Origin of the sequence: Streptococcus peroris ATCC 700780 (assembly GCF_000187585.1) — a bacterium.
Taxonomy (GTDB): Bacteria; Bacillota; Bacilli; order Lactobacillales; family Streptococcaceae; genus Streptococcus; species Streptococcus peroris.
In genome coordinates this window covers 204,638-261,008 of sequence record NZ_GL732463.1, presented here as the reverse complement: position 1 = coordinate 261,008, position 56,371 = coordinate 204,638, and the positions used below count along the sequence as shown (strand labels likewise).

60 protein-coding genes and 2 pseudogenes (2 of these 62 cut by a window edge) are annotated in these 56,371 nt (G+C 39.7%); 10 read left to right on the top strand and 52 right to left on the bottom strand.

Annotated features, from left to right (window positions below):
- From nusA to HMPREF9180_RS03165, 6 genes are all read right to left on the bottom strand, one after another.
- Positions 1 to 295, bottom strand: the 5' end (the start) of a protein-coding gene (gene nusA, locus HMPREF9180_RS03185; protein ID WP_006144963.1) for a transcription termination factor NusA. It extends 842 nt beyond the left edge of the window; only the first 295 of its 1,137 coding nucleotides appear in the window; the start codon lies at positions 293 to 295; its stop codon lies beyond the left edge, outside the window.
- Between the two features lie 41 nt (positions 296 to 336).
- On the bottom strand, positions 337 to 816 hold the full coding sequence (gene rimP, locus HMPREF9180_RS0101680; RefSeq protein WP_004251813.1) for a ribosome maturation factor RimP: 480 nt from the start codon (positions 814 to 816) through the stop codon (positions 337 to 339).
- A 127-nt stretch (positions 817 to 943) separates the two neighbouring features.
- Complete coding sequence (trmB, locus tag HMPREF9180_RS03180) at positions 944 to 1,579, bottom strand: tRNA (guanosine(46)-N7)-methyltransferase TrmB (protein WP_006144960.1); 636 nt, start codon at positions 1,577 to 1,579, stop codon at positions 944 to 946.
- Positions 1,576 to 2,370: a cell cycle regulator CcrZ gene (ccrZ, locus tag HMPREF9180_RS03175; protein ID WP_006144959.1), complete on the bottom strand. Its 795-nt coding sequence runs from the start codon at positions 2,368 to 2,370 to the stop codon at positions 1,576 to 1,578. The genes trmB and ccrZ overlap by 4 nt, the downstream gene beginning before the upstream one ends.
- A 47-nt stretch (positions 2,371 to 2,417) precedes the next feature.
- Positions 2,418 to 3,467, bottom strand: coding sequence for an ABC transporter permease (locus tag HMPREF9180_RS03170; RefSeq protein ID WP_006144957.1), 1,050 nt, complete (start codon positions 3,465 to 3,467; stop codon positions 2,418 to 2,420).
- Positions 3,464 to 4,195, bottom strand: coding sequence for an ABC transporter ATP-binding protein (locus tag HMPREF9180_RS03165; RefSeq protein ID WP_006144956.1), 732 nt, complete (start codon positions 4,193 to 4,195; stop codon positions 3,464 to 3,466). The genes HMPREF9180_RS03170 and HMPREF9180_RS03165 overlap by 4 nt, the downstream gene beginning before the upstream one ends.
- Before the next feature lie 67 nt (positions 4,196 to 4,262).
- On the opposite strand from HMPREF9180_RS03165, the gene HMPREF9180_RS03160 reads away from it, so the two are divergent.
- The 3 genes from HMPREF9180_RS03160 (at position 4,263) to HMPREF9180_RS03150 (ending at position 5,695) form a co-directional block, all read left to right on the top strand.
- Positions 4,263 to 4,673 (top strand): HIT family protein, encoded by a 411-nt coding sequence (locus HMPREF9180_RS03160; RefSeq protein ID WP_006144955.1) that lies wholly within the window; start codon positions 4,263 to 4,265, stop codon positions 4,671 to 4,673.
- Positions 4,674 to 4,682: 9 nt separating this feature from the next.
- Positions 4,683 to 4,970, top strand: coding sequence for a hypothetical protein (locus HMPREF9180_RS03155; RefSeq protein WP_006144954.1), 288 nt, complete (start codon positions 4,683 to 4,685; stop codon positions 4,968 to 4,970).
- Positions 4,971 to 5,056: 86 nt separating this feature from the next.
- Positions 5,057 to 5,695 carry a hypothetical protein gene (locus HMPREF9180_RS03150; RefSeq protein WP_006144953.1) on the top strand — a complete coding sequence of 213 codons (639 nt, stop codon included), beginning with the start codon at positions 5,057 to 5,059 and terminating at the stop codon, positions 5,693 to 5,695.
- Between the two features lie 71 nt (positions 5,696 to 5,766).
- Here HMPREF9180_RS03150 and dnaJ read toward each other — a convergent pair whose 3' ends face one another.
- The 24 genes and pseudogenes from dnaJ to HMPREF9180_RS03030 form a co-directional block, all read right to left on the bottom strand.
- The gene (gene dnaJ, locus HMPREF9180_RS03145; protein ID WP_006144952.1) at positions 5,767 to 6,909 is read right to left on the bottom strand and encodes a molecular chaperone DnaJ; all 1,143 of its coding nucleotides are present in this window, start codon (positions 6,907 to 6,909) and stop codon (positions 5,767 to 5,769) included.
- A 399-nt stretch (positions 6,910 to 7,308) separates the two neighbouring features.
- Positions 7,309 to 9,135: a molecular chaperone DnaK gene (gene dnaK / locus HMPREF9180_RS03140; RefSeq protein ID WP_006144950.1), complete on the bottom strand. Its 1,827-nt coding sequence runs from the start codon at positions 9,133 to 9,135 to the stop codon at positions 7,309 to 7,311.
- Positions 9,136 to 9,374: 239 nt separating this feature from the next.
- Positions 9,375 to 9,890 carry a nucleotide exchange factor GrpE gene (grpE, locus tag HMPREF9180_RS03135; RefSeq protein WP_025168602.1) on the bottom strand — a complete coding sequence of 172 codons (516 nt, stop codon included), beginning with the start codon at positions 9,888 to 9,890 and terminating at the stop codon, positions 9,375 to 9,377.
- Positions 9,891 to 9,916: 26 nt separating this feature from the next.
- Positions 9,917 to 10,951 (bottom strand): heat-inducible transcriptional repressor HrcA, encoded by a 1,035-nt coding sequence (gene hrcA, locus HMPREF9180_RS03130; RefSeq protein ID WP_006144948.1) that lies wholly within the window; start codon positions 10,949 to 10,951, stop codon positions 9,917 to 9,919.
- A gap of 161 nt (positions 10,952 to 11,112) precedes the next feature.
- Positions 11,113 to 11,625, bottom strand: a complete 513-nt coding sequence (locus tag HMPREF9180_RS03125) for a DUF2812 domain-containing protein (RefSeq protein ID WP_006144947.1) — start codon at positions 11,623 to 11,625, stop codon at positions 11,113 to 11,115.
- Positions 11,626 to 11,659: 34 nt separating this feature from the next.
- A complete protein-coding gene (locus HMPREF9180_RS03120; RefSeq protein WP_025168601.1) occupies positions 11,660 to 12,235 on the bottom strand; it encodes a DUF2812 domain-containing protein in 576 nt (191 codons plus the stop codon).
- On the bottom strand, positions 12,235 to 12,555 hold the full coding sequence (locus HMPREF9180_RS03115; protein WP_006144945.1) for a PadR family transcriptional regulator: 321 nt from the start codon (positions 12,553 to 12,555) through the stop codon (positions 12,235 to 12,237). The genes HMPREF9180_RS03120 and HMPREF9180_RS03115 overlap by 1 nt, the downstream gene beginning before the upstream one ends.
- 121 nt (positions 12,556 to 12,676) lie before the next feature.
- Positions 12,677 to 14,023 carry a type I glutamate--ammonia ligase gene (gene glnA, locus HMPREF9180_RS03110; RefSeq protein WP_006144944.1) on the bottom strand — a complete coding sequence of 449 codons (1,347 nt, stop codon included), beginning with the start codon at positions 14,021 to 14,023 and terminating at the stop codon, positions 12,677 to 12,679.
- 35 nt (positions 14,024 to 14,058) lie between these two features.
- Complete coding sequence (locus tag HMPREF9180_RS03105) at positions 14,059 to 14,418, bottom strand: MerR family transcriptional regulator (RefSeq protein WP_025168600.1); 360 nt, start codon at positions 14,416 to 14,418, stop codon at positions 14,059 to 14,061.
- Positions 14,419 to 14,498: 80 nt separating this feature from the next.
- Positions 14,499 to 15,020 (bottom strand): FUSC family protein, encoded by a 522-nt coding sequence (locus HMPREF9180_RS03100; protein ID WP_006144942.1) that lies wholly within the window; start codon positions 15,018 to 15,020, stop codon positions 14,499 to 14,501.
- 127 nt (positions 15,021 to 15,147) lie between these two features.
- Entirely contained in the window at positions 15,148 to 16,128 is a 981-nt protein-coding gene (gene mraY / locus HMPREF9180_RS03095) for a phospho-N-acetylmuramoyl-pentapeptide-transferase (protein WP_006144941.1), read from the bottom strand.
- A 1-nt stretch (position 16,129) separates the two neighbouring features.
- On the bottom strand, positions 16,130 to 18,385 hold the full coding sequence (pbp2x, locus tag HMPREF9180_RS03090) for a penicillin-binding protein PBP2X (RefSeq protein ID WP_006144940.1): 2,256 nt from the start codon (positions 18,383 to 18,385) through the stop codon (positions 16,130 to 16,132).
- A gap of 3 nt (positions 18,386 to 18,388) precedes the next feature.
- On the bottom strand, positions 18,389 to 18,706 hold the full coding sequence (ftsL, locus tag HMPREF9180_RS03085; protein WP_006144939.1) for a cell division protein FtsL: 318 nt from the start codon (positions 18,704 to 18,706) through the stop codon (positions 18,389 to 18,391).
- A 9-nt stretch (positions 18,707 to 18,715) separates the two neighbouring features.
- On the bottom strand, positions 18,716 to 19,666 hold the full coding sequence (rsmH, locus tag HMPREF9180_RS03080) for a 16S rRNA (cytosine(1402)-N(4))-methyltransferase RsmH (protein WP_006144938.1): 951 nt from the start codon (positions 19,664 to 19,666) through the stop codon (positions 18,716 to 18,718).
- Positions 19,667 to 19,734: 68 nt separating this feature from the next.
- Positions 19,735 to 21,561, bottom strand: coding sequence for an excinuclease ABC subunit UvrC (gene uvrC / locus HMPREF9180_RS03075; protein WP_025168599.1), 1,827 nt, complete (start codon positions 21,559 to 21,561; stop codon positions 19,735 to 19,737).
- Positions 21,562 to 21,629: 68 nt separating this feature from the next.
- The gene (locus HMPREF9180_RS03070) at positions 21,630 to 22,331 is read right to left on the bottom strand and encodes a M57 family metalloprotease (protein ID WP_025168598.1); all 702 of its coding nucleotides are present in this window, start codon (positions 22,329 to 22,331) and stop codon (positions 21,630 to 21,632) included.
- A gap of 146 nt (positions 22,332 to 22,477) precedes the next feature.
- A pseudogene (locus HMPREF9180_RS03065) lies at positions 22,478 to 23,618 on the bottom strand (peptidoglycan bridge formation glycyltransferase FemA/FemB family protein).
- Positions 23,619 to 23,622: 4 nt separating this feature from the next.
- On the bottom strand, positions 23,623 to 24,843 hold the full coding sequence (murM, locus tag HMPREF9180_RS03060; protein ID WP_006144934.1) for a peptidoglycan bridge formation alanyltransferase MurM: 1,221 nt from the start codon (positions 24,841 to 24,843) through the stop codon (positions 23,623 to 23,625).
- A gap of 130 nt (positions 24,844 to 24,973) precedes the next feature.
- Complete coding sequence (locus tag HMPREF9180_RS03055; protein WP_006144933.1) at positions 24,974 to 25,753, bottom strand: alpha/beta hydrolase; 780 nt, start codon at positions 25,751 to 25,753, stop codon at positions 24,974 to 24,976.
- Positions 25,754 to 25,818: 65 nt separating this feature from the next.
- Entirely contained in the window at positions 25,819 to 27,480 is a 1,662-nt protein-coding gene (locus tag HMPREF9180_RS03050; protein ID WP_006144932.1) for a ribonuclease J, read from the bottom strand.
- 325 nt (positions 27,481 to 27,805) lie between these two features.
- Positions 27,806 to 28,435 carry a COG3942 and LysM peptidoglycan-binding domain-containing protein gene (locus HMPREF9180_RS03045; protein WP_025168597.1) on the bottom strand — a complete coding sequence of 210 codons (630 nt, stop codon included), beginning with the start codon at positions 28,433 to 28,435 and terminating at the stop codon, positions 27,806 to 27,808.
- A 212-nt stretch (positions 28,436 to 28,647) separates the two neighbouring features.
- On the bottom strand, positions 28,648 to 30,867 hold the full coding sequence (gene recJ / locus HMPREF9180_RS03040; protein WP_025168596.1) for a single-stranded-DNA-specific exonuclease RecJ: 2,220 nt from the start codon (positions 30,865 to 30,867) through the stop codon (positions 28,648 to 28,650).
- A 196-nt stretch (positions 30,868 to 31,063) separates the two neighbouring features.
- The gene (locus HMPREF9180_RS03035; RefSeq protein WP_006144928.1) at positions 31,064 to 31,501 is read right to left on the bottom strand and encodes an Rrf2 family transcriptional regulator; all 438 of its coding nucleotides are present in this window, start codon (positions 31,499 to 31,501) and stop codon (positions 31,064 to 31,066) included.
- Between the two features lie 70 nt (positions 31,502 to 31,571).
- Positions 31,572 to 32,411 (bottom strand): metallophosphoesterase family protein, encoded by an 840-nt coding sequence (locus HMPREF9180_RS03030; protein WP_006144927.1) that lies wholly within the window; start codon positions 32,409 to 32,411, stop codon positions 31,572 to 31,574.
- Positions 32,412 to 32,555: 144 nt separating this feature from the next.
- Between HMPREF9180_RS03030 and HMPREF9180_RS03025 the strand changes: the two genes are divergently transcribed.
- From HMPREF9180_RS03025 to HMPREF9180_RS03010, 4 genes are all read left to right on the top strand, one after another.
- Positions 32,556 to 33,008, top strand: coding sequence for a universal stress protein (locus HMPREF9180_RS03025; RefSeq protein WP_016466819.1), 453 nt, complete (start codon positions 32,556 to 32,558; stop codon positions 33,006 to 33,008).
- 476 nt (positions 33,009 to 33,484) lie between these two features.
- The gene (gene amaP, locus HMPREF9180_RS03020) at positions 33,485 to 34,048 is read left to right on the top strand and encodes an alkaline shock response membrane anchor protein AmaP (protein ID WP_006144924.1); all 564 of its coding nucleotides are present in this window, start codon (positions 33,485 to 33,487) and stop codon (positions 34,046 to 34,048) included.
- 12 nt (positions 34,049 to 34,060) lie between these two features.
- Positions 34,061 to 34,231, top strand: coding sequence for a DUF2273 domain-containing protein (locus HMPREF9180_RS10090; RefSeq protein ID WP_006144923.1), 171 nt, complete (start codon positions 34,061 to 34,063; stop codon positions 34,229 to 34,231).
- Positions 34,232 to 34,244: 13 nt separating this feature from the next.
- Positions 34,245 to 34,838, top strand: a complete 594-nt coding sequence (locus HMPREF9180_RS03010) for an Asp23/Gls24 family envelope stress response protein (RefSeq protein WP_006144922.1) — start codon at positions 34,245 to 34,247, stop codon at positions 34,836 to 34,838.
- Positions 34,839 to 34,913: 75 nt separating this feature from the next.
- Here HMPREF9180_RS03010 and HMPREF9180_RS03005 read toward each other — a convergent pair.
- Positions 34,914 to 36,307, bottom strand: a pseudogene (locus HMPREF9180_RS03005) (Cof-type HAD-IIB family hydrolase).
- Positions 36,308 to 36,372: 65 nt separating this feature from the next.
- Here HMPREF9180_RS03005 and HMPREF9180_RS03000 point away from each other — a divergent pair.
- Complete coding sequence (locus tag HMPREF9180_RS03000) at positions 36,373 to 37,335, top strand: asparaginase (protein ID WP_006144919.1); 963 nt, start codon at positions 36,373 to 36,375, stop codon at positions 37,333 to 37,335.
- A gap of 41 nt (positions 37,336 to 37,376) precedes the next feature.
- Here HMPREF9180_RS03000 and ccpA read toward each other — a convergent pair whose 3' ends face one another.
- Positions 37,377 to 38,384 carry a catabolite control protein A gene (gene ccpA / locus HMPREF9180_RS02995; RefSeq protein WP_006144918.1) on the bottom strand — a complete coding sequence of 336 codons (1,008 nt, stop codon included), beginning with the start codon at positions 38,382 to 38,384 and terminating at the stop codon, positions 37,377 to 37,379.
- Positions 38,385 to 38,588: 204 nt separating this feature from the next.
- Between ccpA and HMPREF9180_RS02990 the strand changes: the two genes are divergently transcribed.
- Positions 38,589 to 38,906: a DUF960 domain-containing protein gene (locus tag HMPREF9180_RS02990; RefSeq protein WP_006144917.1), complete on the top strand. Its 318-nt coding sequence runs from the start codon at positions 38,589 to 38,591 to the stop codon at positions 38,904 to 38,906.
- A gap of 40 nt (positions 38,907 to 38,946) precedes the next feature.
- Here the strand turns inward: HMPREF9180_RS02990 and folB are convergent, their stop codons facing one another.
- The 5 genes from folB to HMPREF9180_RS02965 form a co-directional block, all read right to left on the bottom strand.
- Complete coding sequence (folB, locus tag HMPREF9180_RS02985) at positions 38,947 to 39,759, bottom strand: dihydroneopterin aldolase (RefSeq protein ID WP_006144916.1); 813 nt, start codon at positions 39,757 to 39,759, stop codon at positions 38,947 to 38,949.
- A 39-nt stretch (positions 39,760 to 39,798) separates the two neighbouring features.
- Positions 39,799 to 40,353 carry a GTP cyclohydrolase I FolE gene (gene folE, locus HMPREF9180_RS02980; RefSeq protein WP_006144914.1) on the bottom strand — a complete coding sequence of 185 codons (555 nt, stop codon included), beginning with the start codon at positions 40,351 to 40,353 and terminating at the stop codon, positions 39,799 to 39,801.
- Positions 40,334 to 41,653, bottom strand: a complete 1,320-nt coding sequence (locus tag HMPREF9180_RS02975; RefSeq protein WP_006144913.1) for a bifunctional folylpolyglutamate synthase/dihydrofolate synthase — start codon at positions 41,651 to 41,653, stop codon at positions 40,334 to 40,336. Before HMPREF9180_RS02975 ends, folE begins: the two co-directional genes overlap by 20 nt.
- Position 41,654: 1 nt before the next feature.
- Positions 41,655 to 42,623: a dihydropteroate synthase gene (folP, locus tag HMPREF9180_RS02970; protein ID WP_006144912.1), complete on the bottom strand. Its 969-nt coding sequence runs from the start codon at positions 42,621 to 42,623 to the stop codon at positions 41,655 to 41,657.
- Positions 42,624 to 42,749: 126 nt separating this feature from the next.
- Positions 42,750 to 43,949: a phosphoglycerate kinase gene (locus tag HMPREF9180_RS02965; RefSeq protein ID WP_006144911.1), complete on the bottom strand. Its 1,200-nt coding sequence runs from the start codon at positions 43,947 to 43,949 to the stop codon at positions 42,750 to 42,752.
- Between the two features lie 270 nt (positions 43,950 to 44,219).
- Between HMPREF9180_RS02965 and HMPREF9180_RS02960 the strand changes: the two genes are divergently transcribed.
- On the top strand, positions 44,220 to 45,851 hold the full coding sequence (locus tag HMPREF9180_RS02960; protein WP_006144910.1) for a Na/Pi cotransporter family protein: 1,632 nt from the start codon (positions 44,220 to 44,222) through the stop codon (positions 45,849 to 45,851).
- Positions 45,852 to 45,880: 29 nt separating this feature from the next.
- Here HMPREF9180_RS02960 and HMPREF9180_RS02955 read toward each other — a convergent pair whose 3' ends face one another.
- The 15 genes from HMPREF9180_RS02955 to oppC form a co-directional block, all read right to left on the bottom strand.
- Positions 45,881 to 46,177: a bacteriocin immunity family protein gene (locus tag HMPREF9180_RS02955; RefSeq protein WP_025168594.1), complete on the bottom strand. Its 297-nt coding sequence runs from the start codon at positions 46,175 to 46,177 to the stop codon at positions 45,881 to 45,883.
- Between the two features lie 24 nt (positions 46,178 to 46,201).
- Complete coding sequence (pepA, locus tag HMPREF9180_RS02950) at positions 46,202 to 47,266, bottom strand: glutamyl aminopeptidase (protein ID WP_025168593.1); 1,065 nt, start codon at positions 47,264 to 47,266, stop codon at positions 46,202 to 46,204.
- A 103-nt stretch (positions 47,267 to 47,369) separates the two neighbouring features.
- Complete coding sequence (gene yidD / locus HMPREF9180_RS02945; RefSeq protein ID WP_006144907.1) at positions 47,370 to 47,624, bottom strand: membrane protein insertion efficiency factor YidD; 255 nt, start codon at positions 47,622 to 47,624, stop codon at positions 47,370 to 47,372.
- On the bottom strand, positions 47,624 to 48,346 hold the full coding sequence (locus HMPREF9180_RS02940; RefSeq protein ID WP_006144906.1) for a pseudouridine synthase: 723 nt from the start codon (positions 48,344 to 48,346) through the stop codon (positions 47,624 to 47,626). Before HMPREF9180_RS02940 ends, yidD begins: the two co-directional genes overlap by 1 nt.
- Positions 48,333 to 48,902: an SMC-Scp complex subunit ScpB gene (gene scpB, locus HMPREF9180_RS02935; protein WP_006144905.1), complete on the bottom strand. Its 570-nt coding sequence runs from the start codon at positions 48,900 to 48,902 to the stop codon at positions 48,333 to 48,335. The genes HMPREF9180_RS02940 and scpB overlap by 14 nt, the downstream gene beginning before the upstream one ends.
- 12 nt (positions 48,903 to 48,914) lie before the next feature.
- Positions 48,915 to 49,649: a segregation/condensation protein A gene (locus HMPREF9180_RS02930; RefSeq protein WP_006144904.1), complete on the bottom strand. Its 735-nt coding sequence runs from the start codon at positions 49,647 to 49,649 to the stop codon at positions 48,915 to 48,917.
- A complete protein-coding gene (gene xerD, locus HMPREF9180_RS02925) occupies positions 49,649 to 50,383 on the bottom strand; it encodes a site-specific tyrosine recombinase XerD (protein WP_006144903.1) in 735 nt (244 codons plus the stop codon). The genes HMPREF9180_RS02930 and xerD overlap by 1 nt, the downstream gene beginning before the upstream one ends.
- Complete coding sequence (gene cbpB, locus HMPREF9180_RS02920; RefSeq protein WP_006144902.1) at positions 50,380 to 50,841, bottom strand: cyclic-di-AMP-binding protein CbpB; 462 nt, start codon at positions 50,839 to 50,841, stop codon at positions 50,380 to 50,382. Before cbpB ends, xerD begins: the two co-directional genes overlap by 4 nt.
- Positions 50,838 to 51,359 carry a metallophosphoesterase gene (locus HMPREF9180_RS02915; RefSeq protein WP_006144901.1) on the bottom strand — a complete coding sequence of 174 codons (522 nt, stop codon included), beginning with the start codon at positions 51,357 to 51,359 and terminating at the stop codon, positions 50,838 to 50,840. The genes cbpB and HMPREF9180_RS02915 overlap by 4 nt, the downstream gene beginning before the upstream one ends.
- Positions 51,335 to 52,306, bottom strand: coding sequence for a nucleoside-triphosphate diphosphatase (locus tag HMPREF9180_RS02910; RefSeq protein WP_006144900.1), 972 nt, complete (start codon positions 52,304 to 52,306; stop codon positions 51,335 to 51,337). The genes HMPREF9180_RS02915 and HMPREF9180_RS02910 overlap by 25 nt, the downstream gene beginning before the upstream one ends.
- The gene (gene racE / locus HMPREF9180_RS02905) at positions 52,303 to 53,097 is read right to left on the bottom strand and encodes a glutamate racemase (RefSeq protein ID WP_006144899.1); all 795 of its coding nucleotides are present in this window, start codon (positions 53,095 to 53,097) and stop codon (positions 52,303 to 52,305) included. Before racE ends, HMPREF9180_RS02910 begins: the two co-directional genes overlap by 4 nt.
- 206 nt (positions 53,098 to 53,303) lie before the next feature.
- Positions 53,304 to 53,549, bottom strand: a complete 246-nt coding sequence (locus HMPREF9180_RS02900) for a YneF family protein (RefSeq protein WP_025168592.1) — start codon at positions 53,547 to 53,549, stop codon at positions 53,304 to 53,306.
- 336 nt (positions 53,550 to 53,885) lie between these two features.
- Positions 53,886 to 54,812, bottom strand: coding sequence for an ATP-binding cassette domain-containing protein (locus tag HMPREF9180_RS02895; RefSeq protein WP_025168591.1), 927 nt, complete (start codon positions 54,810 to 54,812; stop codon positions 53,886 to 53,888).
- A gap of 10 nt (positions 54,813 to 54,822) precedes the next feature.
- The gene (locus HMPREF9180_RS02890; RefSeq protein WP_006144895.1) at positions 54,823 to 55,890 is read right to left on the bottom strand and encodes an ABC transporter ATP-binding protein; all 1,068 of its coding nucleotides are present in this window, start codon (positions 55,888 to 55,890) and stop codon (positions 54,823 to 54,825) included.
- Between the two features lie 8 nt (positions 55,891 to 55,898).
- Positions 55,899 to 56,371, bottom strand: the 3' portion of a protein-coding gene (oppC, locus tag HMPREF9180_RS02885; RefSeq protein WP_006144894.1) for an oligopeptide ABC transporter permease OppC. The gene runs 454 nt beyond the window's last position; the window shows 473 of its 927 coding nt (coding positions 455–927); its start codon lies beyond the right edge, outside the window — the gene reads right to left on this strand; it ends in the stop codon at positions 55,899 to 55,901.

Sequence of the window (56,371 nt, the reverse complement as noted above, 5' to 3'; positions counted from 1 at the left end):
GTGCTTCTTCAAATTTGATTTTGTCACCAAGCTCATAGGCTGAATTAATAGCAAGGGCATCTTTTAAACTGATTTCCAAACGGCTATCAAATACTTCATCAACAACTTCACGGACAGTATAGACAGTAAAGTCCCCTGTCTTTTCGTTAAAATCAATAGCTACACTATCAGATTGACCATAGCGTCTACGGTAAGCAGAACGAAGTGATTCTACTACTGCGTCGATGATATCTTCTTTCTTGATTCCCTTGTCTTCTTCCAAAATGCGGAAGGCCTCTAGCATTTCTTTACTCATGTTCTTTTTACTTTTGAATTCTCAAAAGCTATCCTTTCTTTCTATAATTTTACTGCTAAACGTGCTTTTGATACCAAGTTATATGGAATTTGGACTGTTTTCTTGCGAGTTTTATCCATATATTCCATAGTCAACTCATCCTCTTCAAAGGACAACAAGGTTCCTTCAAAAACCTTTTGCTTATCGATGGCTTGATAGAGCCCGACATGGATGTATTTCCCAACCGCTCCAGCGACTGCTTCCTTGGTTTTCAAAGGACGCTCCAATCCTGGACTTGTAATTTCTAGGAAATATTGTTCTGGGAAGGGATCCGGCTTGATAGTATCTAGGACCGGACTGATAATTTCAGTCAAGTCTGCCGTATCATTCAAGGTGATTCCTTCAGGCTTGTCTACAAAAATACTAAGAATCATGTCACTGCCAATCTTTCCGTACTCGATATCTACGAGTTCAAAAGGAGCTTCAATAACAGGTTCTACGACTTCTCTGACTAATTCAACGATAGTTGCGATTGCGTCCACCTCCTCATAAGCAAGAGGCGAAGATATCTCCCCGCCTCTCTTTCTTATATTCTTATTATTAAGTATAGCACTTTTTAGTAATAATGTAAAGCATAAGCACTCAAATAGCCTGACTTCAAGCTTTTTCTTAAAATTCTGCTTCAACTCGGTAGATGACTTGACCCTTGCTTGAGAACTTTTGCTCATACTCAGTCATGACATTTCCCTCAAAGCCACTGGCATGTAAATCTAACCAAACACCATTGAGTTTCATGCCATATTGTGAAAAGCTCACCAAGCTATATTCAAACAAGCCACGATTATCTGTCTTGAAATGAATTTCACCATGTTCAGGCAAGATTCGTTTGAAAGTATCCAAGAAACTCTTATAAGTCAAACGACGCTTCTCATGGCGTTTTTTAGGCCATGGATCCGAGAAATTCAAATACAAGCGGTCAATTTCACCATCTTCAAAATAATTGGTCAATTCTGAACCATCAACCCATAAAAGTTTGATATTGGGAACTCCAACTTCTAATACCTTATCCAAAGCATAACTTAATACAGATTTCTGAATATCAATCCCAATATAGTTGATGCCAGGGTTTTGTTTGGCCATTCCTGTTACGAAAGCACCTTTGCCGCTACCCACCTCTACATGGATTGGATTGTCATTGTCAAACAAATTTCGCCACTTACCTTTGGATTCTGCGGGATTTAAGACAACATACTGTGGATTAGCTTCTAGCAGTTCCGTTGCACCTTTACGATTTCTAACTCTCATTTTTTCTTTCCATACTTATCTCGGAAGCTACGTAAAGCATAAATCTCCCGATTTACGTTATCCAAATCTTGATTTTCATAATATTTGGTAATCAGGCTCAAAAACGACAGTTGAGCATACCAATACAACTTATTCAAAACCGTTTGATTGTACTTGTAACCATAATTAGTCAGCCATTCTTGCCATTGAAACTCTGGAATATAGTGGCAGAGCAGATAGGCCACATCGAACATACGATCAGTCAAGCGAACAGAATCCCAATCAACTAGATAAATCAAGCCACTATCCGTCTCAAACCAATTGCTATGACGAACATCCCCATGGACTATGGTCGCATAATCTTCCCTAAAACTAGGAAGGTTCTCACGCATATCACTCAAGACCATTCGTAGATACTGGTTGTTTTTTAAAGCATTAGGAGCCTTGTTTACCCAAGACTGAAGTAAATCCGAAGGTTTTTCCATCGCATATCCTAGGCGTGTCAACTGGGTCATTAAGGGACGTGAACAGTGTAAACGTGTCAAAATGTCGATAACTTGTTTACGATTCATGTCACTTGGCGTCAAGATTTTTCCTGTCAACCATTCCTGGGCGGACATATCACGGCCATCTGGTAATCGACGATTCCAAAGCAATTGTGGCGCAATTTGCTCTCTCGCTAAACCAGGTAGGATTGGAGAAGTATTCATTTTTATAAAAACACGTTTCCCATCAGGGTAACTTCCCATATAAGCTTTTCCGCTCTTTCCAGATATCGGGGTTAGCGTTAGCTCAATATCACCCAAGTCCATTTTTTTCCTCCGAATAAAGTTTCCTTATTATTCTACTAATTTTTATGCTATTCGTCAACCAATCTTCTCAGTTGATATGGTAAATAAAGATATTGCAATACAAGGCCTGCTCCCACAAGGACTAAGACAAGGATTTTGTCCCTGAACACAAGCAAGCCAACGAGGCTTTCCAAGATTAAGACAAAAATCCCAATCCCTCTCAAAATTTCTCTCAACCCTCTCTCTTTTTGTCCCTTTTCTACTGGAAATAGTTGCGTCAAATACTGATAGTCAAAAGCATGATAGAGAGCTAAGAGCTGGAATAACAAAAGATAATTGAATAAAATTACAATTGCTAGTGCAATCCAAGACTGCTCAACAAACATAAGAGTTGATAAGGATAGGATTACAAGGCGCAGACTAAGAGAGAATAAATCTCCATTTCTCAAATAAGAACGAAGATAGAGATTCTGCCAGATTTTACCTGGTGCTTTCTGAACTACTTTTAGGATAAAGTCTAAATAAGCTCGACGCTTAACACTGTTTGAAATTCCCTTGACCTGTGTAAAGAGGGCAAAGAATCGAAGCAAGAACTGCTTGCGTTTACTTTCTTGAGCAATGACATAATCCCAGTCAAGTCCATTTCCAAGGAAAAAGTTGCTAGACTTTTGGCGAAAAATCACGTATTTTATTATTCCTAAGATAAGTAGATAGACTCCAAAAATCGGCAAACCAAGCCCCATGGCTAAGAATAAAGGCGCAAACAGGAGCAAAAATACAGTTTGAACACTTATCCAAAAAATAAAAGATATAAGAGATTGCTTTTTGATATGCGCTTTTACTTTTTCTTCAGCTACCAAAAGAAAGAGTTTGTCAGGAGCTTCTAGATAAGTTGCAATACCACCCCACAACAAGAGCAAAACAGATACAATTCCAATTAAAAATAAAATTGGTAGATGATTTTCAGGGAAATGTTGGAGTAGCTGACTGTACTGATAAGCCAAAAATCCTAATAACACCAACAAAAACAAGACAAAATGGTCATTGAGCACATAGCGAAGATAGCCCAGACATTCCTTCCGAAATTCCTGTTTTCGTTTTAAAAACAAGCCTTTCATAGTTCCTCCTCTTTGGTCAGAGCCAAATAGATATCATTGAGACTTGCATATGGCATGGCAAAAGCTTCTCGGAGTTGTTCAAGGTTTCCTTTAGCTCTCACTTGACCTTTGTGGAGAATGACAAAAGAATCACACATCTTTTCAGCTGAATCAAGGACGTGGGTACTCATGAGGATAGACTTGCCTTTCCCTTTTTCCACTTCTAGTAGCTGAATCAAATCTGAAATTGCCAAAGGATCGAGACCAAGGAAGGGTTCGTCTACGATAAAGAGACTAGGATCCACGACAAAGGCACAGATAATCATAACCTTTTGTTTCATCCCTTTTGAAAAATGAACTGGAAACCAATCCAATTTTTGATCCAAACGAAACATTTTTAAAAGCGGTTCTACACGTTCAAAAGCAATAGTTTGTTCAATACCATAGGCCATAGCAACTGTCTCAATATGTTCTTTGAGAGTTAATTCTTCATACAAGCTAGGTGTTTCTGGGATATAGCCAATCTTCTTACGGTAGTTCGTAGCATTCTCTCGTAGAGTCAATCCATCAATACTTATCTCTCCACTGTAGGGAGTCAAAAGACCGATAATCTCATTGATAGTCGTTGATTTACCTGCACCATTCAAGCCAATCAAACCGACCAACTGTCCACTCTCAACTGTAAAAGATACATCTTTCAAGACAGGAACGTGAACATAGCCTCCTGTCAGGTTTTTAATTTCTAACATATTTTCTCCGAATCTGGTATAATGTAGCTATATTATATCAAAATTTAATACACTAGAGGTGGTTTTTATGTCAGATTGTATTTTTTGTAAGATTTTAGCAGGAGAAATTCCTGCATCTAAGGTTTATGAGGATGATCAAGCTCTGGCCTTCCTCGATATTTCTCAAGTAACTCCAGGTCATACCTTGGTCGTACCAAAAAAACACCATCGCAATCTTTTGGAGATGGATGCTACTAGCGCTAGTCAACTCTTCGCTAAGATTCCAGCCATTGCACAAAAAGTCATGAAGGCTACCAAAGCCGATGGAATGAATATCATCGCCAACTGCGAAGAAATCGCTGGACAAACCGTTTTTCACACCCATGTCCACCTCGTTCCTCGTTATGGCACAGACGATGACCTAAAAATTGACTTTGTTGCGCATGAACCTGACTTTGATAAACTTGCCCAAGTCGCTGAAACTATTAAAAACGCCTAAGGAGTCCCTATGAAACTATCAAATTTACTACTTTTTGCAGGCTCTGCTGTAGGTTCTTACTTTCTCGTTAAGAACCGTGAAGTTATCACTGAAGAAGTTCTAGAAACAACTGATCGGGTTGAAGCTATCAAAGATGATTTAGATGTCATTCAAAATAGCTTACAAATTATCAATCAACAAAAAGAGGTCATCAAGGAATACCAAGAAGACCTCACTTACAAATTTAAAGTCTTAGAAAAAGATCTTCAAGCAAGACTTGCTGTGATGAAAGAATTACAAGAAACTAAAGACCAATAAGGAAATGAAAATCTCCAACTTTCCTTATTTCCCCTTTAAATCCATTTTAGGCTAGTAGATTTTAAAAGACAAGAGAGGGCATAAAAATGAAACAGTTTTTTAAAGTCATCTTGATTATTTCTGGTTGCTTCTGTCTTCTTGCAGTCCTGGCATTTCTACTACTTATCAGTCTTTTCAAGGCATCGCCAAGTGACATCCGTAAAGGAAATGAAGACTTAAAACAAATTTTTATCTCCCTTGACATGCCGCCTAAGAAAGTGGAATCAAATGGAAGATATCAATTTGAGGGTGGAGGTTTAGATTTTTATGTGACCTTCTCAGATGAAGCCATCAATAGTCACCTTGTCCTAAAAGAAAGTCCTAACCTCACTAAAAACCGACTCAAAGTCTATGTCCTAAATACAGGCAATATTTCCTACCATGCAGTAGAAGACAACTTATTCAATCATGGTTTATACCAATTTTTAGAGAAGGAAAGCAGGAAGTATTTCGAAGAAAATGGAAAGAAATCAAATCCTTCTTACGTTATTCTCTCTTGGAAGGATCCAGAAAGCTTGAAAAAGGGAATCGCATTCTATGAAAAAGCTTTGAGCTTGGTAGATATTCAGGATAATTCGGAGATTAAGCACATTGATACTGTCACCGTGAAACCTGGTAAAGAAGCGGAAATCAAGCAACTCATCCAGGAGATGGATGCGGCTGGCTTGCTCACTCAAAGGCCCTAGTAACTGACCAGCTGGAGAGGATTTCCTCCATTGCTAATTACAAACAAAAAGAGCCTCATGGCTCTTTTTAGTTATTCACCCTCAAAGGCATCTTTTATATGGTCAAAGAATCCTTTTTTCTTTGGGTTGACTTTCAAATCACCTGCAGCTGCGAATTCTTTCAAAGCTGCTTTTTGTCGTTCGTTCAAGCCTGTTGGCGTTACAACATTGACTGTTACAAACTGATCACCAACAGCACCTCCACGAAGGCTCGGTGCTCCCTTGCCACGCAAACGGAATCGCTTACCTGTTTGAGTACCTTCTGGAATCACTAATTCTACATCTCCATGAACCGTCGGGATATCAACTGTATCTCCAAGAGCTGCTTGGACAAAGTTTAGATTTAAGGTGTAGAAAATCGTAGTTCCTTCACGTTCAAATTTATCGCTTGCTTCTACTGAAACCACTACATACAAGTCTCCATAAGGACCACCATTAAATCCTGCTTCACCTTGACCAGCTAAACGAATTTGTTGACCAGTTTCCACACCAGCTGGGATTTTCACGTGTACGCTATGGGCTTGTTTTTCATGACCAGTTCCATGACAAGTTGCACAAGGATCCTTGATTTCTTGACCACGACCATGACAGACATCACAGGTTACTTGACGGCGCATCATACCAAGCGGTGTTTGGGTATCCACATTGATAACACCAGAACCATGACATCGTCCACAAGTAACAGGACTTGTCCCCGGCTTAGCACCTGATCCATTACATGTACGACAGCTTGCCTCACGATTGTATTTGACTTCTTTTTCAGTACCAAAGATAGCTTCTTCAAAAGTCAGATTAACACGGTACTGGAGATCATCACCTTGACGTGGAGCGTTTGGATTGCGAGAAGAACCGCCTCCGCCGAAAAAACTTGAGAAGATATCTTCAAAACCGCCAAAACCAGCTGCTCCGCCACCAAAGCCACCAAAACCGCCAGCTCCACCACCGAAGCCACCATTGGCCCCCGCAGCACCATATTGGTCATAAGCAGCTCGTTTTTGTTCATCACTCAAAGTCTCATAAGCTTCTTGAACTTCCTTGTACTTTTCCTCAGCACCAGGTTCCTTGTTGATATCTGGGTGATATTTTTTAGATAATTTCCGATAGGCCTTCTTGATTTCATCTTGAGATGCATTCTTTGAAACGCCCAAACGGTCATAAAATTCAGTATTGTTCATTTAAGATACCAAGACCGTAAAATTCGACCGAAAAATAGGAAATCTGACTCCGGAGCGATGCTCCTAGACAGATTTATCTTTTTTCCGAGAATTTAGGTCGGGTTCAGTTCCTTTCTTTTATATCGAATTAGAAACTTTGGAACCCGTGTTCAGTTGCGAACACTCTTTGTTCCTTTCTTTTATATTGTGAATCAAACCCAATATATATAAGGGTTAGGCTCTATTTTACCGAAAAACAGAGGCTGGGTTGCAACCTCTGGATTTCTGTTTATCATTTAGTTGTTAAGCTGAATTGAGCACGCCCTAACCTCTTGGTGAAAAAGATAAATCTTTCTAGAAACTAAAGTTTCTGCGTCAGATTTCCTATTTTCACTGTGAGGTTTTAACGGGCTTTGCATCTTACTTTTCCGTAAACTCTCCGTCTACGACGTCATCGCCGCCTGCGTTACCTGTTGTTTGTGCGCCTTCAGCTCCTGCTTGAGCTTGTTGCGCTGCTGCAGCTTGTTCGTAGAGTTTAACGGCAAGAGCTTGAGCTTTTTCGTTAAGAGCTTCAAGTTTTGCTTTCATTTCTTCAAGGTTACCTGATTCTTGAGCTTTCTTAAGATCATCCAATCCTGCTTGAGCAGCATCACGTTCAGTATCGAAGCCTTTACCTTCAGTTTCCTTGATTGTCTTTTCAGTCGCAAAGATAGCTTGATCGACTTCATTACGAAGGTCAACTTCTTCTTTACGTTTCTTATCTGCTTCAGCGTTTGCTTCGGCATCTTTCATCATTTTTTCAATTTCTTCATCTGTCAAACCTGAGTTTGATTGGATAACGATTGTTTGTTCTTTTTGAGTCCCAAGGTCTTTGGCCTTAACAGATACGATACCGTTCTTGTCGATGTCAAATGTTACTTCGATTTGTGGGATACCACGAGGTGCAGCTGGGATATCAGTCAATTGGAAGCGTCCAAGAGTCTTGTTATCTGCTGCCATTGGGCGTTCACCTTGAAGAACATGGATATCAACGGCTGGTTGGTTATCTGCTGCAGTTGAGAAGACTTGTGATTTAGATGTTGGAATAGTAGTGTTACGAGCGATGAGTTTTGTAAATACTCCACCCATTGTTTCAATACCAAGTGACAATGGTGTTACGTCAAGAAGGACAACGTCTTTGACATCACCAGTGATGACACCACCTTGGATGGCAGCACCCATAGCAACCACTTCATCAGGGTTCACTGATTTGTTTGGTTCTTTACCAGTTTCAGCCTTAACAGCTTCTACAACAGCTGGGATACGAGTTGAACCACCAACAAGGATAACTTCATCGATTTCTGACAAGCTCAAACCTGCATCTGAAAGAGCTTGACGAACTGGAGTTTTTGTACGATCTACAAGTTCACGAGTTAAATCGTCGAATTTAGCACGAGTCAAGGTCATTTCCAAGTGAAGAGGTCCAGCAGCACCAGCGGTGATGAATGGCAAGCTGATTTGAGTTGAAGTGACACCAGAAAGGTCTTTCTTAGCTTTTTCAGCTGCATCTTTCAAACGTTGAAGAGCCATCTTGTCTGTTGACAAGTCGATACCATTTTCTTTCTTAAATTCTTCAACCATGTAATCAATAATTTTTTGGTCAAAGTTATCACCACCGAGTTTGTTATCCCCTGCAGTTGCCAATACATCGAAGACACCGTCACCAAGTTCAAGGATAGACACGTCAAATGTACCACCACCTAGGTCAAATACCAAGATTTTTTCTTCTTTATCTGTCTTATCCAAACCGTAAGCAAGAGCTGCTGCAGTTGGTTCGTTAACGATACGTTCTACTTCAAGACCAGCGATTTTACCAGCGTCTTTAGTTGCTTGACGTTGAGCATCGTTGAAGTAAGCAGGAACTGTGATAACAGCTTTGGTTACTTTTTCACCAAGGTAATCTTCAGCGTAACCCTTCAAGTATTGAAGAATCATAGCTGAGATTTCTTGTGGTGTGTATTCTTTACCGTTAGCAGAAACTTTTTCAGAAGTACCCATCTTAGATTTGATAGAGATGACTGTATCTGGATTTGTGACTGCTTGACGTTTTGCAGCGTCACCAACGATGATTTCACCGTTTTTGAATGAAACAACTGAAGGTGTTGTACGGTTACCTTCTGGGTTTGCGATAATTTTTGATTCAGTTCCTTCAAGAACTGCAACTGCTGAGTTTGTTGTACCTAAGTCAATACCAATAATTTTGCTCATTATTTTTTCCTCTTTTTATTTTTATTTTCTTTTTGATACTTCCCTTAAGTGGTGGGGACGTGAGCAACTCCCTTCGGGATTTCATCACTAATTTTTGAGCCTATTGTCTCAAAAATCCCCCTGTTTCAGTAGCTTCTGCTACTGAAACTTTCACCACGGCGGGAAATATCTTCCTTGCAAGCCTCCGGCTTGCTTCTTATCTTTCTTTCATAGTTTAGTGTCGTTTCGGACAAGGTAGCCTAGTTATATACTACCACCATAGCTGGGCGCAGAATGCGGTCATGGAGTTTGTAGCCTTTTTGGAAGACTTGTGCAATGGTGTCTGCTGGATGTTCGTCATCAGCTGGAACCGTTTGGATGGCCATATGGTAATTATGGTCAAATTCTCCGTCAGCTGCGATCTCCTCGATCCCTTCTTCTTTCAAGGCATGTACCAAACTCTCTTGGACCATTTCTAAGCCCTTCTTCACATCATCTGTCAATCCTTCAACGGCAAGAGCACGTTCAAGGTTATCCAGTGACGGCAAGATTGCTTTTGCCAAATCCTGGCTACGATATTTTTGTAATTGTTGACGTTCTTCATTGGCACGGCGCTGAATGTTTTGCATTTCTGCGTGAGCACGAAGATATTTGTTTTCAAATTCCTCAGCTCGTTCATTCGCCAAGTCCAATTCAGACTTCTCAGGAGTTGTTTCTTCAGCTGTTTCCACAACTTCCTCGTCTTTTACTTCTTCATTTTTTTGATCTTCAGCCATTTTCGCCTCCTTTAATAATTTCAATCTTAATTCACTTCATAATGATTACTGCTGAGATAGCGGTAAAAATCCGTTAACTTCATGGTCAAGACGCGATTTACTACATTTAACTGATTTATCAATTGCTGATAATCTAAATTGACCGGTCCAATAATAGCTAGGATTCCAAAACCACGATAGGGAATTAAAAACTTGCTACTAATCACTGCTAGATTTGCTAGGCAAGATTCCTGACTATCAGCAACTCGGACATTTTGCATCTGATCATCTAACAGATTCTCTCGAATTTCTAGCGCCACCTTCTGAGGTTGATCAAAGAACTGATAGGCCGCTAAATTCGCAAAGTTTAAAAGTTTGACCTTGCCAGCTACTACAACATCTTCTTTAAACATTTCCTTAAAGATATGTTCAAAAAGATCCATGACATTGTCTGTTGTTGTAAAATACCGCTGGATAATCTGTGGAATCTCAGTTCGAATCTTGTAGTGAATATCGAGAACCGTTTGCCCTATAAAACGTTCTTGAATAATAGACTTAAACCTCGTCAAATCCTCTTGCAAGAAATTTCTTGGAATCGAAAACTGACTGGTTACCGTTCTGGACTCATCTAACGTTAAAACAGCAAGTGCATTGTGTTGTCCTAAAACAACAATATCAAAAGCTGTCAAGCGTTGCTTTCTTGGCTCTACGTCAAGTGCTATCACCGTGCAACCACTTAAGTTTGATAAAACATCCGTCGCACGCTGGAGAACATCCTCCAACTTGAAAAACTCTTGGTCGAATGCTTTCACCACTTCATAGACTTCGTTTTCAGCCAATCGGTCAAAAGCAAGCGAATGTTTGACAAAATACTGAAATCCTGCCACGCTAGGCTTGCGTCCGCTGGAAGTATGAGCTTTTTCAAGTAAACCTTGCTTTTCCAGAGCTGCCATATCGTTACGAATTGTCGCACTACTAGTATTGACAGACTCCTGTAAAGCTTTCGATCCGACCGGTTCATGCGTTTTGGTAAAGATGTCAATAATCAGATTCAAAATATCCTGCTGACGTTCTGTAACCATTTCGCTACTCCTCTCTGTCAGATCTTTTTAGCACTCTATACACCTAAGTGCTAACCTATGATTCTATTATACACCCTTAGAAGATAAAGTCAAGACAAAAACTCAAAAAATTAGCACTCTTTTATCAAGAGTGCTAAAAATCGGTCTGAGGACCTAGAAGATCATCTTACATTCTCAAGATATTTCTTTTTAAGTCTATAAAAACTATAGATTAGGTAAGAAATCATGAGGGCATAAAGGGCAAAAATAAGGAAGAAAGATTGAGAGAGACTTTCGCGAAACAGACTCATACAAACAACTAGACCGCCAGTAATAGAAACTGTAGATGTACGAAGTCCAGATTTCACCCCATCCCATCTAAGACGATTGTTCATGAAAGATTGATCATTTAAATCTACATCACAAGTTGCTTTTCGAAAAACAGTATAAGAACATTTTTCCACAAATTCCCATCCTCTATCCTTAATACTTTGTAACTCCACCTCATTTTTTCTAAGGTACCTAGTATCCCATACACAGTAAGTCACATCATCAGGTTGGCATTGTTCAAAATAGAAAAAGCCAAAACGATTTGCTTTATATTTCCAACCTTTCAAATGCATCTCATGCAAATAATCTTCAACCTTATCCAAATCAAAAATGCTAAACATTCGAAATTGTACTTTGCTATTCATTGTCTAACCTCCAAATTAGAAAACATGCATGGCTTTATTTATCAGATAATTCTTTCCACTTTTGAAACAATCTCCAAAAAATATAAGAAATCTGAATCGCAAAAACTATCAATAATGTAAAGTCTATGCTAACAATCAAAAACATTCCCCAACTGAAATAACCTCTTCCATTGAGTAACTTTGAGAAAACCGGTAGTAGAGCTAAAAAGAGAAGAAAAATAGGAAGCATCCGCATTGTTAAAATCTTCTTGACCATTGCTAACTTCCCTGCTACGTCATTATATATTTCAAACTCGGCATCCGCCTCAATTCCAGAATGAAGTTTTCTAAAGTAGGAAAACCCATTAAAGTCTGTAATATGCTCCCAACCACAGTCTTTAAATAATTGTAAATAGGAGGCTCTCTCCGATTTTTTCATAGGATAAAAGTCCAACTGATAAACCACCTGCTCCGGTTGGCACTTTTCAAAAGTATACTTAACCGCAACTACTAAGTTAGAATAACTTACTTCCTTAAGTTTCCAGCCCTGAGCATGCATTTCTCTAAAGTATAGAGCCTCCCTCTCATAATCCGCAATTGTAAAGATTCGGTAAACAATTTTATTTTCCATCATCCTTCCTCCCGACTGTTTCTGTAGAGCCGTTCAATACGTTTCAATTCAATCTCCAAAACCTCTCGTCCCAAATCTGTTGTCTGATAAATTTTCCGTTTTTCCTCTTCTCGGACAAAGGAGATCAAACCGTCTTTTTCCATCTTTGACAGTGTTCCATACATGGTTCCAGGACTAATCAAAACCTGTGAATCTGTCATTTCCTTGACCTTTTGCGTGATACCATAGCCATGGTTCTGCTTTTGCAGGCAGAACAAGATATAAAAACCTGTTTCCGTCATCGGAAGATAAACTCGACGAACCTTATCCGTTAATTCCATTTTTATCACCTTCTATTCAGTTCGATATATCGCACTTCGTTATATATAATATATCACACCTCGATATAACATGCAAGAAAAAAAGACTGCCATCTGGCAATCTTTCTTCTCTATTAGTTAATTAGTAAAGATCTAGATAGTTATCAACTTCCCATTGTGAAACGAAGGTTGCATAGCTTGCCCACTCGATGCGTTTAGCTTCAATGAAGCTCGTATAAATATGATTTCCTAGGGCCGCTTTTACAACTTCGTCTTCTGTCAATGCTTTCAAAGCATTGTGAAGTGTAGAAGGGAGATCAGTGATTCCTGCAGCTCTGCGTTCTTCTGGTGTCATCACATAGATGTTTTCTTCAATTGGAGCTGGTGCTTCAATTTTATTTTCAACACCATGGAGTCCGACTTCAAGAAGGACAGCCAAAGCGATATAAGGATTAGCCATTGGGTCTACTGAGCGCAACTCAAGGCGAGTACCCATACCACGTGAAGCTGGCACGCGAACAAGTGGTGAACGGTTACGTCCTGCCCAAGCGATATAAACCGGTGCTTCATAACCAGGAACCAAACGCTTGTAGGAGTTAACTGTTGGGTTCGTAATAGCTGTAAAATTGTAAGCGTGCTTGATCAAACCTCCAAGGAAATGATAAGCTGTTTCTGACAGTTGCATGCCTTTTGGATCATTTGGATCAAAGAAGGCATTATTTCCTTCTGCATCAAACAAGGACATATTACAGTGCATACCTGATCCAGCAATACCAAATTTTGGTTTTGCCATAAAGGTTGCATAAAGTCCATGTTTACGAGCAATTGTTTTCACAACCAACTTAAAGATTTGGATTTTATCACAAGCACGAAGAACTTCATCGTACTTAAAGTCAATCTCATGTTGTCCAACCGCAACCTCATGGTGACTTGCTTCTACTTCAAATCCCATTTTGGTCAAGACATTCACAATCTCACGACGGGTATTGTCCGCAAGGTCAGTAGGCGCCAAGTCAAAGTAACCACCCTTGTCATTCACTTCGAGAGTTGGATCTCCATTTTCATCTAACTTGAATAGGAAGAATTCTGGCTCAGGACCCAAGTTAAATGATTTGAAACCAAGTTCTTCCATGTGGCGAAGTGCTCGTTTCAAATTGCCACGAGGGTCCCCTGCAAATGGTTCTCCTTCTGTTGTATAGACATCACAAATCAATCCTGCAACACTACCGTTCTCATCTCCCCAAGGGAAGACAGTCCATGTATCCAAATCTGGGTACAAATACATATCAGATTCGTTGATACGAACAAAACCTTCAATAGAAGATCCATCAAACATAGCCTTGTTTGACAAGACTTTATCAAGTTGTTCATCTGTAGCAGGAATTTCGACGTTTTTCATGGTTCCTAGAATATCTGAAAACATGAGACGGATAAATGTTACATTTTTTTCCTTAACTTCACGACGAATATCTGCAGCTGTGATTGGCATGGTTTTTCTCCTTATATTTGACGACTAGCGGTTGCCTAACCGCGACCAAAAGGTGATGATTGTTGAGAAGCGAAGCGACTTTGTTGGAGAACCTCATTACGAAGGGCCCGACGCACTTCAGTTTGACTGACTGGTTTTTTAGATTTCGCTTCACGTTCAGCATATTTTTTCTTGATGGCAGCAATGTTAAGACCTTCAGAGATATAATCTTTAATCTCCAATAAGCGATCCATGTCATTCAAAGAATACATACGACGATTACCTTCGTTACGATCAGGCTTTATCAATTCCTGGTCCTCATAATAACGAATCTGGCGCGCCGAAAGGTCGGTCAGCTTCATAACACTACCAATCGGAAAAACTGCCAAATTACGGCGAAATTCTTTTTCCCTCATGTACACTTCCTTCTTTCTGTCTATTATAGTCCAAAAAAATTCAATCGTCAATTGTTTATGTCACATCTTATGACATAATTTTATTTTTTTAACAAAATACTACGTAAACGATCAATGTCGTAATTTACAAGGATTGCTACAAACACTCCGATAAAGGTTTCAGAAATACGGGCAAACACATATAAAACAGTTTCACCATTTGGAATTGATAGGGTAATAATCAGCATGGCTGCAACTCCTCCGATAACCCCCGACTTATTGTTCATAGCGACATTTGTCATGATGGTCAACATAGTACAAATTGGAACAACAACGAGAGTTACCCAAAAGGCACCGTGAAAAAAATTATTTAATAGGAAAAAAATCAGAGCATAAAGACCACCGATGCTATTTCCTAAAATACGTGACGTCCCAAAGTGAATACTCTTATCAAAGTCTTCTCTCAAACTAAAAACAGCTGTTAGTGATCCAATTTGTAGCCCCTTCCACCCAAAAAAACCAAAAATCATAAGAACTAAAAAAACAGCAATTCCTGTTTTGAAGGTTCGCATACCTAATTTAAACTGTGATTTGTCAAATTTATATTTTTTTAAATAACTCATAATCTCATCTTTCTACTTCCATTTTACCATAAATTTACCTATTTTTGAGATGGGGATGCAATAAGCTGCTACAAATAGAAAAAGAGAAGGGCATAAATCCTTCTCTCTTATAATCAATATTCTATTTTTAGAATAAATACATGAAAGCCAAAGTCAAGAGACTTGCAAGTAAGCCCACTCCCCAGAAGAAGAAATCAACCTTCCACTCACTCCAGGCTTGACCTTTCCCAGAAAAACCACCCAACTCAAAATGGTGATGAACTGGTGTCATACGGAAGATACGTTTTCCTCCAGTCAACTTAAAGTAGGTGACTTGCATCATAACAGATGTTGTTTCAAAAACATACACTAGACCAATCAAAAGCAGCGTCCATTCTTGGTGCAGCGCCATGGAAATAGCCGCCAACATCCCTCCAAGGGCTAGGCTACCTACATCTCCCATAAAAACTTTAGCAGGCTTGTGGTTAAAGACAAAGAAGCCAAGAAGACCACCAACCATAGCTACAATCACTAGTAAGATATCGAGCTGATTTTGCACATAGGCAATCACTCCATAAGCAGATAGACTAATCACCACTGATATGCTTGCCAAACCATCAATCCCATCAGTCAAGTTAACAGCATTTGAAAAACCGACTAACCAGAAAAGAGCAAAGAGAATATAAAGCACACCCAAATGCAAAGGATAGCCAAATACATTTAAGATATCTCCCCCTCTTTCATAAAAGAAATAGAAGATAACTCCTCCTACTAATTGAAGCAAGAGCTTATGTTTAGGATTGAGCCCTTCATTGATTTTACGAAAAACCTTGAGGAAATCATCTAAGAAGCCAACCAAACCATACAAAACGAGAATAAAGAGGATCATTCCGACATTGTTGGTTAGTTGATTAGTCAAAAGTGCAAGAACTAAACTAACTAAAACACTTGTTACGAGGAAGACTATTCCTCCCATTGTTGGCGTCCCAGCTTTTGCTTGGTGCTGTTTAACATCCTCATGCATCTGTTGGCCTGTAATTTGCGCCTTTCTATAAAATTGGATAAAGGCCGGAATTCCTACTAAAGTTAGTAAAAATGTCACAATTCCAGCACTAATAGAAATAAACATATTAGTCTCCTAAAGTTAATTTAATTTTTTTAATGTTTTTGATAGCTGTATTAGTCCGAACATCTTGCTTCTGAACAACGGAACCTGAACCTTCAAATTCCAGTTCAATATCCAACCATTTAGCAAAGGTCTCGGCAGTCTCTTTTTTCCAGCCATACATGTCTGGAATTTCTTCTACCTTATCCGATAAAAGGAGAACTTGTTGGTTTGGTGCAAGATTGGTCCCTTCTTCTACAGAAGTCTCTTTAATCTTTGTTCCAGTACCTACAACGATTGGTTGCACAATATTTCGGCGTAAGGCTTCCGCCAACTCACCAGGTGAAATATCCTTGATGCTAGGCATTGCATAAGAAGATTCTGTCGTAACTTTATCTAAATTTTTGGCTGGAGATTGAAGATTGAGAGATTCTTTCATAGCTGAAGCCCGCTCCAAGATTGGGGTGGCAAATTCTCCCAACTGGATACCTGAATAATGCTCAGGCTGTTGAACCGTTACATACAAGATAAAATCAGGATTTTCAGCAGGATTCATAGTCACAACTGAGAAAATATAATTGGTAGAACCAACCAAGTATCCTCCATTTTTCTCATCAGCGATTTGAGCCGTACCGGATTTAACTGCTACATTTTGTCCAGGAACTGTTATAATTGGCTTTCCTGTGTAGTGATTATACATAGTTCCATATAGAGGGTCCGTCCCAACTAAGATCATGTGATTTCGAGTTGTGCTTGCTGCCTCTTTGGAAACAGGATTTCCTACTATTTCTTTTTGTGACTTACGTACAGACTGATTGTTAGTATCATAAATAGCACTTATAAATTTTGGCTCCAGCATAACTCCATCATTAGCAATAGCTGTAAAGGCACGAAGCATTTGTGTTTGTGTCACTGAAATTCCTTGCCCAAATGAGCTTTGAGCAATACTAACAATATTATCAGCTGGAAGTTGACCAGCGTATTCATCTGTCAAGCCAAAGCGAGTTGGAACCCCAAATTTAAAGCGTTTTAGATAATCCAACCAAGTAGCATCTCCCATTTTTTGTTCAAGTAGACTCATTCCAACATTACTGGAGTGAGCGAAACCTTGTAAGAAAGTCATCATCCCACCAGTAGTCAAACCTTCATTAACATCCCAATCTCGAGTCGTCGCATCCGCTATTTTGAATTCACTGCTATTGAAGTATTCTCCACTTGGGAAGGTATTATTATCAATAGAAGAAGCTAACGTCATAACCTTCATGCCTGATCCTGGTTCATAGTTACTTTGATAAAGAATATCACGCCAAACAAAGTCCTCAGTGATTCCTTCTTTAGTATCTGCATTAAAGGTAGGTCGTTGGGTGGTAGCGAGGATTTCACCGGTCTTTGCACTGACCAAGGTCGCGGTCATATACTTACCTTTTAGTTTTTCTTGGAAGGCATCCATTTGACTTTCCATAAAGGACTGCAAAGGACTAGATAGGGTCGTATAGACGTCTTTCCCGTTTACGGTCTGTTGGGTGACTTGTTCTGTACCAGGAACAATATTACCTAGACGGTCTTTTTCATAAGTAATAATACCATCTGTCCCTGCCAATAAACTATTTAAGGAACTCTCGATACCCGATGTCCCAATTAGACTTTTCGTGCCATCTTCATTTTCATGTAACTGTGCTAAACCAATAAAGGATGAGGCAAATTTTCCATTTGGATAACTTCGATTTGGACTAGTCGTAAAATTAATACCCTCAACCTTAGCAGATTCTAAGTCCTGTTTAATGGACATCATATTAGCATAGGTAATCCCATTTCCTTTAGCACCAAAAGAAACCTGTTTGAGATTCGGTTGAGAGAGTTGATCTTTGACATAGGTCTCCTCCATATCCAAGTACTTATGGAAAATTTCGGCTACCTTATTGTACTGAGATTCCTCAACATATAGAATATCTCCATTCGCAGACTTATAATCCTTATCAATGACCGCATAAACATTGTAGGAGGTTGCATCTTCTGCAATCGGAGTTCCATTACGATCATAAATGGTTCCCCTCTTAGCAGGGACTGTTCGAGTTGTTTGATGAACCTTATAAGCTTCTTTGACCAGGTCAACACCAAACTTCTTTCCCATACCAATAATCACCGCAAAGTTAACCAAAAAAACAGCAAAGAGAATGACAGCCAAGAGACTAAGGCTTTTTCCAACTCGTCTGCGGTTTTCTAGAGGAGTTCTGCGATTCTTAATGGCAAAGTGTATTATTCTTTCTTTCCAGGTTTTCATATACTACTCCGCCGATCGGATATTTTCATTATTTAACTGCAACTCTTGCGAGTCTGCAATTCCTGTCAAGCGTTCTGATCGGATCAATTCATTAACTTCTTGCTTGGCATCATCTAGTTCGGTCTTCTTTTCTTCGATTTGATTATTAACTGTTGTTAACTCACTCTGAACTTGCAGGAGTTTTGTTTGCATATAGACAACACTTACTGCTAAGATCAGGGCTGTGATAGCAATTGAAAGGTAAAAGGCCTTTTCAACACGCGAAAATTTTTTTATACGAGCTTGTAGCAATTGGCTCGTTGTTCCTCTGTTTTCTGCCATTATTTCCTCTTACTTGTGAATTTTTCTTGCCACTCGAAGCTTGGCTGAGTGGGAACGATTATTGGCTTCCAATTCTTCCTTGCTTGGTAAAATCGGTTTACGAGATACTAATCCCATCTTTGGCTTGAGATCGTCTGGAATAAAAGGCAAACCTTTAGGAACTTCAACTGTAGAAGCTTCCTTAAATAACTGCTTAGTCAAGCGATCTTCCAGCGAATGAAATGTGATGACTGAAATTCTTCCATCAAGAGCTAGAAGTTCAATCGCCTGCTGGATTGATTCATCCGCAGCCCCCAGTTCATCATTGACCTCTATACGGATAGCTTGGAAAATTTGTTTGGCTGGGTGACCTTTTTTCTTGAGCTCCTTAGCCGGTTTGGCAGATTTGATAATCTCTGCCAACTCGGTCGTTGTCTCGATTGGTTTAAGCTCACGCGCCTGTTCAATTTTTCGAGCAATCTGTTTGGAAAACTTGTCCTCTCCATATTTGAAAAAGATTCTTACCAAATCATGGTAGTCGTAGTGATTAACGACTTCATAAGCGGTCAAACTAGCTTCTTGATTCATTCGCATATCCAGTGGTGCATCCTTCTTATAGGAAAAACCACGTTCACGCTGATCTAACTGCGGGCTTGACACACCTAAATCATAACAAATTCCATCAATTTCAGTCACACCTAAGTCATGTAAGCGGTCCTTCAAATGACGGAAATTATCCTTGATGAAGGTGACCATGCCCTTTTCAATGTAAGGCGCCAAACGTTTTTGTGCATTATCAATAGCGTTTTGGTCCTGGTCAAAGGCATATAAATGCCCCTTCTCACTTAACTTACTTAATAAATACTCGCTGTGTCCTGCTCCTCCCAAGGTCGCATCAACGTAAATACCATCAGGTTTTACATCTAGCATATCAATGGTCTCATGGAGCATGACCGTTACATGATGAAATTCTTTTGTCATATCTTATCTATTTTACCACAAATCCGACTAGCTTGCACTCACTAAAGCTAAAACATTCCACTGTTGCTTTATTCCTTATACTCGACAGGCTTCTCAGCTACTTGAGCTAGCCCTGAGTCTACTTCTGGATTCAGGTGATGATGAACTGCCTCTGCCACTGCTCTTGGTATACCAACAGCGACAATCTCATCCACACTGGCTTCCTTGATTTTTGTCAGAGATTTGAAATATTTCATCAAATTCTGCTTGCGTTTTGGACCCAAGCCTTCAATTCCATCCAATTGAGAGGAGAAGGAATTTTTAGAACGTAGTTGTCGGTGGAAGGTAATGGCAAAGCGGTGGACTTCATCCTGAATGCGTTGCAGGAGGAAAAATTCTTGAGAATTGCGAGACAACTCTACCACCTCAAGTGGGTCTCCAAAGAGCAATTCATGGGTTTGGTGCTTGTCATTCTTTTGCAGGCCTGCGATCGGAATATCTAACCCCAACTCTTCTTGAATGACCTGTTTAGCGATATTGACCTGACCCTGACCACCATCGATGACGATTAAATCTGGTGGTGTCAAACCGTCACGCTGGACTCGTCCATAACGTCTACGAATAACCTCTCGCATACTTGCATAGTCATCTGGTCCGACCACAGTCTTGATTTTATACTTACGGTAATCCTTCTTGCTCGGTTTTCCGTTAACAAAAACAACCATGGCAGAGACTGGACTAGTCCCCATAATATTAGAGTTATCAAAAGACTCGATACGGACTGGGGTTGGAATCTTAAGCAGACGTCCTAAATTTTCAATGGCCCCTTGAGTCTTTTCAACTGATTTCTCTAATAGATTAAACTTCTGCTCCAGACTGACACGAGCATTTTTTATGGCGAGATTGACCAGTTGCTTCTTCTCACCACGTTGGGGCTTGAGAATTTTGGTATCCACCAAAGCCTTAACAGCTTCTTCATCAATATCCTGAGGAATCAAGATTTCATTAGGTACCAAGTGAGATTTTTCTTGATAAAACTGCCCAACATAGGTCAGGAAATCTTCATCCGGATCATTGTAGTAGGGGAAAAGATTGACATCACGTTCAATCAATTTTCCCTGACGGACAAAGAAAACCTGAACACACATCCAACCCTTATCCACGTAGTAACCAAATACATCACGGTTTTGGAGGTCTTTAGCCATGACTCGTTGCTTAGTCCGAAGGGTGCCAATGGCCTGAATCAAATCACGGTATTCCGCTGCACGTTCAAACTCCATACTTTGGGCTGCCACTGCCATCTTCTCCTTGAGATCATCGATGATTTTGTCATCCTGTCCTTTTAGGAAGTCAGAAACCTCCTGAGCCATATACTTGAAATAGGTCTCATCTTTCTGACAGATGGTATGAGCCATACACTGGCCGATATGGTAATAAAAACAAACCTTGGAAGGAGGATTGGTACACTTGCGAAAAGGAAAAATCCGATCCAATAGCCGTTTGATTTCATTGGCTGCCCCCACATCCGGATAGGGACCAAAATAGAGACCTCCGTCTTTTTTGACCTGACGGGTGATAATCAAGCGAGGGTAGCGCTCATTGGTGATTTTGATGAAAGGATAGGACTTGTCGTCCTTGAGCATAATATTGTACTTAGGCTTGTTTTCCTTGATGAGGTTGATTTCAAGAAGCAAGGCTTCAATATTAGACTCCGTAACAATAAACTCAAAATCTACAATCTCAGATACCAGAGCTTCTGTCTTGGTATCATGGCTCCCACGGAAGTAGGAGCGCACCCGATTGCGCAGATTTTTAGCCTTCCCCACATAGATGATAGTACCGTTCTTGTCTTTGTGAATGTAACAACCAGGGCTAGTCGGCAAGAGCTCCAGTTTTGATTTAATCAAGTTATTCATAATTCCATTATAGCAAAAACTCCTTACCATTGCTGACATCAAGAAGTCCTATTTGAGCTTAAAAACACTTATTCTCCAGAGCCGTAAAGTTTCTGAACTGCTTGAACATCTTGAGCCTGAATACCATAGTATGACCCCGCTGGCTGCATGACCGAAACTTCATTGGTATGTTCCAAACCAATGGCATGCCCTAGCTCATGCTCTGCTGTATGCAAGATGCGGTCGTAGGTATAGCCATAGTTTTGATTAGATAAATAATAATGATTCAGGCGAACGGTCACTGAAGTGAATTGTTTGGTTAGGAGATTTGTCTGACTCTCCGCCTCACCAGCAACGGCTGTCGAACCATCATTCATTTCAGTCGCAAAAATATTGGCCTGATCCGGTTCGGTTACAATTTCAAAATGAAATACTCCAGTCTGATTCCAGTTAGCAATAGCTTCAAGATAGGCCCTTTGGAAAGTCGCATCCATTTGAGGATCGATATAGATAGTCGCTTGCGCCTTTGGCCATTTTGCCCCTGAACCTTGATGATTATCGGTCTGAGACAGACCTTGTAATTTACCAGTTTCTTGCCATTGTTGCCAACCTGCTTGGCCGACTTGAACTACTTTGCTAACTTGATTTAAAGTAGCAGGTAAATCACCTGTCACATACCAGAGAATCCCAAAAGTGATGAGAATTAAGAGGATAAGTGTCCATACAAGGCGCCAAAAAATGCGCAAAATCCCTAATAAAAATCGACATAACACACGAATAATCCAGCCCATAATTGCCCACCTTTCTAAAAAAATAAGAACCCATCTTTTAGTCCTGGTTTCCCATTCTAAAGATAGATTCCTTATTTTACTTGAGTAAGCTGAAAGAAAACTAAAACCACTTTGTTCACTTATCTTCCGATTGTTTTTTTCAAAAATTATAAACACTTAAACTTGATTGGATTTGGATAATATCGGAAAGTTCCTGCCTTTCTCACAATATAACCATTAAAGTTCTGCTTAAATCGTAATACGCCATCACTTCCATCAAAAATCCCTTGAATAACCAGAAAGTTGTATTTGCCAATTTTTCTTTCCAGAGCCTGCTTCATTGCATGATATTGAAGCAAAAACGGAGCAGAAAACTTCTGATACTCTGTAAATGAGCCTCCAAACAAATATGCTACTTCCGTATTTGTGTAAATGATTAAAGCACAAGCTAAAGCAATGTTGTCAGATTCACTATCCAAGTTCCTCAAAAGATCTTTTTTCTTTTGTAAAACTTGATATTGCTGTTTAAATTGCTTTGACCTTTCATCAAGACCAGCCTGCTTCACATCGAGAGCTTCGATTGATTTTTTAGGATTCACTTCAGCAATTAGAAAAGCCGCCTTGTCCTCAAAAGCATCATACAATTTACAGTAATAATCTAAATTCTTATCCTTAAACCCTTGTATTTTTCCTGTTTCTTCAATAATTTGTTTGAATTTCGAAATTTCATTTCGTTCTATATTTCTTACAATCAGATTAAAATCATATGCTGATTGAATATTTCGAATACTGTTTTTATTAAAGGATTTCAGCAAAGATTTCTCATCGTAACCCTCCAAATCTTTGATAAAATGCCAAAAAATTTCGCCATTAGGATAACCGGTTGGCAAACCATCAAATTGGTAGCCTAAATTACACAAATCTTGGATAATACTTTTTTCTTCTTCATCTATTGGCTCCCCATCACTGTCAAAAGCTTGACAGGTCTCATAGGGCTTTACAAGCAACTCTAATACACCATTTTGCTTGGCATATTCTTTTAACTCCGCATAAAAAACTGGAAGGGCATCTTGTTGGGTATAAAACGGCCCCGAATTGAGCTCCATATGCAGACCACCTAGCATAGGCAAGCTATAAACCAGAGCTGCAACTTGAATTTCTCCTTCTTGTTTTAAAGCAAGATAAACAATTTGAGCTCCTCTTTTTTCTATCAAATCACCCATCTGGACAGATTGCATAAAGGAACGAGAAGAAACCTGATTAGAAGTAAGTACGAAACTCTTCTTTCGTGAGTGTAATTAGTGCCATATACTTACTTTCTATGTTTTTTTCTTAATGTTTTACGGAAATCAAGAGCAAGTCTTAACAGAGGATAGAGAGGATGAGTGGGCATTGTAAATTCACCCAAGTATTCTTCAATCGTTGGATTAAAATTAGCTTTAAAACGATAGAGTCCACCATCTAAAGCATTCTCGACGCCTCCTAAATTTTGCCATAAAATGCCACGTTCAAAGGAATATCGAGCTGTCTCATACCAAGTCAAAATAGGAGCTTTATAACGTCTAAAATCTTCATTCATTCCTGCGTATAGATTGACAGAAGTTTGTCCGAATTCTAAAGTCAAGGTAGCCGCCAAGGGAACTCTTGATTGACCTGCATCCATATATTCCTGCAAGAAAGTCAATTCCTCTAACAAACGTTCTTTTTCCTTCTTCTGCGCTTCTACTTTTGAAGTGCGAGTTGACTCAGTAAAGGTCTCTTCCAAGGTTCTGTTTTTCGCCAACTGTTCTTCTAATTCTTGCGAACGTTTAGAGACATCCAAGGTTGCCAAGGTGATGTAGGCCTTGTCCTTAAAATTATCTAACAACTTTTTATAATAGGCTTCATTCCTCAAATGAATCTCTTTTCGCTTCTCGGTTTTTTTCATCAAAAAGGAAAAAGGCGCTAATAATTCAGTTCCACCAAATTGGATCTCTACTCCCTTATTTTGCGCTGTTCGAATAGCCTGTTTTGTTGACTTAGAAAGTTTATCTTCTTCAAAATTTTCCTTGTATATTTTCGCCTGAATACGAGGTTGAATAGTGTCTCCCATTTCCTCCGTTTTTCCTGACCACCTTACTCCCATTTGTTGCAAACTATCAATAATAGCCAAATTTTCAGGATATTCTGTCTTTTCCTGATTGATTAAACTTTGAGATAGGCAAATACTTGGGTCAAAAGTCACAAAAACCGCTCTCTTACTGCGAGCATAAGACTTAATAGACTGCAGGACAAACTTTAAAAGTTCTGTATCCCTATAATCCAATATGGGACCTCTTGGAATATAAAACATTTTATACCCCAAAGGCAGAGACTTAATGAGAATACTAGCCACAGCCAGTAATGTTTTCCCTTCATAAACACCAAGTCTCTCATGATTCCAATCAGATTTCACTTTTTCCCAAGCACTACTTTGTAATATATTGACCAACTCATGTTGTTCGATAAATCGATCATGCTCTAACGAAGAAATACCAATTTGATAACGATACATATCTCACTCTCTTTCACCTAGTATCTCATTACTATTTTACTACTTTCAATTAAAAAGTCTAGTGAAAATAAACTCTCATTTTCATTTTTAACCTTAGAGAAATAGTCTATATTATTTTATCGATAAAAAACTAGCTCAATCTCTCTTCCAAAACAAAATCAATCGGCAGTGTAGCCAAAAACCGTTCCAATTGTTTTTCCCAATAATACCATTCATGAGTTCCTGCACTATGGCTATAGGTCACATCAAAACCAAGCCTTTTGAGGTTCTTCACCGCTAGGTTATTGGCAGCATACAAGAAATCTTGCTCGCCACACCAAACCCAGAGCTTGGTCTTCTTGTCTGACTTTTTAGCAAGGGTTTCAAGTGAATAAGGACTAGTTTCCCAGTTATCAAGCTTGCCAAAAACACCTCGCCAGTAATCACGCGCTCCTAAATTTTGACTTTCAGGAGAAAACTCCTCGAAACTGAGAGCGCCTGAAAAACTAGCTGCATGAGAGAAACGATCAGTTGACAGCGCCAACTTGAAGGAACCGTAACCTCCCATTGACAGACCAGCGATAAAAGTCTTTTCACGCTTGTTAGTCATATTTGGAAAGAAGCGTTTGAGCACCTTAGGTAGTTCTTCTGCTAGAGCTGTATAGTAGTTATAGCCATACTGAGTATCTGTGTACCAGCCATTATTTGTACTTGGCAGGACGACAATTAGATTGGTTCGTCGTAGCAAGCGCTCTACATTGGTCCGTTTGAGCCAGCTGTTGTGGTTCCCTGACATCCCGTGAAGGAGATAAAGAACTGGGATATCTGTAGAGTCTGGCTCTGTTACCCGAGACGCATCGGGGTAGAGAACATTTACCCCCCACTCCATATCTAAAACTTTTGAGTAATACTCAATCTTCATTACTGCCATAACTTGCTCCTTATTCGTTTAAGATAAGAAAAAGCCGAAACTCGACTTTCTCTTGCTATTTGATCCTATTTTGCTTCCATGACTACTGGTAGGATGGCTGGTCGACGCTTGGTTTGGTCAAAAAGGAATTTGGCCAAATTATCACGTACCTTACCTTTCAGATCAGCCCAGTCAAAATCTTCCCCTTGGAGGTAGTCTTCAACCGTTTGATTTACCAACTCAGTACTTTCACGTAAAATATCACGACTCTTCTTGAGATAGACAAATCCACGCGTATGTACTCGGGCTTTAGAGATGATTTTCTTTTCACGACGGTTAACAGTAATAGCGACTATAAAAATGCCATCTTCTGACAAAACCTTACGATCACGAAGAACAACGTTCCCAACATCCCCGATAGCATTCCCGTCAATCAAGACATCGCCTGCTGTAACTGCACCAGATGGGACAAAGTCCTCATGTTCATAAGACATGGTTGTCCCTCTCTTAGGGATAAAGATACGTTCTGGTAACATACCAACTGCCATTGCAACCTTGGCATGGGCATCCAACTCACGGTACTCTCCTTGTATCGGGAAGAGATACTGAGGTTGCAGGAGATTGATCATTAATTGAAGATCACGCGCATTTCCGTGTCCGGATACTCGCAAATTTTGAGTAATCAGTTTAACAACACCGCCCGCTTGGTAGACCATATTTTCCACACGTGCCATCACAGCTTCCTTGGCAATGGATGGTGTAGTGACGATATAAACCAAGTCCCCATCTTTGATTTCAACATAGCGGTGACGACCAATGGACATTTTACGTAGTCCATTAATTGGTTCACCCATACGTCCAGTTTCAAGGATGATTAATTCATGGTCCTCAAAACGAGACATATCTTTTGGTTTAATCAAGAGATTCTCATTTGCTAAAGACAACTTTTTCAATCGGATGGCTGTGCGAACGATATTCTCAACGTCAAAACCAGTCAACACAACTCGACGGCCTGTATCTGCAGCCGCATCAAACACTTGTTGAATACGAGAAAGGTTACTTGCAACCGCAGCAACGATAATACGCCCATCCCAGTCAGAAATAGTTTGCGTAATTTCATCACCAACTTCACTTTCGCTCGCCACCTGGACATTACTGTCTGCATTAGCTGAATCACTTAGTAGCGCCAATACTCCTTCACGACCAATTTCTGCAAGACGTCCAAAATCAGTCGCATATGATTCACTAGCTGTTTGGTCAAATTTAAAGTCACCTGTATAGACGATGTCCCCTTCAGACGTTTTCAAGACAACACCCAGACTTTCTGGGATAGAGTGAGTTGTTCGAAAGAAGGACACAACCGTTCCGCCAAAATCAATTTCTGTATTTTCATCAATAACATGAAAATCATCAAATTTCTTGACGCTGTCATTCCCTTTAACAAAAAGCTTAGCAAGCTCAATTGTCAGCTCTGAGCCAAATACAGGAACCTTAGCTTCTGCCAAGAGATAAGGAAGGGCTCCAATCGCATCTGCGTGCCCGTGTGTTAAGAATACACCGGCAATACGATCGCTATTTTCAAATAGATATTCCATATTTGGAATAACGACATCGACACCCAACTGCTCATTTTCAGGATATTTTAAACCTGCGTCTAAAACAAAGATTGAGTCATTAATTTCTGCGATGTACATGTTTTTTCCATTTTCACGAACACCGCCCAGAGTTGTTAATTTAATATTGGTCATTTTTCCTCCGAAGTATTACTATAACGTGTTTGTAGAGTCTTCACAACTCTCTTTTTTTTAAAAGTTCAATTTACTTTTATCCGAATCTTTTCCTCTCATTATACCATTTTTTTACTAATTTTCAAAATGAAGATAGGATTTTAGCTAGAGTCCATTCACCACTACTAATCGAGTTGTTTTACTTCTTTCTCTATTTTTGAAATCTAAGTTCACCTTAGAATCTATAATACTGTTTAGCAAACATCTACTAATCCAATAGATAGCAACAAGAAAGTTACTCAGAAATAAAAAAAGATTTAGAAATTCTAAATCTTTTTAAGTATTTTTAGTTTGGATAAATGTATCTTACAGTACCTTTTGAAGCTGTAGGATTAAACCATCCACGGTAATTTCCGATTGGTTGAGTACCACTACCATCATAGTTACATTCTGAAACCTGAATACGTGTTGTTGACTCAACAGCTGTAACAACTGCTACGTGTCCGTATTCACCACCATCCCAAACGGCAATTGCTCCTACTACAGGCACAGTTCCTGTCCTAAAACCTTGTGCACTAGCATAGATTGCCCAAGTATTAGCATTTCCCCACCAGTTGCTAGCCCATGGAGCCATTTCTTTCACACCCCATGTACACTGACCAACAGGATAAGAGTTCCCATAGTTTGTAGGGGTATTTACGACAACATTATCTGAAGCCGGAGCATTGTATGTATAGCTAGCTTGAACTGGACCACTCACTTCCAACACATCTCCTGGGTGGATGGTATCAAAAATACTTTTCCCATTATTAGCAGCTAATACATAAGGATCCATACCACTTGTAGCAGCAATACCAAAAAATGAATCACCGTCTTGAACAACGTAAGAGTCTGCGCTTACAGTTTGAGCCCCAATTGTAGCCAAAATAGCTGTAGATGTTAAACCAAGAGTCAGTTTAGCAACTGTTTTTTTCATAATCATTTTCTCCTAAAATTTTTTTGATTGTTTTTAACTTTTTATTGACAAGAGAATCATACCTGATTTACATGTCAATCATTTTAGAGTTATGTTGTAGTCATGTTACAAATCTGTTTACTTTTACTACATGACACTCTAAAGAACACAATATTTAAAATTATAAGAGACTACAAAAAAAGCTGAGATAGATTACCTCAGCCTCTTTCCTTTTATTTTCCCATCAAGAAATCATAGATTTCCTGCACTGTACCTAGTGCCATCATTTCTTGGTCTTTAACAGTTTGCTTGAGTTTTTGATAAATCTGACTTTCAGCAATATCCCGTTTAGCCGCATCTTTATTAACCCTCATCACACCATTTTCAATGGTGACAAAACCAAGCTCTTCAAAAATTTGAATCATCTTAACGAGTAAGATTTGCTCAATTTTGAGATAGGCAGATAGGTCCTTGAGTTTATATCGGATATCGAATTCTGGAAACTGGTAGATCGTCTTATAGAGCTTTGCGAATTGCTCTCTTGTACCAGAACCAGTCAAATAGTAGGGCTTGTCGATATCATTTTTAAAGTAGACTGCTAGAAAATCATGCTGCTGGAAAGTATTCTTGAGAATTTCGATGTCTTCTGGGATATTCTTGACAACGACTGCTGGACTCAATGAAATATCAGGCAATTCTTCCGAAAAATCAAGTACGGGCACTCCATCTGGCAGAGCAGCGCTCTTACTACGAATATTAAAGAGTTGAACACCATCTACACGAGCATCTACCATCATCAACTGGAGGGTTGTTTGTCCATTCCACTGGTTAACAGAAAGGGTGACTGCTAACTCCAGTTGTTTGGTCTGCGCAAATTCTGTTGCCTTTGATCCTTGACCAAAAGCTACTACCTCAAAACTAGCGGTCCCTTTGGATATTCTCAACTTCAGATGACTATCGCCTGCCCCCATAGAACGAGCGTTTTCTACTTGAAAATATCGAATATAGAAGATAGGTTTTTGATTATCCATCCCAAAAGGAGCTAATCGTTCAAAACTTTTAACCGTATCTAAATTCAAGTTTTCCAAATCTAGTTCTTCGTCTAGATATAATTGGCTCTTACACTTTGCGTCTATTCCTTTGTCTTTTACATAGGTTTCTAAAATTTCTGACAAGGCATCTAACTGTTCAGCCTCGAGCGTCATACCTGCGGCACCTGCATGGCCACCAAAGGCGATAAAGAGAGCGCGATGCGGATCCAAAGCTTCAAAGATATCGACTGCTTCAATACTCCGTGCGCTTCCCTTGGCACGACCATCTTCAATATTCAGAACAATAACTGTTTGACCTAGTTCTTCCAGTAAGCGTCCAGCTACAATTCCAAGAACCCCTGGGTTCCAGCCTTCCTTTGACAAAACCTGAACACTTTTACTAGGATCTACCATGTTTTTAGCTTCATCATAGATGGCTTGAACGATTTCCTTGCGTTCTTCATTTTTTTCTTGAATCATGAGGGCAATTTCATGCACCTCTTCATCATCAAAGCCAGTCAGTAAATCAATCGCTGGATTGGGATCATCCAAGCGCCCCAAGGCATTTAACCGAGGTGCCAACTGAAAACCAACTGTTTCTTCTGTAATATCACTAGTAGCAATTCCTGCAATTTCAAATAGTTCTTGGAGACCAATTCGTTGAGTATTGCGCAAAACTTCTAGACCGTACTGAACCATGATACGATTTTCATCCGTCAGGCTTACCATATCCGCAATGGTTCCAATGGCAACCAAGTCAAGCAACTCAACCTGCACTTCCTCCAAGAGGGCACAAGCTAGTTTAAAAGCAACTCCACAGCCTGCTAATTGTTTAAAAGGATAATCTGCTTCTGGATGTTCAGGATGGACGATTGCATAAGCATCTGGTAAAACCTCTGGCATGGAGTGGTGGTCTGTCACAATGACATCCACTCCCATAGACTGAGCCAAGTCAATGGCTTCATGCCCAGCAACTCCATTATCCACTGTCACAATCAAAGACACACCCTGTTGCTCGATGAAATATTTGTAAACACTGGCATTTGGACCATAACCGTCTGTAAAGCGATTTGGGAGATAGACCAGACACTCTGCTCCTAATTGTTCCAAACTCTCCTTGACAATCGAAGCCGAAGTCATCCCATCTGCATCGTAGTCACCATAGACGAGAATCAATTCTCCTTGCTCGATAGCCTGGCGAATACGATCAACTGCCTTATCCATATCATGTAATAGATAAGGATCATGTAAATCTTCCAAAGAAGGTTCTAAAAATTTCTTCAGGCTGCTTTCGTCCTTGATTCCACGTTGAAACAACAAACAAGCGACTTCAGAACTCAAGCCTACACTCTTGGCAATCTTTGTAAAATCCGCATCCTCAACTTGCGGAGAAAATTGCCAATTATAAGTAGGAATTATCAAATAAATATCCACTCTTTCTTACGATTCTATTCATTTATTATAACACGATTTTTGGTTTTTCTCCTGATATTCAGACCATATTCTTTGCTAAATTTTTAAGCCACTTCAGCTAACACCTCGCCTATTTAACAACGAAAAAACACCTAAACAACTAGGCTTTTCAGTACAGCAATTCAGGTGTTCTTTAGTTTAAAATTTATTTTTTAATTCTCGCTTCTGTATCAGTTACTAGTTGAGCGAGACTAGTTAGGCTCAATTCTTTTTCCATAGCTTGCTGGATTTTTAGCAATTTCTCATCTAAAACCACATGAATATTGGCTCCAACTGGACAATTTGGATTCGGATTATCATGAAAGCTAAAGAGTTGACCCGTCTTCCCGAGACATTCAACTGCTTGATAGATATCCAAGAGACTAATATCTTCAAGATTTTTGATAATTTCTGCTCCCCCAGTTCCACGCGCAACTGAGATCAACTCCGCCTTTTTCAGTTGAGACAAGGTTTTACGAATAATAACAGGATTAACCCCCACACTGCTAGCTAGAAAATCACTAGTAACTTTATTTTCCTTGCCTTCAAGGGCAATGATAACTAGCATATGGGTTGCAATGGTAAAGCGACTTGAAATTTGCATGCAGTTCTCCTTTCTCGTTAACTAAGCTCATTCTTCTCTTATATTTATTATAGCTCCTCTAGTTGTAATGTCAAGAGTTACGACTGAGCCAGTCATCCAATTCTGCATCATGCCCTTGATTTTGAGCGATTTCATGCAACAAGTCCTGATTGTGGGTATGATGAATTCCATTGACTAAACTTTCATAATAGACCTGATAGTAGGGCAATTGCAACTCTCGAGCCAACTGCAACTCTGCTTCGACATCATAATCAACGCGACAAAAATCTACATCCTTCAATCCTTTATCATCAAATTCCAAAATCATATATTGGGCTCGTAAATCCTCACGCAGACTTGCTGATAAAAAGAAAGGCTGCCCAATCGAACCTGGATTCAAAATGAGTTGTCCACCACTTCCATAACGTAAAAATTGTTGGTGGATATGACCATAGATGGCAATATCGGAGTCAGGATTAGTCACCAAACGATCAAAATCTTCCTGCTTTCCAAGATGAATCAGTTCTCTTCCCCAATTTTTATCCGGTAAATGATGACTAATCCCCACCTTTAGATTTCCAAACTGGCGATGGGTGTGCATAGGAAAATCCTGAAGTTCTTCAATCTCATCTAGACTAATTTCTTCCATGATATACTGACATTGCCGTAAGAGGTAGCGATGACTGGGCCTACTTGTATCCAATTTTCGGTGAGCAGCCCGCCATAAACTTTCTTCCCAATTCCCCAGAACCCGAACCGTAATCGGCAATTCCTCCAATCGTCTGAGGATACTTTTTCGTCCCGTTCCTGGCATGAGAATATCTCCCAAAAGCCAATATTCCTCAACTCCTGCCTTTTCCGCATCTGTGAGAACTGCTTCCAATGCTCCTGTGTTGCCATGAATATCTGAAAGTACCGCAATTTTTGTCATATCAATCCCTCTTGTTTTCTCACATTTAATTATAGCACTCTTAAAAGCAAAGTCAAAAGCGTTTTCCTTCCTATCATTTTTTACTTTACTTTTTTAGTGAAAAGGATTACAATGAGGGTGATAAGAAATGAGGAGGTTTTTGCTATGACACAACGTTACGAAAACATCATGGTAGCAGTCGACGGTTCTAAAGAAGCTGATTTGGCTTTTGTTAAGGGAGTTCAGTCAGCTGTGCGTAACCAAGCTAAATTAACCATTGCCCATGTCATTGACACTCGTGCTCTTCAAAGCATTTCAACATTTGATGCTGAAGTTTATGAAGAGTTACAAGTGGAAGCCCAAGACTTGATGGCAGAATATGAAAAGCGTGCTAGAGACGCTGGCCTTACAGACATAAAAGTTGTCATCGAAATGGGAAATCCTAAAACTCTTTTAGCCAAAACAATCCCTGAACAAGAACATGTTGATTTGATTTTGGTTGGAGCAACTGGGCTTAACGCCTTCGAACGTTTGCTTGTCGGATCTTCATCAGAATATATCCTACGCCATACAAGTGTTGACCTTCTCGTTGTTCGAGACAAGGATAAAACTTTATAATGAGAACAAAAGAGGTCGGAAAAATCCCGGCCTCGCTTTTTATTAGTGATAGCCTTTTATACAGCGAGGACTATATTCGTCAAAAAATCCTAAACTAATCTGTAAAGTAAAGGAGAGGATGTTCAAAATTGACAGCGCTTTCAAAAAATGCTATACTAAAAACAACTGAGAATGTATTCGCAGTTTAGAAAAGGAGACCCATTTTTTTGCCACTTGTTATAGACAACTTGGCATTTTTACGTCTAAGGGTATCATACATTTTGTTTTGAAACTACTTACTCCATTTTCCTAGTTCTCTATTAACAATCCCTCGGGGAGATGAGCCCTTCGTTAACTAAATTAGCTAACCTCATCTATCATAGTAGCACTTTTCAAAGTCACTAATTCCGTATTCTTCTATCTTGAAGATGATAGATTGTTGTACACCTGCCTAAACTATTACAATAATCTATGAGCTTAATTCGAAAGGATTGTATATGTCAAAAACAAAGAAAATACTTTTACTTATTTTCTGTATTCTTATCTTGACAGTCTTCCTCCCCATCTTGATTGATTACCAACAAGCAAGTGACTTAGGCATTCAATTGTTTAGTTGGAGAGAATGGAGTTTTGCTGCATTCATTTCAAAATACATTTTTTGGGGGACATTAATCCTATCAGTATTAGTTTTATCATCAATCCTAGTTATACTATTTTATCCTAAGCAATATCTGGATATTCAATTAGGTACTAAAGATGATAAGCTTAAACTAAAAAATTCAGCTATTGAAGGGTTCGTTAGATGTGTTGTTGATGAATATGAGTTGATTAAAAATCCAACTATCCGTGTAAATATCAGAAGAAATAAATGTTTTGTTTACGTGGAAGGTAGAATAATTACTTCAGACAACATCTCTACTAAGTGCCAGTCAATTCAAAATGAAATAACTCAAGGATTAAGGCAGTTTTTTGGTCTTGAACGTGAGGTAAAACTTGAAGTTTTGGTTAAAAACTATCAACCTCCAACTCAACACAAGAAAACTACAAGTCGTGTAGATTAAGGAAGTGAAAAGATGGAATTACTTAAAAAGTATCAGTATCCAATTTTATCAGGCTTAATAGGTATTATTCTAGCTTGTTTAATTATTTCCTTTGGTTTCTTCAAAACACTATTTGTTTTGATTTTCGGAGCTTTAGGAATTGTAATTGGATTATATATCCAAAAAAACTATATAAATAAATAATAAGGAGTTGCATATGTCAAACTTGGAAAAAAACGTTTCTACAGAAAAAAATGAATCTACTGCTACTACTCATGAAGTAAAAGGAAGCCTTACTTATGAAAATAAGGTTATCCAAAAAATTATTGGTCTAGCACTAGAAAAAGTACCTGGTCTTTTGGACGTTGATGGAGGATTTTTCTCTAATTTAACTGAAAAAATTATTAACACAGATAATGTTACTCGCGGAGTTAATGTTGAAGTTGGTAAGACACAAGTTGCTGTCGATTTGAATGTTGTTGTAGAATACAAAATTAACGTTCCTGAACTATACAACAAAATTAAAAAAGTTGTCACTTCTGAGGTTTCACAAATGACAAATCTTGAAGTTGTTGAAGTAAACGTGAACGTTGTTGATATCAAAACAAAAGAACAATTTGAAGCAGACTCAGTGAGTCTTCAAGATAGAGTAACTGACGCAGCAGAGTCAACAGGTGAATTTGCATCCGAACAATTTGAAAAAGTTAAAACTGGTTTCAGTAGTGGTGTATCAACTGCTAAAGAAAAAGCAAGTGAAGGTGTCGAAGCTGTAAAAGATGTAACATCTAAAGAAAAAAGTCGTGTAAACTAGCTCCAAAATCTAATATGAACAAAAATACCTATTGAATAAATCCAATAGGTATTTTAATTTTTCATCTTGGAGCTTCTAACTCATTCTATTTTCTCTTTCCTTATGGCGTTCATAAGCCTTAATTTGGCGCTCTATCTCCTTTTTAATAGCAGGTTCTGGAGCGTATTTTTCTTTCCAGTTATCTGGTTTCAAAATCTTGTGAGTCACCGGATCAAAATGGGCCTTGCCATCTGGGAAGATTTTCCCCATATTGGCTTGATGAACAATTTCAAAAATTCTCTCTGGGTCTACCCCCATCAAAACAAAGCTTCCATAAGTAAAGTAAAGTGTATCAATCAATGCATCTGCCTGACCAACCAGAGTAACTTCTGCTGGTGTTGATTTTTTCACTTTTTCAGCAGCTTTATCGAGTGCCTGGTGTAAATTCTGTACACCCTGTTGGAATTCCTCTTCAGAATTACTTGCAGCACGAACAAACTCAACTAACTCTTCAATCTTAAAGCCAGCACGATGGGTTGCCCCTTCTAAATCCCAAGCGATAGGTTCTTCTTGAGTTCGCTCATCCATCATACGATGGAAGGTTTTAACCTTGTTGAAATGATAGTCACGGCTAACAAAGACTTTTTCAGAAGCTAAAACGCCGAAATATTCTAATGCCTTATGAATACCGTCATCTTGGTTACTGGTAGTGATATGTTTGGCAACTTCTTTGACACTACTACTTCCATTTCCCATAGCGACAGACATCCCAACTCCAGCCAACATTTCTAAGTCATTATCGGAGTCTCCAAAGGCCATGACTTGATTGAGATCAAAGCCATACTCTTTTCCGACACGACGGATACCCTCTAACTTAGAGTTTCCTTGATTGATAATATCAGCGGCAAAAGGGTTGCTTCTTGTAAACTTGAGCTGGCTTAATTGTTCCGCAGCATGGTTTGTTTCCTCAGGTGTCATTAACATAAGCACCTGATAGACTGGTTGGTTGATTAAATCCAACAAATCATCTTCCTTCTGTGGAAGTGCCTTGCTGACCATACGATTAAAGGAATGACTAACAGTACGTGTCAAAAATTTAGGAACGAAATGACTAACTAATTGTGAGAGAGGACTGAGTCCAAAGGACATAATCCGAGAGCCGACAACATCTTGTCTAGTCCCCATGGCAATCTCTTTTCGATTTTCCTTGGCATAAGTGATGATCTGTCTGAGACTACTCTTATCAATAGGGTTAGCAAAAAGAACACGGTCTTTGTTAAAGATATATTGGCCATTGTAGGTCACTGCAAAATCTAGATCCAATTCATCCATCAAATCCTTAACAAAAAAAGGTCCTCGTCCTGTTGCCACTCCAACAAGCACCCCTTGTTCTTTCACAATCTTGATAGCTTCTTTAGTGGACTTCAAGACACTCTTACGATCATTTACAAGCGTTCCATCAATATCAAAAAAACAGCTTTGACTTCCATCCTATCTCATTCCTTTCTTTTATGATACAATGATTATACCACATTTCAGAAAAAGTGAGTGAATCATGACTAAGAAAATCCTTGTTTTACATACTGGTGGTACTATTTCCATGCAGGCAGATGAAGCTGGAGCTGTAAGGACTAGTGCTGACAACCCTATGAATCATATCTCTAATCCACTCGAAGGCATTGAAGTACATTCCTTAGATTTTTTAAATTTACCAAGCCCGCACATCAAGCCCAAGCATATGCTAGCTCTTTACAAAAAGATCAAACAAGAGGCAGTTACTTACGATGGGATTGTGATTACTCATGGGACAGATACACTAGAAGAAACGGCCTATTTTCTCGATACCATGGAGGTGCCTCATATACCTATCGTTCTGACAGGGGCTATGAGATCTTCCAATGAACTAGGAAGTGATGGCGTCTATAATTATCTTAGCGCCTTACGTGTGGCTAGCGATGACAAGGCTGCGGACAAAGGCGTGTTAGTCGTTATGAATGATGAAATTCACGCCGCTAAATATGTCACCAAAACACATACTACAAATGTTAGCACCTTTCAAACACCGACTCATGGCCCACTTGGACTGATTATGAAGCATGAAATTCTCTACTTCAAAACCGCAGAACCTCGTGTTCGTTTTGACCTTGAGAGCATTCACGGACTGATTCCTATCATACCAGTTTATGCTGGAATGACTGATGAACTTCTTGACTTACTTCCAGTTGCGCAGTTAGATGGATTGATTATACAGGCTTTTGGTGCCGGAAATGTCCCAAAAGAAACTGCTCAAAAACTGAAATCCCTTTGTCAAGCAGGACTTCCTATTGCACTTGTTTCCCGTTGTTTCAATGGAATTGCAGAACCTGTCTATGCCTACGAAGGTGGGGGTATTTGTCTTCAAAATGATGGTGTTTATTTTGTAAAAGAATTAAATGCTCAAAAAGCACGCCTTAAACTCCTGATTGCGATTAATGCAGGACTAAAGGGAGACCAACTCCGAACATATATGGAAGGATAAGAAAAATCCCAGGAAATCAGCTGATTTCCTGGGATTTTTTATTAGTCTTTACGAGTTGATTTACGCACTTTCAAACCGTGAGGAAGAAGAACTTCACGTTCCTCCAATTCTTCTTTATGCATAATCTTCGTCAACATACGCATACTAATCGCACCAAGATCATACAAGGGTTGTGCGATAGTTGTCAGATTTGGTCGAGTAAAACGAGCAATTTGGGAATCATCACTAGTAATAACTTCAAAGTCTTCTGGTACTGAAACTCCATGGTCTGCCAAGCCATTCAAAAGACCTGCCGCTAACTCATCACCAGTTACAACAGCTGCAGTTGCTTTTGAAGAAACTAAGCGCTCTGCTAGAGCATAGCCATCATCATAGCGATATTTTGATTCGAATACAAGACCTTCACTATAGTTGACTCCAGCTTCTTTCAAAGCATCCTTGTAACCAGCTAAGCGAACTTTACCATTAATATCATCTACCAAAGGACCGCTAACAAAAGCAATTTTTTTGTTACGTTTCAATAAATGACGAACAGCATCCGCAATAGCATTCTTATAATCAATGTTAACACTTGGAAGTTGGTGCTCAACATCCACTGTTCCCGCAAGGACGACAGGGGTACGTGAACGAGAAAATTCTGAACGAATCTTCTCTGTCAAATGATAGCCCATAAAGATAACACCGTCAACTTGTTTTGAAAAAAGTGTGTTTACTACAGCGACTTCTTTTTCATCATCTTCATCACTATTAGCAAGAACGATATTGTACTTGTACATCTCCGCAATGTCATCAATCCCTTTTGCAAGAGTTGCAAAATAAGTGTTGGTAATATCTGGAATAACAACACCAACAGTTGTCGTACGTTTGCTTGCCAAACCACGAGCGACTGCATTTGGACGATAGTCGAGTCGATCAATAACCTCTAGAACCTTTTTACGAGTGTTCTCTTTGACATTCTTATTACCATTGACTACACGACTGACTGTCGCCATTGAAACTCCCGCTTCTCGGGCAACGTCATATATCGTAACTGTATCATCTGTATTCATACCGTTTCCTTTCTAATGTTGAAAATTTTGTTTTCATGATTCTACTACTTCTATTCTATCACTATTTGTAAGCATTTTCAAGTTATTTTAAAGGAATGTTTGAAAAAATATAGAAATTTATGTAATTTTTTAAAACAGTCGACTTTTCTTGATTTTTCGGGAAGTTTGCAGTATGATAATAAAAAAATAAAGTAGGAGTTATTGATGGCTTTCACGGATTCGCATCAACGTTGTACTAGTTTTGGTGTAGTAACCAATCTCCCAGATGATGTTATCGACTCAATCTGGTATATTATCGACCACTTTTTAAAGCATGTTTTTGAACTAGAAGATGAATTGGAATTTCGACTCTTAAATAATGAAGGCTCTATCACCTTCCGTTTTTCAAGTGAGCATCTACCTACAACGATTGACTTCGACTTTAATCATCCTTTTGACCCATTGTATCCACCAGAAGTACTTGTTATGGATATGGACGGCAAGGAAACCATCCTCCTCCCTGAAGAAAATGACCTATTTTAAAAACTCTAGTCCCCTGTAAATGTAGGGAACTAGAGTTTTCTTATTTTTTCAATTCTTGATATAAATAACGAATTGGCTTCTGTAGTACTGGGTGGATAAAATGTGGAGCTATTTCATGAATTGACTCTAGGATAAAGAGGCGTTCAGCAATATAAGGATGAGGCAATATGAGGTCATCTGTATAGATAACTTGGTCCTCTACAAAGAGCAAATCCAGGTCAATCAAGCGAGGACCCCAATGCACCTCCCTAACTCGTCCCATTTCTGACTCAATGTCCAATAAGGTTTCTAACAAGATTGGAGCCGGCAGCCAAGTTTCGACTTCAATGACCTGATTAGCAAAACTATCTTGCTCTACACCGCCCCATGGCTCAGTTGTAATCACACTAGACTCTTTGAGAATACGAATCCCACGAGTACTTATTTTTTCAAGAGCTTGCTTGAGATTAGCCGTTTTATCCCCCATATTGCTACCTAGAGCAATAAAGGCTCTTTGTTTGCGGCGATGGATGGTTACTGAGCAGGTATCCAGTGGTAGATGAATAGGCGCCCATGGTTTTTTGAGTTCCAGTTTAATTTCTTGAACTATTGGATAGGTTTCAAAAGTGCGCTCTACTAGTTTGTAGGCAACTGTTTCAATCAAGTCTTCAGTAGTTTCCTGAAACCAAGTCGTCCATTGCTGACAGAGCTCGCCATAATGGACAGAAGCTTCCAAATCTAAGTCCGTAGCAGCCTTGGTCATATCATAGGATAAGCTTGCTGAAATAACAAACTTTTGTCCCAGTTCTTTCTCACTAGGAAAAAGGCCGTGATAGGCGAAAATTTCTAAATCTTTAATATGCAGTTGGTCCATAAGCAGTCCTTTCTTGAGAAATCCGCTTGAAAAGGATTTTTAAAGTCCCATAAGACGGTAGGCCTGATCTCTAAGATCCTTGTCTGTCTCAAAAACTCCACGAGCTACTGTTGTCAAGGTTGCAGTTCCTGGTTTTCGAACACCACGCATGCTCATACACATATGCTCTGCTTCAATAACAACGAAAGCACCTTTGGCACCAAGATAGTCCATCAAAGCATCAGCCACTTCGATATTCAAGCGTTCTTGAATCTGTGGTTTTTTAGAATAAACCTCAACTGTGCGTGCTAGTTTGGACAAGCCTGCCACACGTCCATCTGGAATGTAGGCAATATGCGCTTTCCCATAAAATGGCAAGAAGTGGTGTTCACACATGGTATGGAAAAAGATATCCTTTTCTACTACCATATTGTCATCAATAATCTCAAAGGATTTTGACAAGTGTTCCTCTGCAGTTTGACCAAGACCTGAAAAAATCTCTTGGTACATACGCGCTACACGGGCAGGCGTTTCCTGCAAACCTTCACGGTTGACATCTTCACCGACAGCCTCAATAATCATTTTCACAGCTGTTTCAATCTTTTGTGTATCCATCTCTAAATTTCCTCTCCATCAGATAGGCTCTCACCTGGCTCAAGAAATACAAGGAGCCCGTGATAATCCTAACTGTTTTTTTCTCTTCATCTTCTGTTAATTGTTGATCTAGAAATTCCTGCCAATCTTGGTAGTTGAGATTTCTAGAATGAGCGGTTGCTTTTAACACATCCTCATCCGTCGCCCGACTATCGTCAAAATGTGTCAGAGTAAGCTTAGCATCTGGAACTGTTTTCAACAAGTCCAACATATCCTCTAAAGCTTTGGTTTTAATGCAAGTAAAGAGGATTTTCTTATGATAATCAGTAAATCGTTCTTCCAGAGTAGCTAATAAAGCCTTGATGGCATGGGGATTGTGGGCCCCATCTAAAATCATCAAGGGTTCCCTAGAAACAATTTCCAAACGTCCAGGCCAACTTGTTCCCTCTAAGGCTTGAGCCACTATATCATTTTCTGGCAATTCTCGCCCAGTCTCTTGACAAAAGGTATCCAACAAGGCTAGTGCCATCCCAGCATTCTCTACCTGGTGTAAACCAAGCAGACCTGTATGGAAGCGACCTTGTCTAAGTGGGCTTGTATAGTCAAAGACTTCGCCCGTCCCCACACTCACTTGATGACTGACTTGATAATTTTTCCCGTAGATGATTCTAGGAGCATCTTTTCCTGCTGCTACACGGTCGATAACAGCTAAAGCTTCTGGGGCAATGTGACCGGTCACCAAAGGAATCCCCTGTTTGATAATACCTGCTTTCTGCTCCGCGATGGCTTCTAGAGTGTTCCCCAGAAGAGCTACATGATCTAAGCCAATAGTAGTAATCCCTGTCAGGATTGGCTGACAAACATTAGTACTATCCAAGAGTCCGCCCATACCGACTTCCATAATCGACACATCTACTTTTTCAGAGGCAAAATAGTCATAGGCAATGGCAGTCATAATCTCGAATTCTGTCGTTCCTTGTAAGGCAGGAGCGTGCTCCCCTTCAAGTAATAAACGATAATTCACCATCAAGGACTCTAATCTTGCTTCTGGGATGGACTCGCCGTTAATGGCAATCTGATCGGTATAATGAATCAGATAGGGAGAGCTGAAGACACCAACTCTAAGCCCCATCTTTTCCAACAGATTCTTCAAAAAGGCTATAGTAGAGCCCTTTCCATTGGTTCCACCAATATGGATAACCTTGAGTTTCAGATGAGGATTGCCACGTAAGGCTAATAGCTCCACCATCCTCTCCAGACCAAAATGCGGTTGGTCTGTCCGGTAGTTTGCTATCCACTGGTTCGTTTCGTTTTTATTCATGTTATTTATATTGTTTCAAATCTAAATTTTCCGCATGGTCTGCCAGACGGATGGCTGATGCAATTTCGATTGCCATCTTATGAGTAGCTACATCATGCACGCGCACCACTTCTACACCCTGTCTAGCAGCAATGCTGGTCACATGAGCCGAAGCAATATCACGATTGCGGAAGCCAGCTTCAGTATCTGGATTGACTTCAAATCCATTTTCTTCCAGAATATTGATGACAAAGCGCTTGCGAGAAACTCCTAAAAAGATAGGATAGCCCATTTTGTGCAATTTCCCAAGATCACGTAGGAGGATGAGATTTTCCTTTTTGGTCAAGCCAAAGCCAATCCCAGGATCCAGCATGATGTTTCCTTTCGAAATCCCTGCTTTTTCCGCTCTTGCTAGAGCACGGTCAAAGAAGGCTGTCATCAATTCTTCTACTGGTAGTTGTTCAAAGTCTGCTAAGTCTTCCTTTGTAAAAGTCTCTCCAAATCCAAAATGAGGAAATATGAGTGAACTAGGGTGCTGAGGGCGTGCCATAACTGGATTAAACATGATGACTACCTGAGCTCCAGCCCTGGCAACCACCTCTGCCATCTTCTCATCACCCATGAGGCCTGTAATGTCATTGACTATATTGGCCCCAGCTCGTAAAGCCGCTTCTGCCACCTGACTCTTCCAAGTATCTACCGAAATCTGAACATCACTTTCCTTGCGAATCGCTTTAATCACTGGAACAACACGCTGGATTTCCTCTTCTATCTCAACATAGCTGCTTCTTCCCGGCCGAGTCGATTCTCCGCCGATATCTAGCATACTAGCCCCTTCTGACACTAACCTACGGGCCTGCTCAAGAGCACGCTCCACTGAAAAATATTTCCCACCGTCGGAGAATGAATCTGGAGTTACATTGATAATGCCACAAATAGATGTCTTGTCTTGCTTTTCTCCCTTTTTCATGATATCACCCTCAAATTTCATAATGATTCGTATTCCTCTATTTTACTGTTTTTTTTGGATTCTGTCCAATTATCCCTCTACTTCTAAATATCTCACCAGAGTGTGCAAAAAAAAAAGGAGAACCGAAGTTCTCCTTTTTTTATATTCTTATTTGTCTGTAAGAGCAGCCAATCCTGGAAGTTCTTTACCTTCAAGGAGTTCCATAGATGCACCACCACCAGTAGAAATCCATGAGAATTTGTCTGCACGACCAAGGTTGATAGCTGCAGCAGCTGAGTCACCACCACCGATGATTGATTTAACGCCAGGTTGTTTTACGATAGCGTCCATAACACCGATTGTACCAGCTTGGAAGTCAGGGTTTTCAAACACACCCATTGGTCCGTTCCATACAACTGTTTTCGCACCAGTCAAGGCTTTATCGAATTCAGCAATTGATTTAGGTCCGATATCAAGACCAAGGAATCCTGGGTCTACTGCTTCACCTTCAGTGTCTTTCACTTCAGTATAGTCAGCAAATGCGTTTGCTTCTTTTGAGTCAACTGGCAAGATCAATTTACCGTTTGCTTTTTCAAGAAGAGCTTTCGCTACATCCAATTTATCTTCTTCTACAAGTGAGTTACCGATTTCGATACCTTGAGCTTTGTAAAATGTGTAAGTCATACCACCACCGATAAGAACTTTATCAGCTTTGGCAAGAAGGTTTTCGATAACACCAATCTTATCAGATACTTTAGATCCACCAAGGATAGCTACAAATGGACGTTCTGGAGCTTCAACTGCTTCTTTGATGTAGGCAATTTCGTTTTCAAGAAGGAAACCAGCAACTGCTTTATCAACGTTTGCTGAGATACCTACGTTAGATGCGTGTGCACGGTGAGCTGTACCGAATGCATCATTTACAAAGATACCATCTCCAAGAGATGCCCAGTATTTACCAAGTTCAGGATCGTTTTTAGATTCTTTCTTGCCGTCAACATCTTCGAAACGAGTGTTTTCAACCAAAAGAACTTGTCCATCTTCAAGAGCATTAACTGCTACTTCCAATTCAGCACCACGAGTCACTCCTGGGATGAATTTTACTTCTTGACCCAATTTAGCAGCCAAATCAGCAGCTACTGGTGCAAGAGATTTACCTTCTTTATCTGCTTCTTCCTTAACACGTCCAAGGTGAGAGAAAAGAACCGCACGTCCACCTTGTTCAAGGATATACTTGATAGTTGGAAGAGCCGCAGTGATACGGTTATCGTTAGTGATAACCCCGTCTTTTACAGGAACGTTGAAATCAACACGAACGAGAACTTTTTTCCCCTTCAATTCAACGTCTTTAACAGTCAATTTTGCCATTTTGAAAGACTCCTTAATTTTTTATACGTGTTAATTATATCACAAAATCAACAAAAGAGATAGCAAAACCTCAAACTTTTACAATTCTTTACTGTCACTATTTTACTATACCACACCCGTTTACTATCGCTGATATTCGCAGAAAGTTTTCAAACTCATCACAAATCTTTCATTATTTTTAAAATTTTCATTTTATACTTGTTAGATTTCCTTTTATCCTTTAAAATAGAGTAGGAGAGATTCCGTGATTATCTTTCGGAGGAAAAAGAAATGTCCATTAATTGGCAGGAAATTGTATTTCACTTTTTAGGTGGTCTAGGGCTATTTTTATATAGTATCAAGACCATGGGAGACGGACTTCAACAGGCTGCTGGAGATCGCCTTCGCTACTATATCGATAAATATACCAGTAACCCTTTCTTTGGTGTCCTGGTAGGGATCGGTATGACTGCACTCATTCAGTCTAGTTCGGGCGTAACAGTCATAACAGTTGGACTCGTCAGTGCGGGACTCTTGACTTTACGTCAGGCCATAGGAATTGTCATGGGGGCAAATATCGGAACTACTGTGACATCCTTCATCATTGGTTTTAAGTTGGGAGACTATGCTCTGCCAATGCTCTTTGCCGGTGCGCTTTGTCTCTTCTTTACTAAAAATCGCACAATTAATAATATCGGACGAATCCTCTTTGGGGTTGGTGGTATCTTCTTCGCCCTCAATCTTATGAGTGGCGCCATGGAGCCTTTGAAAGATTTACAAGTCTTTAAGGATTATATGATTGAACTTAGTAAGAATCCCATCTTGGGTGTTCTTGTCGGAACAGGTTTAACCCTTCTGATTCAAGCCTCCTCAGCGACCATCGGGATTCTACAAAATCTCTACGCTAGCAATCTGATTGACCTTCAGGGTGCACTACCAGTTCTCTTTGGAGATAACATTGGAACAACCATCACTGCTATTATCGCTTCCTTGGGTGCTAATATCGCTGCCAAACGTGTAGCTGGAGCCCATGTAGCTTTCAATGTCATCGGAACCGTTATCTGTATGATTTTCCTAGTTCCTTTTACAGCCTTGATTCAATGGTTTGAAGTAACACTAAACTTGGCGCCAGAGATGACTATTGCCTTCGCACACGGAACCTTTAATATTACCAATACTATTATCCAATTTCCATTTATCGGAACTCTCGCTTATCTAGTTACCAAACTTATTCCTGGTGAAGATGAAGTTGTCAAATACGAGCCTCTGTATCTGGATCCACAACTCATTAAGCAAGCTCCATCTATCGCCCTCGGAAATGCTAAAAAAGAACTCTTACACTTGGGAAATTACGCTGCTAAAGCTTTTGACCTCTCTTACGACTACATTATCAACTCTGAAGAAAAAGTGGCAGAAAAGGGTCATAAAACAGAAGAAGCCATCAATACGATTGATGAGAAATTAACGCGTTACCTCATTAGTCTATCCAGTGAGGCCTTGAGCCAAAAAGAAAGTGAAGTCTTAACCAATATACTCGATTCTTCACGAGACTTGGAACGTATTGGTGATCACGCGGAAGCCCTTTTAAATCTCAACGACTATCTTCAACGTAAAAACGTACAATTTTCTAAGGCTGCTCTGGCAGAATTAGAAGAAATCTATCATGAAACTAGTCATTTCGTTAAAGATGCTCTAGATAGTGTCGAAAATAACAATCTCGAAAAAGCTAAATCTCTTATCGACCGCCACGAAGCGATCAATAAAATGGAACGTGTACTTCGTAAGACTCACATTAAACGTCTTAATAACGGTGAATGTTCTACCCAAGCAGGTGTCAACTTTATCGATATCATTTCACACTATACTCGTGTGTCAGACCACGCTATGAACCTAGCTGAAAAGGTTTTGGCTGAACAAATTTAAAACGAAAAAAATGCTTTGATTCTTTCGAATCAAAGCATTTTAAATAGCTCTCCAATCATAAAGGAAGATGCGGCTGCACCCCTGTATCTCGCTTCTTCCTTTTTGATAAAGCGGGCCAAATTGACTAACTCTGGCGCTGGATGCTTGGGATTTTTGAGTAGTTCAAGTGTGACTAGCCCTGAAAGTCGGACTGCTAGCAAGCGCTCATTGGTGCTAGGTAATTTCTTAGCAGTCTCTAGCAGTGCATTCACTAGATCTTCACTCAGGTTTTGACGGGCATTATTGTAAAGATCCCGTATCAAGGTTTCTAGGTTTGGTTCTTCCATCCCTATCACCTCCATCTTTTCTGTTTAATAATTTTTGATTAAATCTACTGTAGAACGATCCAATTTTTTAACTAAGGCTTGTAAGAAGGCTTGTGCTTCAAGGAAATCATCCATAGCGTAGAGTGTTTGGTGAGAGTGAATATAGCGAGCGCAAACACCGATTGTTGTGGATGGAACACCACCATTTTTCAGATGAGCTGCCCCAGCATCGGTTCCACCTTTACCACAGTAATATTGGTATTTGATTCCAGCTTCTTCAGCCGTTGTCAAAAGGAAGTCCTTCATACCTGGAAGAAGCAAGTGACCTGGGTCGTAGAAACGAATCAAGGTTCCATCCCCAATCTTGCCTTGACCACCGTAAACATCACCAGCAGGTGAACAGTCTACAGCTAGAAAGACTTCTGGATCTAATTTAGTGGTTGAAACTTGAGCTCCTCTAAGACCAACTTCTTCTTGGACGTTGGCACCAAGATAGAGTTCATTATTCAATTTTTGATCTGATAAGGCTCCTGCTAGTTCACTAACCATGAGGACACCATAACGATTATCCCAAGATTTTGAAATCACATTCTTTTCATTGGCTGTTAGAATGGCTGTACTGTCTGGTACGATTGTGTCCCCTGGACGGATTCCAAAGCTTTCAGCCTCTGACTTATCTGCAAAACCACCATCAAAGACAATATCTGAAATAGCTGGTACAGTTGGTCCACCAGTTCCTCGAGTCAAATGTGGGGGTACTGAACCTGAGATTACTGGAATTTCACGTCCTTGGCGAGTAAAGAGTTTAAATCGTTGGCTGCTAACAACCATTGGATTCCAACCACCGATATTTACAACTCTGAATGTCCCATCTGGTTTAATCTCACTAACCATAAATCCGACTTCATCCATATGAGCAGCAACAAGGACACGAGGAGCATCTGCTACTGTTGAATGTTTGACACCAAAAATGCCTCCCAAGCCATCCGTTACAACTTCGTCAACGTGAGGTGTTAATTTTTCACGAAGATAGTTACGAACAGGTGCTTCATGGCCTGAAATAGCAGAAAGTTCTGTGACTTCTTTGATTTTTGAAAATAATGTTGTCATTTTAGTTCCTTCTTTCTGAAACCATTTTACCATTTTTTATAAGAGAACGGTAGTATAAATCATCAATCACCCTAACAGATAGCTTCCTACAACAAAAAAAGAATCACAAAGGCAATTCTTTTTCTTTTTGATTTCTTTTCAAGGAAAAGTGATCTGGTACTGGATCTTTACCCGTTTTAGACCAAGGATGGCAACGTAATATCCTAGCCAGTCCCATGAGGACCCCCTTGAGGCCATGTTTTTCAATAGCCTGAATCATGTAATTTGAACAAGTGGGCTCAAATCTACAAGAAGGTGGAAAAGCCGGTGATATGAAGCGTTGGTAAAAGCGCACTGGTGCAATTAAGATTTTTTTCATTATTTATTGGTTACAGCCATAGTGTGTAGTTGGCTAATTTCTTTTTTGTTAAGGCGACGGGACTCCCCTGGACGAAGACCAGTTAAGTCTAGATGCCCAAAACGAGTTCGAGAGAGTTTATCCACTTGGAGGCCAACAGCTTCAAACATTTTTTTGACCTGATGGTTACGCCCTTCATGGATGGTCAACTGAACCACTGAGCGGTTTTTTACGGGATCTACTTTGAGAATCTCGTAAACAGCCGGTTTGGTCTTCTTGCCATCAATCTCAACTCCTCTAGTCAAGGGGCGAAGATTATCTTTATCAGCGATTCCTTTCACACGCGCAACATAAACTTTGTCAATTTCATTACGAGGATGAATCATCTCATCGGTAAAGTCACCATCGTTGGTCAAAATCAAGACACCTGATGTATCCCAGTCCAAGCGACCCACAGGGTAAATACGCTCTTTCACATTGGGCAAAAGGTCGACAACCGTTTTACGACCCTTATCATCCGTTACACTGGAAATCACTCCACGTGGTTTGTTAAGCAGATAATAGACTTTTTCTTCGTTATAGATGGGTTGGCCTTCAACTTCGACCTTGTCGCCTGACTTGATTGTCGTTGCTAATTCACGTACCACCTGTCCATTGACAGTTACCAAGCCCTGCTTGATTAACTCCTCTGCTTTTCTCCTACTGGCCACTCCTGCGTGGGCAATATATTTATTGATTCTCATCTTCTTCTATCCTTTCACCAAATAATTGGCTTTCTTGTGCTTGGATATCAAGCTCATCAATTATTGGTAGTTCTTCCAAGCTGTTAATACCCATGTAATCTAAGAAATAATCTGTTGTTACATAGAGATTAGGGCGTCCGAGAACTTCCTTTTTCCCATCTTCTCGTATCAACTCAAAGGCCTGTAGCTTAGCTAGCGCTCCACTTGAATTGACCCCACGAATGGCATCAATCTCGATCCGTGTGATAGGCTGCTTGTAGGCAATGATGGACAAGGTTTCAAGGGCAGCCCGAGATAGGCTCTGGTTGATGGGGGCCTTAGAGTATTCTTTCAAAACCTCTGCAAATTGAGGCTTGGTGACTAATCTATAAGAACCTCCTGTCTCAATCAGGGCTAGACTAGAATCCTGGTCTTTTTCATACTTTTTGGCTAATTTTTCTAAGCTTTGCTGAATTCCAGTCGGTGGAAGCGATAGAACCTCCGCCAGCTGGCGAACTCTAATTCCATCTTCCCCCGCTACAAACAGGAGTGCTTCTATTTTTGCTAAAGTACTCATACTTCCTCTCTATCAAGCCTGACTTTGCTCTACTTGATTTTCCTCATTCTTTTTCATGAGATAGATATCTCCAAAACTCTCTTTTTGAATCAAGAGAATTTCTTGGGTTTTAATCAACTCCAAGGTTGCTAAAAAAAGTGTAATGACCTCTTGCAAATCCTTGGTTTCTTTAAACAAATCCTGCAAGCATAATTGTTGACCTTCAACCAAGGCTTCTCGGACGATAACCATCATGTCCTCAATCTTATACTCATCTCGTAAAATAGTTGTATGATTTTTCGAGAATTCTTCCTTTTTCTTGGTCAGTAAGGTTGAAAAAGCTAAGAATAGATCGATCGTGGTCTTATCATGAGCAAGTTCAGCATCCTCATAAATCAGCTCTGTCGGCGCCTTTGAGTAATATTGAGCTCGTTCTTGGTGCTTCACTTCCAACTGCTCTCCCAAAAGTTTAAACTTGCGGTATTCTTCAATCTGAGAAAGGAGGTCCTGCTCAAGGTCATCCTCCAAATCTGTCACTTCTGCAACCTTTGGCAAGAGCTTGCGACTCTTAATCAGCATCAGCTGGCTAGCCATCACCATATACTCGCCTGCAACTTCTAAACGCATGGCTTGCAGGGTTGATATGTAGGCTAGATATTGCTCGATAACCTCTGTGATTGGCACATCATAGATATCCATCTGGTACTTTGAAACCAAGTGTAAGAGCAAGTCCAAAGGACCTTCAAAATCTTTTAATTTAATATCCATTATCTATATTTTTCTAAGGTCATGACTGTCTTTAATCCTAATTTTTTAGCAATTTCGTACAAGTCAAGCTTTTCTTCGATTTGTCTTAATATAAACTGTTCTCTCAATCCTTGGGCAGATAAATCTGAAAAACCTTTTTCCTTTAAAAAAGCTTCCAACTGACGAAAGGCCCACTGACGGGAGTACTGTTTCCCAGCTTTTTCAAAGAGATAGGTCTGCCCCATCAAAGGTTCTAACTCCGTAAGCAAGTTTGTGGGAAGACTCAAGACTCTTTGTTGAGAGGCTTTATTGATTCTCAATACTTGAAAGTCTAGATTCACATCACTTGTTTTTAAGGCTAGAATTTCACTCGGCAAGAGGCCCAAGTCTACTATTAATAAGGCTAGCAAGCGCCCTTCTGGATAGGTACTTTCTTGCCAGAAAGAACTCAAGTCTAAAAGTTCTGACTTGACTTGTTTTTTCTCAGCCTGTTTCGGCAATTCCAAACGGTAAAAAGTGCCAATCTTTTCTTTCTGGTATAAAAAGTAAAGAAATTGGTTGCAAGCGGAAACTTTACGCTTTTGGGCACTGATTTTAAAATTTGATAGCTGAGCTTGATAAATTTTTAAACTTGTCTCAGAGATTCGTTCTCCAACAAGAGTTAAAAACTGCTCCAAATCATACTTATAGGACTGTTTAGAATTGCTAGATAGATTTTGTTTTTCTTCTAAAAATGCTGAAATCCATTCTCTCATTTGCTTCGAATCTCATATTCTTTACTAAAATCATGCAGAAGGGCATTGACAGCCTTGAGGATTGACTTCCGCGTGATAATCCCTTGGAAAATACCATCCTTATCAACGACTGGCAGGAAAGACTCATCCACTAACTTATGTAAAACATCCGTCAATGTATAGTCTGGACTGACAACTGCTACGTCCTTCTTGGTCATGTGAACGATATCCATATCTGCCATGACTTCCTGACTCAAGCCCTGCTCCATTTGGTATGCAAAAATATCTCTAAGCCCAATGGTTCCAACAAATTTTTTCTCAGCAGTCACTACTGGCACCCTGGTATAGGTCATCTGGCTAAGAAGGAGAATTGCATGATCTGCATTGTGACTATCAATGAGCACAGCCAAATTTTCAGCAGGTGTTAAAAAGGTTCCCTCTTGCTCCAGTAAAAACTGTTCAAATTCTTTGGCAATCATCGAGCAAACTCCTTGGACAAGCCTGGATAGATCTCATGCTCACGTGTCAAAAAGTCCACTTTAAAGTAGATATCATCAATCTCCACACGAGCATAGAGACATTCTCTGATCGTCCCACGTGGCTGACTGATAGAACCAGGATTTAGGAAGAGAGTCTTTCCCTCCATCCAAGCATCTGGAACATGCAAGTGACCATAAAGACAGATATCTGCATCCTCCTCTTGAGCCCAAAAATCAAGCTTTTGGAAATTAAAGTTAATATCAAATAAATGCCCATGAGTTTGGATAATCTTGGTAGGACCAAGTTGAGTCACCAAACGTTCTGGATAATCTGAGTAAAAGTCCATATTCCCCTTAACAACGTGGATACCTTCCCAGAGTGGTGAATCAGGGCGAAGCTCCGAGTCACCATCGTGAAAAATTGCATCAACTTTTCCAAGATAGCGGTCACGGATTTCTTCTACAATCAAGCTATCTCCATGAGAGTCGCTCATTACAATGATGGTTTGCTTTGCCATGATGGAAATACCTCCAAAAGTTTCTTAACGGCTAAGGCACGGTGAGACTGACTATTTTTTTCTTCAAGGGTTAATTCGGCTGATGACTTCCCAGTCTCTCCTACTAGGAAGAGCGGATCATAGCCAAAACCATTTTCACCCTTTGGTTCAAAATTAATGTAGCCTGGCCAATCAGCTTCGACAACCAAGCTTTCCTTACCTGGACTAGCTACGACCAAGGTAGTGTGGAATTGAGCCGAACGATCCTTGAGTTCAAAGACCATAGCCAATTCGTGCAAGAGTTTGGCATTATTCTCTTCATCACTTGCTCCTACTCCTGCAAATCGAGCTGACCAAACACCTGGTAATCCACCGAGGACATCAACTTTAAGACCAGAATCATCTGCTAGAACCATCTTGCCTGTCAATTTGGAGATGGTTTCAGCCTTAAGGCGAGCATTTTCTTCAAAGGTCATACCAGTTTCAGCAACTTCAGGCAGATCTGGGTAATCATTGAGATTCTCCACATCATAACCTAGCTTATCAAAGATAGCACGAAATTCCTTGGTCTTACCCTCATTACGAGTTGCAATCAACAAGGTTTCTCTGACTCTGCTAGTTTCAAAGAAGGCTTCAACATCAACTCCTTCTTTAGGCAATTCTACATGCAAGAGTTTCCCATTTTCGACCAAAAGCAGAGCTCCTTGGCGTTGAATGACTTCTAAGTTTCGATTTGCTTCTTGGTTAAGTATATCTACTATAAAAGAGAGTAGTCTATAGTCTGAACTATATCGTAAAACAGTGACTGAAAGTGGAAATCCTCTCTCCTCATCTCGAAAGATTTTGGACAAATCAAATAAAGGAAACTCTAACTCATCATCCGTCAAAGTCCGAATGCCACCAAAAATACTATAGGAACCGACATACCAATCCTGATCGTCCTTGTATTCATAAATGTTGTTTGTCATAATGTTACATGCTCCACATGAATCTCTTTTTCTAGCCATTCTGCTCCGATTTGAGCAAAACTTTGGCTATTTGCAGTTGTGTAAAAACGATGTTGTAGAGGCCCTACATCGCGGCCACGATTAATCTCGAAATAATTGAGTAAAACAGAGATATCCCGCACGCACTCTGCACCACTATCAATCAGTTTTACGTCTGGCCCCATCACATTCTGGATAATGGGTCTTAGAAGCGGATAATGGGTACAACCCAAAATCAAGCTGTCTACCTTGCCTACCAAGGGGCGCAAGGTTTCATAGACTACTTTCTTGGTCACACTGGTTGAAAGGGCACCAGACTCAACCAAGGGAGCAAACTTAGGACAAGACAAACTCTCCACCTGTAAATTAGGATCTAAGTCATGGATTTTTTGACGATAGATATCTGATTGCACTGTCATCGGTGTTCCAATTACACCGATTTTACCACCCTGACTTGCTTTGATAGCTGCTGAAGCACCTGGCAAAATCACACCCAGCACAGGGATATCCAGTTTGGATTTGATTTCTTCCCAGACAACTGCTGTTGCAGTATTACAAGCGATGACAATCATCTTGACATCCTTAGTCAAAAGAAAGTTGACCAACTGCCAAGTATATTCACGAATTTGCTCAGCAGGACGAGGCCCGTAAGGTGCCCGTGCCGAATCTCCAATATAGACGATTTCTTCATGAGGAAGCTGGCGCATGAGCTCACGTACAACAGTCAAGCCTCCAACGCCCGAATCCAAAAAACCAATTGGTCGATTATCCATATAGTCTTCTTTCTAGTCTTATTTTTCTGATTGATAGTTCATCATGATTACTAAGTTCCGATGAAATTGATGACAGATGATCGGTTGCAACTGTCTCCTTCTTAATCATAATCAAATATCAATAGAATGCAAGGAAAAAGTCTTTTTTCTAAATAATAGTTGAACATAGTGAGAAGTCTGGAATTTTCATCCCAGACTTTTCCTATTTATTTCTTTTTATTGTTAGCAAGGGCTGATTTTTGTTGGCGGATAATTTGGTGATAAACTTGTTGCACCTTAGCCTCGCTTGGTTTTTGTCCACTAGCACTTAAAAGCGTACGAACAGCTTCAGCATTTAAACGTGGGTTGTCTGCAAATTCTTTTTCAACTTGCTTACGCACTAAGTACATTCCACCAAGTGCACCTCCTAGAAATGCTAGAACAATCAATAAAATAGCTAAAATTAAATCCATCATTTTTCTCCTGTTTCTTTTGGAATCTTATATATTATACCATAAAGTCCTAAGCCTGACTAGTTTGATTTATGTTTTCAAAAACAACTAACTATCATCTCAATTCACTTGTCCTATATAATTAACTTACTTAATGCAAATTATAAAACTAGAACATACACTTTCTATAAAATAAACTAACTAGGTTTATAAAATATTTTGACACATCAATACATTTGCAATCGTAAAATTTTAGAGTTTAACTACACTACTTCCTTCGAAATAAAAAATATTTATATAAAGAAAAAAAGTTTTATAACTTCTTAGAAAAATCCCAAAGAAGTTATAAAACTAATGTTATTTAACTTGTTGTTTGTAGTTTTCCAATTCTGCTTGGTTAGCCCAAACATAGTGACCTGGACGAATTTCATGCATAGATGGCTTATCTGTTTCGTAGTCATGTTGATTTGGATCATAGACTTTCAAAACTTTTTCGCGCTCTAAGATTGGGTCTGGTATCGGAACGGCTGATAACAATGCTTGAGTATAAGGATGGATTGGATTGTTAAACAATTCTTCTGTTTCTGCAACCTCTACAATCACTCCCTTATAAATAACCGCAATTCGATCAGAGATAAAACGAACCACTGACAAATCATGGGCGATAAAGAGATAGGTCAAGCCCAATTCCTTCTGGAATTTCTTGAGCAAGTTCAAAACTTGGGCACGAACTGAAACGTCCAAGGCTGAAATCGGCTCATCTGCGATTACAAAGTCAGGTTGCATAACCAAGGCACGAGCAATACCAATACGTTGACGTTGTCCACCTGAAAACTCATGTGGATAACGTGTCAAGTGTTCTGCCAAAAGTCCAACTTCATGAATAATGTTTTGAACTTTTTCTTTTCGCTCTTCTTCGTTTTTGAATAAGTGGTGATTATACAAACCTTCAGAGATGATATAATCAACCGTAGCACGTTCATTCAAACTAGCAGCAGGGTCTTGGAAAATCATCTGGATACGGCGAATTAATTCAGCTGCTTGTTCACGAGATTTTTTCCCATTGATTTTTTGTCCATCAAAAATGATGTCACCCTTGCTAGTATTATTTAAACCGATGATAGCACGACCAATCGTTGTTTTACCACTTCCTGATTCACCAACAAGAGAGAAGGTTTCTCCCTTGTTGATAAAGAAGTTAGCATTTTTTACGGCTACAAACTTCTTGCTTCCTTCACCGAAGGAAATTTCTAAATCTTTAATCTCTACTAATTTTTCAGACATTTCCTTCCTCCTAGTTTTCGAGATGAGCAAAGCCCATTTTTTCACGAATCTTATGGTGTAAATCTGCAATTACCGCAGGTTTTTCTACTTTTGGAGCTTGTTCATGAAGCAACCATGTTCTCGCCCAGTGTGTATCAGACACTTTAAATTGAGGGGCTTTTTCTTCAAAATCAATTTGCATCGCATAATCTGAACGAAGGGCAAATGCATCCCCTTTCAACTCCGCATAGAGTGATGGAGGTGTACCAGGAATTGAATAAAGCTCCCCTTTGTCATCTGCCAACTGTGGCAAACTAGACAAGAGACTCCATGTGTATGGATGACGAGGGTCATAGAAAATTTCCTCTACGGTACCGTACTCAACGATTTCACCCGCATACATAACAGCAACCTTATCAGCAATACTTGCTACCACACCAAGGTCATGGGTGATGAAGATAGTTGTGAAATGATACTCTTTTTGAAGTGATTTTAACAAGTCAATAATCTGAGCTTGAATGGTCACATCCAAGGCTGTCGTTGGTTCATCACAAATCAAGATATCAGGGCGGCAAGCAAGTGCAATCGCGATAACGATACGTTGACGCATTCCTCCAGAATACTGAAATGGATACTCTTCAAAACGTTTTTCAGCATCAGGAATTCCGACTTTATTCATATAATCGATAGCCATTTCTTTGGCTTCTTTCGCGGTCTTTCCTTGGTGCTTAATGATAACTTCAGTGATTTGACTACCAATTGTATTAATAGGGTCAAGACTGGTCATTGGATCTTGGAAAATCGTAGCAATCTTAGCCCCACGAATATTTTCCCAATCTTTATTAGAAGAAAGGGCAGTTAAATCTTGGCCACGATAGTTAATGCTACCTTTGGCAATACGTCCATTTTCCTCCAACATCCCTGTGAAAGTTTTTGTTAAAACGGATTTTCCAGAACCAGATTCCCCTACTAGAGCCAGTACTTCACCTTCAACCAAATCAATGGAAACGCCACGAATCGCTGTTAAAACTTTGTCACGAACGTCAAATTCCACAACAATATCGCGAGCAGTCAAAATTACATTATTTTCTTTTGTCATGTCTACTCCTATCTATGTGTACGTGGATCACTTGCATCCGCTAAGTTCTGACCAACAACGAAGAGGGATAATGATACTAGAATCAAGGTCGTCAATGGAATCCAGAACAAGTAAGCATTGGTTGTTACGTTTTGAGAGTAATCTGAAATCAAACGTCCCAAACTTGGTACTGTAATTGGTAAACCAAGCCCAAAAAATGAAAGGAAGGCTTCATAAGAGATAAAGCTTGGAAGCATCAGTGTCATAGTTGATACGATAACTGATACCAACTGAGGCATGATATTCTTGATAACAATCTTAAAGGTTGGTGTCCCAAGAGTACGAGAAGCAAGGTTATATTCCAAATCGCGGTAACGCATGATTTGGATACGAATTGAATAGGCAATCCCAATCCAAGTCGTTACACTCATGGCAAAAATCAAATTCCAGAAACCTGCTCCGATTGAGTAAGTTAGGACGATAACGATCAATAGGTGTGGAA

What these genes read in the sequence shown, in the direction of transcription:
- trmB (WP_006144960.1), bottom strand. Translation starts at nt 1,579, where the DNA reads ATGAGAGTTAGAAATCGTAAAGGTGCAACGGAACTGCTAGAAGCTAAT.
- ccrZ (WP_006144959.1), bottom strand. Translation starts at nt 2,370, where the DNA reads ATGGACTTGGGTGATATTGAGCTAACGCTAACCCCGATATCTGGAAAG.
- HMPREF9180_RS03170 (WP_006144957.1), bottom strand. Translation starts at nt 3,467, where the DNA reads ATGAAAGGCTTGTTTTTAAAACGAAAACAGGAATTTCGGAAGGAATGT.
- HMPREF9180_RS03165 (WP_006144956.1), bottom strand. Translation starts at nt 4,195, where the DNA reads ATGTTAGAAATTAAAAACCTGACAGGAGGCTATGTTCACGTTCCTGTC.
- HMPREF9180_RS03160 (WP_006144955.1), top strand. Translation starts at nt 4,263, where the DNA reads ATGTCAGATTGTATTTTTTGTAAGATTTTAGCAGGAGAAATTCCTGCA.
- HMPREF9180_RS03155 (WP_006144954.1), top strand. Translation starts at nt 4,683, where the DNA reads ATGAAACTATCAAATTTACTACTTTTTGCAGGCTCTGCTGTAGGTTCT.
- HMPREF9180_RS03150 (WP_006144953.1), top strand. Translation starts at nt 5,057, where the DNA reads ATGAAACAGTTTTTTAAAGTCATCTTGATTATTTCTGGTTGCTTCTGT.
- dnaJ (WP_006144952.1), bottom strand. Translation starts at nt 6,909, where the DNA reads ATGAACAATACTGAATTTTATGACCGTTTGGGCGTTTCAAAGAATGCA.
- dnaK (WP_006144950.1), bottom strand. Translation starts at nt 9,135, where the DNA reads ATGAGCAAAATTATTGGTATTGACTTAGGTACAACAAACTCAGCAGTT.
- grpE (WP_025168602.1), bottom strand. Translation starts at nt 9,890, where the DNA reads ATGGCTGAAGATCAAAAAAATGAAGAAGTAAAAGACGAGGAAGTTGTG.
- hrcA (WP_006144948.1), bottom strand. Translation starts at nt 10,951, where the DNA reads ATGGTTACAGAACGTCAGCAGGATATTTTGAATCTGATTATTGACATC.
- HMPREF9180_RS03125 (WP_006144947.1), bottom strand. Translation starts at nt 11,625, where the DNA reads ATGAATAGCAAAGTACAATTTCGAATGTTTAGCATTTTTGATTTGGAT.
- HMPREF9180_RS03120 (WP_025168601.1), bottom strand. Translation starts at nt 12,235, where the DNA reads ATGGAAAATAAAATTGTTTACCGAATCTTTACAATTGCGGATTATGAG.
- HMPREF9180_RS03115 (WP_006144945.1), bottom strand. Translation starts at nt 12,555, where the DNA reads ATGGAATTAACGGATAAGGTTCGTCGAGTTTATCTTCCGATGACGGAA.
- glnA (WP_006144944.1), bottom strand. Translation starts at nt 14,023, where the DNA reads ATGCCAATCACAGCTGCAGATATTCGTCGTGAAGTTAAGGAAAAAAAT.
- HMPREF9180_RS03105 (WP_025168600.1), bottom strand. Translation starts at nt 14,418, where the DNA reads ATGAGGGAAAAAGAATTTCGCCGTAATTTGGCAGTTTTTCCGATTGGT.
- HMPREF9180_RS03100 (WP_006144942.1), bottom strand. Translation starts at nt 15,020, where the DNA reads ATGAGTTATTTAAAAAAATATAAATTTGACAAATCACAGTTTAAATTA.
- mraY (WP_006144941.1), bottom strand. Translation starts at nt 16,128, where the DNA reads ATGTTTATTTCTATTAGTGCTGGAATTGTGACATTTTTACTAACTTTA.
- pbp2x (WP_006144940.1), bottom strand. Translation starts at nt 18,385, where the DNA reads ATGAAAACCTGGAAAGAAAGAATAATACACTTTGCCATTAAGAATCGC.
- ftsL (WP_006144939.1), bottom strand. Translation starts at nt 18,706, where the DNA reads ATGGCAGAAAACAGAGGAACAACGAGCCAATTGCTACAAGCTCGTATA.
- rsmH (WP_006144938.1), bottom strand. Translation starts at nt 19,666, where the DNA reads ATGACAAAAGAATTTCATCATGTAACGGTCATGCTCCATGAGACCATT.
- uvrC (WP_025168599.1), bottom strand. Translation starts at nt 21,561, where the DNA reads ATGAATAACTTGATTAAATCAAAACTGGAGCTCTTGCCGACTAGCCCT.
- HMPREF9180_RS03070 (WP_025168598.1), bottom strand. Translation starts at nt 22,331, where the DNA reads ATGGGCTGGATTATTCGTGTGTTATGTCGATTTTTATTAGGGATTTTG.
- murM (WP_006144934.1), bottom strand. Translation starts at nt 24,843, where the DNA reads ATGTATCGTTATCAAATTGGTATTTCTTCGTTAGAGCATGATCGATTT.
- HMPREF9180_RS03055 (WP_006144933.1), bottom strand. Translation starts at nt 25,753, where the DNA reads ATGGCAGTAATGAAGATTGAGTATTACTCAAAAGTTTTAGATATGGAG.
- HMPREF9180_RS03050 (WP_006144932.1), bottom strand. Translation starts at nt 27,480, where the DNA reads ATGACCAATATTAAATTAACAACTCTGGGCGGTGTTCGTGAAAATGGA.
- HMPREF9180_RS03045 (WP_025168597.1), bottom strand. Translation starts at nt 28,435, where the DNA reads ATGAAAAAAACAGTTGCTAAACTGACTCTTGGTTTAACATCTACAGCT.
- HMPREF9180_RS03035 (WP_006144928.1), bottom strand. Translation starts at nt 31,501, where the DNA reads ATGCAAATTTCAAGTCGCTTTACCATTGCAACCCATATGCTAGTTATC.
- HMPREF9180_RS03030 (WP_006144927.1), bottom strand. Translation starts at nt 32,411, where the DNA reads ATGACAAAAATTGCGGTACTTTCAGATATTCATGGCAACACAGGAGCA.
- HMPREF9180_RS03025 (WP_016466819.1), top strand. Translation starts at nt 32,556, where the DNA reads ATGACACAACGTTACGAAAACATCATGGTAGCAGTCGACGGTTCTAAA.
- amaP (WP_006144924.1), top strand. Translation starts at nt 33,485, where the DNA reads ATGTCAAAAACAAAGAAAATACTTTTACTTATTTTCTGTATTCTTATC.
- HMPREF9180_RS10090 (WP_006144923.1), top strand. Translation starts at nt 34,061, where the DNA reads ATGGAATTACTTAAAAAGTATCAGTATCCAATTTTATCAGGCTTAATA.
- HMPREF9180_RS03010 (WP_006144922.1), top strand. Translation starts at nt 34,245, where the DNA reads ATGTCAAACTTGGAAAAAAACGTTTCTACAGAAAAAAATGAATCTACT.
- HMPREF9180_RS03000 (WP_006144919.1), top strand. Translation starts at nt 36,373, where the DNA reads ATGACTAAGAAAATCCTTGTTTTACATACTGGTGGTACTATTTCCATG.
- ccpA (WP_006144918.1), bottom strand. Translation starts at nt 38,384, where the DNA reads ATGAATACAGATGATACAGTTACGATATATGACGTTGCCCGAGAAGCG.
- HMPREF9180_RS02990 (WP_006144917.1), top strand. Translation starts at nt 38,589, where the DNA reads ATGGCTTTCACGGATTCGCATCAACGTTGTACTAGTTTTGGTGTAGTA.
- folB (WP_006144916.1), bottom strand. Translation starts at nt 39,759, where the DNA reads ATGGACCAACTGCATATTAAAGATTTAGAAATTTTCGCCTATCACGGC.
- folE (WP_006144914.1), bottom strand. Translation starts at nt 40,353, where the DNA reads ATGGATACACAAAAGATTGAAACAGCTGTGAAAATGATTATTGAGGCT.
- HMPREF9180_RS02975 (WP_006144913.1), bottom strand. Translation starts at nt 41,653, where the DNA reads ATGAATAAAAACGAAACGAACCAGTGGATAGCAAACTACCGGACAGAC.
- folP (WP_006144912.1), bottom strand. Translation starts at nt 42,623, where the DNA reads ATGAAATTTGAGGGTGATATCATGAAAAAGGGAGAAAAGCAAGACAAG.
- HMPREF9180_RS02965 (WP_006144911.1), bottom strand. Translation starts at nt 43,949, where the DNA reads ATGGCAAAATTGACTGTTAAAGACGTTGAATTGAAGGGGAAAAAAGTT.
- HMPREF9180_RS02960 (WP_006144910.1), top strand. Translation starts at nt 44,220, where the DNA reads ATGTCCATTAATTGGCAGGAAATTGTATTTCACTTTTTAGGTGGTCTA.
- HMPREF9180_RS02955 (WP_025168594.1), bottom strand. Translation starts at nt 46,177, where the DNA reads ATGGAAGAACCAAACCTAGAAACCTTGATACGGGATCTTTACAATAAT.
- pepA (WP_025168593.1), bottom strand. Translation starts at nt 47,266, where the DNA reads ATGACAACATTATTTTCAAAAATCAAAGAAGTCACAGAACTTTCTGCT.
- yidD (WP_006144907.1), bottom strand. Translation starts at nt 47,624, where the DNA reads ATGAAAAAAATCTTAATTGCACCAGTGCGCTTTTACCAACGCTTCATA.
- HMPREF9180_RS02940 (WP_006144906.1), bottom strand. Translation starts at nt 48,346, where the DNA reads ATGAGAATCAATAAATATATTGCCCACGCAGGAGTGGCCAGTAGGAGA.
- scpB (WP_006144905.1), bottom strand. Translation starts at nt 48,902, where the DNA reads ATGAGTACTTTAGCAAAAATAGAAGCACTCCTGTTTGTAGCGGGGGAA.
- HMPREF9180_RS02930 (WP_006144904.1), bottom strand. Translation starts at nt 49,649, where the DNA reads ATGGATATTAAATTAAAAGATTTTGAAGGTCCTTTGGACTTGCTCTTA.
- xerD (WP_006144903.1), bottom strand. Translation starts at nt 50,383, where the DNA reads ATGAGAGAATGGATTTCAGCATTTTTAGAAGAAAAACAAAATCTATCT.
- cbpB (WP_006144902.1), bottom strand. Translation starts at nt 50,841, where the DNA reads ATGATTGCCAAAGAATTTGAACAGTTTTTACTGGAGCAAGAGGGAACC.
- HMPREF9180_RS02915 (WP_006144901.1), bottom strand. Translation starts at nt 51,359, where the DNA reads ATGGCAAAGCAAACCATCATTGTAATGAGCGACTCTCATGGAGATAGC.
- HMPREF9180_RS02910 (WP_006144900.1), bottom strand. Translation starts at nt 52,306, where the DNA reads ATGACAAACAACATTTATGAATACAAGGACGATCAGGATTGGTATGTC.
- racE (WP_006144899.1), bottom strand. Translation starts at nt 53,097, where the DNA reads ATGGATAATCGACCAATTGGTTTTTTGGATTCGGGCGTTGGAGGCTTG.
- HMPREF9180_RS02900 (WP_025168592.1), bottom strand. Translation starts at nt 53,549, where the DNA reads ATGGATTTAATTTTAGCTATTTTATTGATTGTTCTAGCATTTCTAGGA.
- HMPREF9180_RS02895 (WP_025168591.1), bottom strand. Translation starts at nt 54,812, where the DNA reads ATGTCTGAAAAATTAGTAGAGATTAAAGATTTAGAAATTTCCTTCGGT.
- HMPREF9180_RS02890 (WP_006144895.1), bottom strand. Translation starts at nt 55,890, where the DNA reads ATGACAAAAGAAAATAATGTAATTTTGACTGCTCGCGATATTGTTGTG.